The sequence below is a fragment of the Clostridium pasteurianum BC1 genome (genome assembly GCF_000389635.1).
Lineage (GTDB): Bacteria > Bacillota > Clostridia > Clostridiales > Clostridiaceae > Clostridium_I > Clostridium_I pasteurianum_A.
In genome coordinates this window covers 4,265,993-4,323,663 of the sequence record NC_021182.1, presented here as the reverse complement: position 1 = coordinate 4,323,663, position 57,671 = coordinate 4,265,993, and the positions used below count along the sequence as shown (strand labels likewise).

Sequence of the window (57,671 nt, the reverse complement as noted above, 5' to 3'; positions counted from 1 at the left end):
AGTAGATAGAAGAAAATTTCTTAAAGGAAGTGCTGCCGTTGCAGCGGCTGTTGCAGGTTTGCCTTTAGTAGCTTATGATAACACATTAAAAGAAACAACGTTGAAGGAGAAAGATGTAGGTCATATTAATACAGATACTGGAAAATGGGTTGCAGCGGCATGCTGGCACAATTGTGGAGGAAGATGTTTGGTCAAGGCATTAGTAGTTGAGGGAGTAGTGGTACGCCAAAAAACAGATGACTTAAGAGAGGATACTGATGATAATCCTCAGCAAAGAGCTTGTCTAAGAGGTAGAGCGGAGCAATTTGAGGCACAGGGTGCTGATCGTTTGAAGTATCCTATGAAACGTAAACATTGGAAACCCGGCGGAGGGGATAAATCACTTCGTGGAAAAGATGAATGGGAGAGAATTTCATGGAATGAGGCGCTAAAATATATAGCAGATGAAATTATACGGATTAAAAATAAGTATGGAGTGGAATCTATTTTTTCTACAAGTATTGAGCCTGCTGCTTTATTAAATAAAATAGGGCCTTATGTTTCTCATTGGGGGACTACATCTTATGGGGCATGGCATGCAGTTCCTCATATTCTGGGTATAGGAGATGGAGGTGTAGTAAAAGACAAAATAAATGACAGATTTGATTTGCAAAAATCAGAGTTAGTTGTGGGGTTTGGTTTAAATCCTGCCTGGTCTTCCTTTGGAAATCAAACGCACTGGTATTTGGAAATGAAGAAAAAAGGATGTAAATTCGTAATTATTGATCCGGTATATACAGATACAGCAGCTACTTTAGAGGCAGAGTGGATTCCAATTAAACCTGGAACTGATATGACACTTCAATTGGCACTGGCATATACAATGCTGCAGGAAGATGACCCGGTAAAAAACCCATTAATTGATTGGGATTTTCTAAATTGCTGTACTTATGGCTTTGATGCAGAACATATGCCTCCAGATGCAATAGTAAACGAAAATTTTAAGGACTATTTGTTAGGCAAATATGATAATATTCCTAAAACTCCTGAGTGGGCAGAAGAAATCTGTGGTGTGTCTTCTGATACAACTCGTAAGTTAGCAAGGCGCATAGGTAAAAATACAAGAGTTTCACTGCTAACTAGTTGGGCATCTGCACGTACTTATGATAGTGATTCATTGCCACAATTATTTATAACACTGGGTGCTATGGGTGGTCATATTGGTAAATCGGGCCATAATACCGGTGTTTCTTGTTCAGGTACTTGTGGAAACTTTGGAAAAGCCTTGGTGGTTGCTGGTAGCGATGGTATGGTATCAAAGGCAAAGACCTATACACCTCTTTATTTAAATGATACAGAAGGTTGGAAAGCAATTTTGGAGGGAAGTTATAACCCTTCTGCGGTTTTTCCTTCTATTAATGGTAAACCAGCTGATTGGAAAAAGTTATTATCAAAAGTAGACCTGACAAAGAAAGTTGAGAAAAAACCAATTAATATCCAGATGATATGGCATAGTGCAAATGCAATTCTTCAATCACGTGAAGGTATGAAGCAGGGAATTCAGGTACATCGTAAAGTAGAATTTGTATTAAGTCAGTCTTCATTTTTGACCACAAATTCAAAATATGCAGATATTGTTCTTCCTATTACTACCTGGTGGGAGCGTGGAGGTAATTTTGCACCATCATGCAACCGTGATATTATGCTTGTATACAGCAATGTGATAAAACCTATTTATGAAGCAAAGGATGACGAGTGGGTAAATATTCAGCTTGGTAAATTGTTAGATGTTCCAGAAAAAGATATGTACCCAATCAGTGAAAAACAAAGATTTTTTAATAAATTGGCAAATTCCACTGTAATAAATAAGGAAGGTACAGGGTATGAGCCCTTAGTAGAGATTACATCTAAAGACATAGAAGAATGGGGTTGTGAAGGTAAGCTACAATCGGGACGGGTTCCTTTGAATAAATTCTTAGCAGATGGTATTTATCAAGTAGAGAGACATGATGGAGATAATTATGGAAATATTGCCTATGAAAAATTTAGAAATGACCCTGTAAAAAATCCTTTAAATTCAGCAACAGGATTGATTGAAATTTATTCTCAGACAAAAGCTGATATTTTATATAGTCAGGGTTATAGTGAGATTTCGCCTTTACCCAAATATGTATCTCCAAAGAATGGCTATGAAAACACATATTTGAATCTTGAGAATAAGACTAAAGGGAAATATCCCTATCAGTTAATTAATCCCCATTATCCAAGGCGTTCTCATACTATTTATGATAATGTTCCATGGCTTCGTGAGGCTATGAAGCAGCCTGCTTATATTTCAAAACGAGACGCTGATGAGAAGAAAATTAAAAATGGAGATACCGTTTTAATTACAAGTGCTTATGGTAAAACACTTCGTCACGCTTACGTAACAGAACGTATTGTTCCAGGAGTTATTGGACTTCCTCATGGTTCCTGGGTAGATGTAGACGAATCTAATGGCATTGATAAAGCAGGGGCAGATAATTATTTATGCGGAAATATTTCTACTGGTGCCGGGGTTTCAGGTTGGAATACACAAAATGTAGATCTAGAGAAATGGACAGGTTCTCCATTGCCAGATGATGTGAATATTCCACAACGAATTATATTTTAAAAAATGTTTATAAATAAAATTAGCCTGCGATTTGCTGATATATAGATAAATTTAGAAAAAATTACAATTTAATAATATAAACTATAGAAAAGTTCTAATTTTTTTAATAATATATTGACATGAAATGAAAAATTAACGATAATATAATAGTAAACAAATACAAATAATATGTATTATTTGGTTGTAAAGATTAAATGGAAATAACAATTAATGATAATGGTATGGTTGACTAGAAAACTAGAGACTAATCTTTCTTAAAGTAGTTTAAGAAAGATTAGTCTTTTTACATTGTTTAAATTTAAAGATAAAAAGCAACTATGTACAAATTAACTATAACAATATTGATAATTATTTTTAAATTTTAAAGATGAGGAGGTATCAGTGCCATGAGTAATTTTATAAACAAATTAATAAACACCAAGATAGATCGAAGGAAGTTTCTTAAAGGAAGTGCAGCTGTTGCAGCGGCTGTTGCAGGTTTGCCTTTAGTAGCTTATGATAACACATTAAAAGAAACAACGTTGGATAAAAAAGATGTAGCTCATATTAATACAGATACTGGGAAATGGGTTGCAGCAGCCTGTTGGCACAATTGTGGAGGAAAATGTTTAGTTAAAGCATTAGTAGTTGAGGGAGTAGTGGTACGCCAAAAAACAGATGACTTAAGAGAGGATACTGATGATAATCCTCAGCAAAGAGCTTGTCTAAGAGGCAGAGCAGAGCAATTTGAGGCACAAGGTGCTGATCGTTTGAAGTATCCTATGAAACGTAAACATTGGAAACCCGGTGGAGGGGATAAATCACTTCGTGGAAAAGATGAATGGGAGAGAATTTCATGGAACGAGGCGCTAAAATACATAGCAGATGAAATTACACGCGTTAAAAATAAGTATGGAGTGGAATCTATTTTTTCTACAAGTACTGAGCCTGGCCCTTTACTAAATAAATTAGGTTCCTATGTTTCACACTGGGGGACAAGCTCCTATGGTGCATGGTATGCAATTCCCCATATTTTAGGGGTTGGAGATGGAATTTTAGTAAGAGATGCAGTAAATGATAGATTTGATTTGCAAAAGTCAGAACTTATTGTGGGGTTTGGTTTAAATCCTGCCTGGTCCGCCATGGGGAATGCCACCCATTTTTATTTGGAAATGAAAAAAAGAGGATGTAAATTTGTAATCATTGATCCGGTATATACAGATACAGCAGCTACTTTAGAGGCAGAGTGGATTCCAATTAGACCTGGAACGGATATGACGATGCAATTGGCACTAGCATATATAATGCTCAAGGAAGATGATCCGGTGACAAACCCATTAATTGATTGGGATTTTCTAAATCGATATACTTATGGCTTTGATGCAGAGCATATGCCTCCAAATGCAGAGGTAAATGAAAATTTTAAAGACTATCTGTTAGGTACATATGATAATGTTCCTAAAACTCCTGAGTGGGCAGAAAAAATTTGTGGTGTACCAGCTGATACAATTCGTAAGTTAGCAAGAAGAATAGGTAAAAATACAAAGGTTACATTATTAACTACCTGGGCACCTGCACGTACTCATGATAGCGATTCAATGCCTCAATTATTTATAACGCTAGGTGCTATGGGAGGACATATGGGTAAATCTGGACATGCTACGGGTACCTCCTGCTGGAATAATGCTGCTAATTTTGGAAAGGCATTGGTGATTGCCGGTAGTGATGGTATGGTGTCAAAGGCAAAGACCTATCCGCCTCTTTATCTAAATGATACAGAAGGATGGAAAGCAATTTCGGAAGGAAGTTATAATCCTTCTTCAGTTTTTCCTTCTATTAATGCTAAACCAGCTGACTGGAAAAAAGTAGTATCAAAAGTAGATTTAAAAAAGAAAGTTGAGAGAAAACCAATTAATATTCAGATGATATGGCATAGTGGAAGTGCACTTCTTCAGACACGTGAAGGTATGAAACAGGGAATTCAGGTGCATCGAAAAGTAGAATTTGTGTTAAGCCAGTCCTCATTTTTAACCACAAATTCAAAATATGCAGATATTGTTCTTCCTATTACTACCTGGTGGGAACGTGAAGGCAATTTCCCTTCATCTGGATGTAACCGTGATATTATGTTGGTATACAGCAATGTGATAAAACCTATTTATGAAGCAAAGGATGACGAGTGGGTAAATATTCAGCTTGGTAAATTGTTAGATGTTCCAGAAAAAGATATGTACCCAATTAGTCAAAAACAAAGATTTTTTAACAAATTGGCAAGTTCTACTGTAATAAATAAGGAAGGTACGAGTTATGAACCTTTAGTAGAGATTACAGCTAAAGATATAGAAGAATGGGGTTGTGAAGGTAAACCGCAGTCGGGAAGAGTTCCTTTAAATAAATTCTTAGCAGATGGTATTTATCAAGTGGAAAGACATGATGGAGATAATTATGGAAATATTGCCTATGAAAAATTTATAAAGGATCCTGTAAAAAATCCTTTAAATTCTACCACGGGGCTGATTGAGATTTATTCCCAGACAAAAGCTGATATTTTATACAGTCAGGGTTATAATGAAGTTTCACCTCTGCCCAAATATGTACCTCCAAGGGATGGCTATGAAAGTACATATTCAGATTTTCATGATAAGACTAAAGGAAAATATCCTTACCAGTTGATTAATCCTCATTATATTAGACGCTCTCATTCCATTTATGATAATGTCCCATGGCTTAGAGAGGCTTTGAAGCAGCCTGCCTATATTTCAAAAGGGGATGCTGATAAAAATGGAATTAAAAATGGAGATACTGTTTTAATTACAAGTGCCTATGGTAAAACACTTCGTCACGCTTACGTAACAGAACGTGTTGCTCCGGGTGTTATTGGACTTCCACATGGTGCTTGGGCAGATGTAGATGAATCTAATGGCATTGATAAAGGAGGAGCAGATAATTATTTATGTGGTAATATTTCTACAGGTGGAGGAGTTTCAGGCTGGAATACACAAAATGTGAATTTAGAGAAGTGGACAGGTTCTCCAATACCAGATGATGTAGATGTCCCACAACGAATTATATTTTAAAGAAGGGTGTGAAATAAAATGAGTCAATATGGATTTTATTTTGATATGACAAAATGTATAGGATGCCGTACTTGTCAAATTGCATGTAAGGATAAAAATCGTTTGGGAGTGGGAACCTTATTTCGTAATGTGAAAACATTTGAAACAGGTAGTTTTCCCAATCCAAGTATCTATCATCTTTCTACTACTTGTAATCATTGTAAAAATCCTAAGTGTGCAGAAGGATGTCCAACTGGAGCCCTGCATAAGGTGGAACAAAACGGAATTGTAGATTATGATCCTGATATGTGTATCGGATGCAAATATTGTATTTGGAATTGTCCTTACGGAGTACCACAATATGTAGAGGATAAAGGAATTATAAATAAATGTGATGCATGTAAGGATCTGGTAGCTAAAGGGAAAAATCCTGCTTGTGTGGATGCCTGCCTTATGCGATGTATTGAATTCGGCGAACTGGATGATTTAAAGAAAAAGTATGGAAAAGATGCAGTTAGTGAACTACCAATTTTACCATCAGCTTCTATTACAAATCCATCAGTGCTGATTAAGCCAAGAAAAGCAGCATATTCAAAGGCTTATGTTGAAAGAGAGGTATGAAATATGTCAGAATTAGGATTACTAATATTTTCTATAGGAATTGAATCATCAGTGGGCATTATATTATTTTTAGCTATTATTAAATTAAAAAACAAAGATAGTATTAAGAAATTACCTATTATTATAGCAGCAGCATTTATAATTATTGGTGTATTTGCATATTGGTTGAATTTAGGTCAGCCATTTAAAATGGTGAATACTTTAAAAAATATTAAAAGTTCCTGGCTGTCTAGGGCAATTTTATTTTCTGGAATATTGGCAACTTTAAATGTAATAAATGCTATTATTACATTTGTGAAACCATCTCAAAGGATAATACAGATTATACTTACCCTATTAGCAGTGGCTATAGGACTTACTGGATTGTCTAAAGAAATTTTATTCTTTGGAATATTAATAGCATTAATTGTAGTAAATGCCATTATAACATTTGTAAAACCTTCCTCAAAGTTGGCACAAAATATATTTATCTGGTTATCAGCAGTTATAGGGCTCATAGATATAGCTATCATTGGGAATGTTTATACATTTACAGGTATTCCTTACTGGAATGGAATAACAACCTTTATAAATTTTTATACTAGTGTAATTCTGGTTGGAGGAATATTATATTATTCCTCTGATTATAGAGACCAGACAGAAAAGTCTAAAAAATTTATTGGCGCAGCAATATTATCGGCATTAATAGTACAAATTGTAAGTGAAATTTTTTATAGATCCAATTTATCTGCATTAGGAGCAGCATCTGCCAGTGGGAGATTGCTTTATGGAAATGGTATATTGGTTGTATTAAAGTATTTATTTGCAGTTTTTGCAGTTATATTTTTCTTCTGGAAAGGCATTGGAGAGAAAAAATATAATGGAAAAAATTTGATAAAAGTGGGAAATGAAGCAAAGCTTTTAGCTGTTGCATTTATAATAGTATCAGCAATCATAAGCAAATATTTGTTCTATACAATATTTATAACTACTAAGATTGGAAGAATTTAATATGATGGATCAAAGAGAAAGTATTGAAATACTTATTGCAAACAGAACCTATTTGTATGGAATATTTCACAATGTATTTGGTGCTGAACCAAGCCATGAACAATTAAAATTAGTAACCGGTCATACTACCATAAATGCTTTGGAGTTATTAGATATGCAAGATAATCATTCCATGGTGGATGCAGCAGAATTTTTGAAATCTATTGTCTATAAAGTAAATGATGATTTCATTGATAAGCTTAAAACGGAGTACACAAAATTGCTTATTGGACCAGAAAAAATGCCGGCCCCTCCTTGGGAATCTGTATATATAACAAAGGAACGTATTTTATTCAGGGAAAGTACTTTACAAGTCCGTAATATTTATATGAAGCATGGAATTATTCCAACTAGGTATCTTCACGTAGCAGATGACCATATTGCACTTGAATTGGAATTCATTTTCTGTTTAAGTACAAAAATGCAAAAATCATTTGAAGATGAAAATATGAGAATAGTAGTTCAGCTGTTAAAGGATCAAAAAGATTTCTTGCAATATCATCTTCAAAGATGGATTCCCGATTTTGCAAATGCAATGCAAAAGTCAACTTCCAAATTATACTACCCAGAGATGGCAAATATTCTGAAAGAATTTTTAATCATTGATTATGATATTATTATTGAGATATTAGATAATATAAATCTAAAGTGAGTCTTTATTCTGAGATTCAAAGGAAATTTAGGTGTCTGAAAATAAAATAGAGGTATTAGCATGTTAAATGATTTATTAACAAATTATTTATTTAATAAATTAATAGATGAAAATCATCCAACTATTGAATATGATCGTTGTATCAATAAAAATCAGAGGAAAAAGATATGTACAGCATGTCAGACGGCATGCAGTAGAGGAATAATAAAATCTACAAATTTAAAGAAGATTGATTGGTATAAATGTATTAATTGTAATATATGTGTTTCTGTATGTCCATCAAGAACAATACGTCCTTCTTCAAGTACCATGAATAAGATTCTAAGTACTCATGAAATAAAGGGAGAGGAGATCATTTTAGGCTGCAATATGGAAGATACATCTGGTGATGTAAAATTACATTGTATAGCTTCCTATCCATGGGAGATATTGGCTTACCTAGCTTTAGAAAAGCCAGTAATAATTATTAGAAGAAATTGTGACAGCTGTCTAGAAAAATCTTCTAATGAAGAGTTAATAGAACTAAATCTAAAACGTGTAAGGGAATTTTTAGGAGAGGAATTATACAGTCAGCGCATTATTATTAATGATAGCGGGTCTCCAATACCACAAAAACATTTTTCTAGACGGGACATGTTTGCACTTATTTTGAAAAAATCAAAGACTACAATTACTACTCTGCTGCCTGAAGATACAAGTATTAAATTAGATGGAATGATTTATAGGAAAGTACTATTAAACAGATTAAAAAATATTAAATATCTAAGTATTAAGCAAGGAAAATTTGGATGGTATACACCTATATTTGGCAGTAGATGTTGGGGATGTGGAGTTTGTGAAAAAGTATGTCCCCAAAAAGCAATTCATATTTCTGAAGGAGAAAAGGGCACAAGGATTATAAATCATACCGTATGGAAATGTGACAGTTGTGGAGTATGTGAAAATGTTTGTATGGATAAGGTAATTGAAGGAATGAAATTGGTGTATATTCACAATGTCTTTATTCCAGTGAAAACAAAAATTAAATCAGCAATTTGTAAAGAATGTGGTGCACCTGCAAAACCGGAAAACGGTGAAGAACTTTGTATGTATTGTTATAATAAGAGGAATTTGGCCAAATGAATTAATTATAAATGGGATGTGTTACAATGTATATCTATGCATTGTGGCACATCCCATTTGAATATGTACAATTATATTAATTTTACTGAATATAGTTTAAGGTATAATTATTATATCAGACTCTCTTTTTTACCAATTTACATGCTAAAATACTAATTTCATAGAGAATTATAATGGGTATAGCCATTGAAATTTGAGAAACTACATCTGGTGGAGTTAATATGGCTGCAATAATAAATATAGCGAATATAACATATTTTCTATACTTTGAAAGTTCACTGGCAGTAATTATACCTAATCGTGTTAAAATAATAATTGCTATTGGCAGTTCAAAGGTTATTCCAAAAGGTAGCAGAAAACTAAATAGAAAATCTACATATTTACTTATGGAAATCATAGGAGTTGCTGAATTACCACTTGTGTAAACAAAAAAATTAATGGATAAATTCAGTACAACTATATAGGCAAATACCACTCCTAAAATAAATAGAAAAATACCTAAAATAAATAAGCTGCCAAATATTAACCGCTCTTTGCGGTAAAGAGCTGGTTTTAAGAAAGACCAAATTTGCCAAAAAATAATTGGTGATACTACAATTACACCAGCAATTAAAGAAACCTTAACTTGTGAAGCAAATGATTCAGATAGTCCAGTATAAATAATTTCGATATGCATATTTTTTAGTGGCTTAACAATAAAATCCATTATGTAAGTTACAAAAAAGATAAGAATTATATTAAAAGCAACACCGATGGAAATAGAAATTATTAATAACATTTTACGCAGGTCTTTTAAGTGATCTAATATAGTTTTTGGAGTTCCTAATTCATTGTTGTTAAATTTTCCCTTATAAATCTGGATGTGTTCTTCTAATCTATGCTTTCTCTTTATCATCAGATTCAGCCTTCTTAACTGTTTCTTTGCTATCATCTTTTATCTCTTCTTTAAATTCCTTTATACTTTTTCCAAGAGATTTACCAACGTTGCCAAGTTTACCACCACCAAAAAATATTAGTGCAAGAAATAAAAGTAATAAAATCTCTGTTCTTCCAAGTCTCATAAATTTTCCTCCTTATAATATCACTGTACATTAAATATGTTCTTTTAACTTATGCTTTTTCTTTCATGTTAATTAAGTTTTTAATTTATATAATTTTCATAAAAAAGTTATATGAATCAGAAATTGCTAGATTTTTTAAATACTTTTTCAGTTGATTGCAGTTCTTCTTTTACGTCTTTTATTTCATTGTCAATATTATTTAAGGGATTCACATTTTTTACTGTCTGTTGAATTTCTTTTTTCACATTACTGATTTCAGTTAATTCTGAATCCAAATTTACAGATTGTTTTACTTCATCTACAATACCACGAAAATACTTCAAGGCTCGGGCAAGTGCTCTGGCAACTTTAGGTAAATCCTGAGGACCAACTACAAGAAAAGCAATCAATAGAATTAAAATTAATTCACCAAAGCCAATATTAAACATAATAATTTTCCTCCTTTTTATATGTAAAAAAATTACTTTTATCAACAAAAAATAAATATTAAAGATAACATTAAAAAACATATTTTAGCAGCTATTGAATTTAAATAAAATAAAAGGCTAATTTTCTCTTAAATTGTTCTAAGAAAAAATTAGCCTCTAGTTTTTCTAGTCAACTACAATATTTTTACAACTTTGTTTTAATATATTGCAATAAATTGTATTTATGTAAAATATCTAATTCAGTTAAATATTTAATATTTAACTGTTATTTATTAAATAAATAATTTAAATTGCAATTTATATATTCCATATTATTCTTATTTGTTTAATATATTTATATTATCCTTATTTTTTTGCCTTATGTCAATACGATTGCAAGAAAAACTGGCATTTATCTAAAATTTATTTTATTTAGTTATAAATTTACAAAAATTTTCTATAAATGGATCTTACTTAGTTGGAGTTTGTATTTTCACTAAGTTTAGATGAATTACCCAGGGACGTGTGGCTGTTATCTATACGTTTAGGAAAGCAGAGAAGCAAAATCTTGGATTTTGCATGAATCGCTTTTAGCTTTTAGGATTGAAGTTAAAAATATAAACTATATACTAATATACTGGTTTAAATATTTTTTAAATTTTCTTGACGGGATGGAAAGTGAATAATAAAATAATCTTAAATAAAGAATTTACTTAAAATTATATTGACATAATATGAAAAAATAGTGATAATATATATCGTACTAAACACATAAGAATAATATGCTATATTCTTATAAAATGTTAAAGTGAAATTATAACAATTATTTAGTTGACTAGAATACTAGAGACTAATTTTTCCTAAATTTATTTAAGAAAAATTAGTCTCTTAATATATTTAAAATTTAAATATAATTTATTGTATATTAATTTTTAAGAATGAGAATTATTAATGTACAAGATAGGGGAGAATATGAATTTTTATAATGTAGTATCTGTAGAGGAAGCAAAAGATATTATAAACTGCGATTTTAAGTTAAATTTAAAAACAGAATTAATAGATATTAAAGAATGCAATGGTAGAGTATTATCTAGGGACATTGTATCACCTTTAAACATTCCGGGCTTTAAAAGATCCATGGTAGATGGATATGCTGTTAAGTTTAGAGATCTTCAAGGTGCCAGTGAAAGCATGCCTTCCATGCTTGATTTAAAAGGAGAAGTTAAAATGGGCAAAATGCCTGTTAAATCACTAGAGTTTCCAGGTGAATGTATGTATATACCAACTGGAGGAATGCTTCCTGAAGGTACTGATAGTGTTATTATGATAGAATACATTGATAAAATGGATGATGCTACTGTACTTGCCAATAAGTCTATTTCCTTTGGAGAGAATGTATTGAATGAAGATGAAGATGTAGAACTAGGAGAAACTGTGCTTAAACAGGGAACACTGCTGAGACCTTATAGCATAAGTATGTTATCTAGTTTAGGAATTACTAAAGTACCAGTATTTCGCAAACCGAAAGTTGGTATAATTTCCACAGGAGATGAAATTGTATCTCCTGAAAAGCAGCCGCAGCCTGGTGAAATTAGAGATATTAACTCCTATCTTATTTATTCTTCGGTTATTGAAGATGGTGGACAACCTATATTATATGGGGTCATTAAAGATAATTATGAAGAATTATTTACAACTGTTAAAAAGGCCGTAAATGAATGCGATTTAGTTCTGGTATCTGGAGGTAGTTCTGTAGGAAAAAAAGATGAAACTGCAAAGGTTATTGATGAACTTGGAAACCCTGGAATACTTTTTCATGGAATATCTATAAAGCCAGGGAAGCCAACTATACTAGGAAAAATAAAAGATAAGCCTATATTTGGACTTCCAGGTCATCCACTTTCCTGTGCTGTAGTTTACAGAACATTAGTTAGATATCTTCTGCATGCAATGATGGGATTTGAAGATGTAGACTATCCTATTCCATGCAAATTTAGCATGAATTATCATAAAGCTAAAGGAAGAGAAGAATACCTTCCAGTTACTATTAACAGAATAGGAGAAGAATACATAGCTACGCCCATTCTTACTAAATCAGCGGCTATCAGTGGATTTACAAAGGCATGGGGTTACATAAAAATTAATAAAAATGTGGAAGGAATTTATGAACATGAAAAAGTATATGTTTATAAATTTCAGAGGTGATTAGTATGGTGCAAAAAGTATATCTGTCAAATTATGAGTTAAAAGAAGCCTTAAGTGAATATTTGGGAAAAATAGAGCATTCATTTTTAAATAAGGAATTATTAAGTACAGAGGAAGCTTTAGGAAGGGTCACTTCGGAAGCAGTTTATTCAAAAATATCTTCGCCCTTCTATAACTGTTCTGCTATGGATGGAATTGCTCTTCAAAGCTTAAAGACTATAGGGGCCTCTGAAAAGAATTCTATTATACTAGAGGAAGGCAAGGACTATTTAGTGGTAGATACGGGAGATCCAATTCCGAGAGAATATGATTGTGTAATAATGGTTGAGGATACAGTTAAAATTTATAAAGATAAAATTCAAATATATAAAAGCGCAGCACCCTGGCAGCACATAAGGCCACTAGGTGAAGATATAGTTGAGAATCAGCTTATTGTACCTTCCGGCCATGTTATAAGACCGGTAGATATAGGGGCAATGTTAGCTGGAGGAGTAAATACTATTAAAGTTTATAAAAAGCCTTTAATAGGTATTATTCCAACTGGTACCGAGCTTGTAGATCCAGGCAGCAGTCTTAAGACCGGTGATATAATTGATTTTAACTCAAGAGTATTTAGTGCACAAATTCTTCAATATGGAGGAATACCAAAAAGATATGGAATAGTAAAGGATAATTATGAAATTTTAAAAACTGTTTTAGAAAAAGCTGTTTCAGAATGTGACATAGTCATAATAAATGCAGGTTCTTCTGCGGGTAGAGAGGACTATACCAGTGATGTGATTTCGGATTTAGGGGAAGTTTATATACACGGTGTATCTATAAAACCAGGTAAACCAGTTGTTATGGGAAAGGTTGAAAACAAGCCAGTTCTTGGAATACCAGGATATCCGGTTTCTGCTTATTTTATAATGGATAAGGTCCTTAAAGTAATTATAGAAGGATATCAGGGAAAGAAATCTGAAAAAGTACAAAAACTAGAAGCTACCCTATCAAGAAGAGTTATGTCTTCTCTAAAGTATTTAGAATTTGTGAGAATGAAACTTGGATATGTGGGAAATAAGCTCATTGCCACACCGCTTTCAAGAGGGGCGGGGGCTACTATGTCTCTTGTAAGGGCAGATGGAATATTGGAAATTCCACAAAATGTAGAGGGCATTGAGGCTGGAACTAAGGTACAAATAAGCCTTATGAAAAATATAGATGAAATTAAAAATACAATTGTTTGCATAGGCAGCCATGATCCTATTTTAGACGTACTTTCTGACCTACTTCATGTAAAGAATCCTGATTATTATTTATCATCTGCTCATACTGGAAGTATGGGAGGCATAATGGCACTGAAAAATGGAGAAACCCATATTGCCCCAATCCATCTATTGGATATGGAAAGCGGTGAGTACAATGTGTGTTACATTAATAAATATTTAAAAGATAAGAATATAGCTCTAATAAAGGTAGTAAATAGAATTCAAGGGCTTATGGTTCAAAAGGGCAACCCATTATCACTTAGAGAAATTTCAGACATATCAAAAGAAGGTATACGTTTTGTAAATAGACAAAGAGGGGCAGGCACAAGGCTGCTGTTAGACTATTATTTAAAAAAATTAAATATTTCCCCAAATGATATTAATGGATATGAAAGAGAAGAATTTACTCATCTGTCTGTAGCCGCAGCAGTAGCCAGTGGAGATGTAGATTGCGGCCTTGGAGTATATTCAGCAGCGGAAATGATGGGTCTTGACTTTATTGCAGTGTGCAATGAAGAATATGATTTTGCAGTACCTGAGGAATATTTGAAAATGGAAACTATTAAAGAATTAATTAATGTTATGAAAAGTGATATATTTCTAAAAGAGCTGGATAGGCTTGGGGGCTATGATTATTCAAGTATTGGGAAGATAATAACATGTAATGATGAAAAGTTAATTTCTGTAAAAGAAATAGATAAAGATATTCCTCTAAAAGCCGTTGATAAAGTTTAAAGTTAAGCAGTAATTAATGAGAGAGATTTAATATTCAGTTTTAAAGCTTTGTTATGGGACTAAATGAAGCAGAATATATGACATTGTAAAAGATAGATAGTTAACTTTAAAGGGGGATGAGTAATGGCTAGGATTGTTGCATTAAATATAAGTGAGAAAAAGGGAACTGCAAAACATGCTATTGAAAAGGGATATTTTAAAGTTGATTATGGCTTATTGGGAGATGCCCATGCTGGAAGTGGGCCCAGACAGGTAAGTTTACTTGGACAAGAGAGTATAGATAAGATGAAGCAATTAAAATTAAAGGGATTTTGCAATGTTAAATTTGTGGAAAATCTTACTAGTGAGGGAGTAGCTTTTGATGAACTTTCTGTGGGGGAAAATCTTAAGATTGGAGAAGTTGTTTTAGAAATTACTCAGATAGGTAAGGAATGCTATAAAGGATGTAAAATAAGAAATTTAGTAGACACTTGTACTATGTCAAAAGAAGTTATATTTGCAAGGGTACTAAGGAATGGGTGGATAGAATCAGGGGATGAAATTCAATTGCTGTGATAGAATGCTACTGAAGTTTTTTTTGAATTCATAAACTTAAAGCAGCCTTCATGGAAAAAATAAGGTGTCTCACAAAGTATAAAAGTACATTGTGAGACACCATTTTAACTTTTTTCCTACTAAAAATAATTCTTAAAATTTAACGAACATTTATTCCTCTTGATACAGTTCCTTTTTACAGCTTTTTAATCAGCTTTACTTAGCTTTATTTAATGCATTTTGAGTTGCATTAATAAGACCTTTGCTGCTATAAGTTGCTCCAGATACAGTATCAACTGAATTTGTTGATTGAGCTAAAATTATTTTATTAGGTATAGTATTTTCCACGTTTTTATAAAAGTCTGGAGTATCTTCAGTTGATACTGTTTTAATAGTATCAATTTTACCGTCTTTTATATTAACAGAAACTTTTGTTGTACCACCGTTAAAGCCTATACCTGTTCCTATGTAATCTCCATCTTTATATTTGATTCCCTGTGAAACATTACTAGAGATTGCTACATTTGAAGAAGCCAATCCTTTCTGAATTGAGATTGAACTTCCAAAATTAGTTAAGCCATATATACCAGCAAAAATAGCTACAACAAAAGAGCTTGCGGTTGCTGAATTAACTTCTGTATTTAGTATATTTACGTGAGGATTTCTTCTATGACAGGTTTCTACACACCTTAAGCAATTTATACATTCACCTCCACGAACACTATTTACACTATAAAGTTTTAAACCCATTGAACAATTATTTGTACATATTCTGCAATCGCCGCATTTCTCAGTTGGTTTATTGATTTTTAATATGCTTATTTTAGATATTAAAGAAAACACAGCACCTAGGGGACATAAATATCTGCAAAAAAATCTTTCAATAAAAATATCTCCTATGAGTATTAAAATTAAAAGTATAAGGCCTATAGCTAGAGTGGACAACACAGTTGAAAAATTAGTTATCTGTGCAAAGGCATCCCAGGGACTTGCACCATTTAAAATATTATTTCCACCAGCAAATGTGAAAATTAGAATTAAAGCTAATATTCCATATTTTACATACTTTAGTATGGAATCAAGTTTTTCACTAACTTTAAAATTAATTTTGAATATTTTTCTTGACGCAATGTGAATCCAATCATTAAAGCTGCCGAAAGCACAAAACCATCCACAGAAAAATCTTCCCATTAAAATAGTAAAAATAATTGCTACTGTAAATTCCATTAATCCTGGAAGAGCCTGAATAAGATTAAAGTTTCCTTTAATAATCATTTGAAAAATTGATTTTAATTCACTGAAGGCCAATATGTATATACCGGGTAAAAGAAAAAATAAGATTATCTGCATGATATGCCTGAAAATTTGTATTTCCTTTATTTTTTTTGACATGTTTACAACTCCTTTTAAAATAATTATGTTTAACTGTTTACAAAATTGTGTAAACATTAATTTTTGATTAATTTAAACAATATAAAAAGGCCAATTTTTTCTCAATTTGTTTTAAGAAAAAATTAGCCTCTAGTATTTCTAGTCAACCATAATTACAATTTCATATTAATATTCTGTATATGAAAGTCTATTAGGCATCTTCAAAAAATAACTAGCTAGTATAAAAGTCTATTTTGTATCTTATGCCTTATTCTTATTTGATTAATATATCTATATTATCATTATTTTTTTATTTTATGTCAATATGATTATGAAAAAAGGTAGCATTTACTTAAAATTTATAGATTTTGAAAATATATAAACCATATCTGATATTTTACAATAGATTATATATTGATTTTAAATTAGTGAAAATAAAATGTAAAAAATAAGATAGATCCATTTTGTAATAGCAATAGTTTTTCTATTTATTGACTTCACCTAAATAATTCACTTATAATTCACTTAAAGTATAATAGAGATTCTATATATTAGATTTTAAAGTTTAACTTAGGCAGGGTAATTTAAAAATAAAAGGGGGAGATTTTATGTTAACAGATATTAATGAGGATACAATAAAAGTAGTGAAAAATCCAATATTTAAAGAATACGCATCCTTTTACCTAGATATTTCAAGGAATTTTATTCAGCAGGTTGAACAATACGGAATTTCTTTTGATAAAAATCCGAAGACAAGCATAGAGACAAAAGAAGTATTAAATCGCCTAAAACAAAAACAAGCTATTTTTCGCAATGATGATAAAAGTATTTATAATAATTTTATATCCCCTGCATGTGAGGCTTGTGCTAAAAGTATTGGAAGTGTAACCACATATATTTCCTTAATGTGCCATAGAAATTGCTATTATTGTTTTAATTCAAATCAGGAAGATTATGAGTTATTTAATAATAGTAAAAAAGATTGGAAATCACAATTAAAAGATATCATAAAAACAGAAAAAGATATTAGTTATATAGCTCTTTCCGGAGGTGAACCACTTTTACATAAAGAAGACACTGTTGAGTATTTTAAATATATTAAAAATTACATGAAAAATGTACATACAAGATTATATACTTCTGGTGATTTATTGGATGAAAAACTTGCTGAGGAATTGGATGAAGCAGGATTAAAAGAAATACGTTTTAGTATTAAATTAGAAGATAGTTTAGAATTACATAAAACAGTATTGAAAAAAATAGCTATTGCCCGCCAGTATATACCTAAAGTAGTTGTAGAAATGCCTGCTATTCCGGGAACCTTTGAAGAAATGAAGCAATTAATATTTGATTTAGAAAAATTAAAAGTAGATGGAATAAATCTTTTAGAGTTTTGCTTTCCCTACAACAATGTGGAAGAATATGCAAAGAGAGGATTTAAGCTAAAATATCCACATTTCAAAGTACTTTATAATTACTGGTATTCTGGTGGGTTAGCTGTATCTGGAAGTGAACTTTTAAGTTTAAAATTGTTAGAATTTATATTGGACAATCATTTGAAATTAGGTGCACACTACTGTTCACTGGAAAATAAGCATACTGGTCAGATATATAGACAGAATACAATTTCTAAAGCTGCATGGAAAAATATAATTTTTTCAAATAGAGATTACTATTTAAAGACGGCTAAGGTATTTGGAAAAGATATTTCAAAGGCAATTTTGGCATTTCATAAAAATGGAATAGAAGATTATGAAGAAAATAGAGACTATGACTTTCTTCAATTTCAACCAGAGAAAATTAAGTATTTAAAAGATACTGGTATAGAAGTGGCCATTTCTTACAATGTCACAGAGGAAAGAGATAATATGACCTATTTACGTGAATTAAAAGTTGATTATACAACGCCAGAAACATTTAGTTTAGATGATATATAGAGAGGGATGTGAACTTATGTCAAAGATACTTTTTTAAAATATTTCAGCCTATGGTCATGTTAATCCAACATTGGGATTGGTAAATGAATTAGTGAACCAGGGAAATGAAGTTATATATTTTTCTTCAGAAGAATTTAGAGAAAAAATTGAAAAAGCAGGTGCTGTATTTAAAAGTTACAGTGGAGAATCAAATCCCTTAAAAATGAAGCATAATAAGGGTGAGGAAACTGGCATCAATAAATTGATGAATTATGTGGTGAATCTTGCCTAGTGGAGTTTGTATTCCCACTTGTTTAGATGAATTATACATGGACTAGTCATTGGATAAAAAATATTTTAATCTAGAAAGCGAAATGATAGTAAATATTTATTTTGTGAAATGATTGACAAGCATTTCATATAATGATATATTTAACTAATTAAATATGTATAATATGTTTTTTAGTTCACTGGAAAACCAGAGGCTTTGAATAAAATACTTTTTGTATTAAACACAAAATAGTAAGTTTATTCAAAGCCTTTTTTGAATCAATTTATAAATCAAAATCATCTAAATAAGAACTATAATTATGTATTAAGTTAACTCTTTTATTTATAATAATAAACATATATCCTGCAATAAATCATATTTATTTTATTTAGATATATTTAATTGTTAATGAATAAATGTACAATGTTAATTGTAATTTATATATTAAAATTTTCAATCAGTTATAAGAAAACAATTTATCATTCACATATGAATATATGGCTTTAGTTCACTGGAAAACCAGAGGCTTTGAGTAGAGTACTATTTTGTATTAAATGCAGAATAATAAGCTATTCAAGGCCTTTTTTAAAATTAAATTTGAAAATGGGGAAGTGGTAAAATGGGTATTACAATTACGCCAAATCGTGAAGATAGACCTAATGCAGTTACTGGTGGAGGGGGATGTATTAGAGAAATTTCAACTAAATACCAAAAAAGATGTTTAAAAAATGCTGACAGGAGTTTTGCTCAAGCTACACAGTGTCAGGAAATAAACAGTATTGCAGCATTACTCTCCATTGAAGATGCTGTATTTGTAGTACATTCACCAAATGGCTGTGTTGGCTGTGTATCCTTTATGAATGATTTTTTTAAGGTAGGACAATATCATAGGGAGTCTCTAATATAAGAAATGCCAGATACATTGTTACAAGCTTAGATGAATCAGATGTTATTTTTGGTGGGGAAAAGAAATTAAAGGCAGCAGTTCATGATGCAAATTCCAGATATAAACCTAATATAATATTTATATTCACTTCCTGTGCATCGGGAATTATAGGGGACGATGTAGATGCCATAGCAAGTAGCCTTCAGGAGGAGATTGAGGCTATTATAGTTCCTATACACTGTGAGGGATTTAAATCAAAGGTTGCTGCAACGGGCTTTGATACGGTATTTAATGCTATAGAAGATTATCTGCTTAAGGATATAAAACCGAAAAAGGAAAAAGGCCTGATTAATGTTTTTGCCACTACTTCCATTGGATATAAAGACCAGCTTGAAATTGAAAGTCTATTAAGTGTATTGGAATTACATGTGAATTATATACCATTTTACTCTAGTGTTGAGAAGCTTAGAAAAATACCTGCTGCGGAATATTCAGTAGCTATTTGTCAGGTTTTTGCCGATGAATTCATGGAGCACTTGAAAAGGGAATATGACATACCTTACTCAAAAACAGTTATGCCTATAGGATTAAGAAATACTGATCAGTGGTTTTTGTCTATAGCAAAATTAGTAGGTAAGGAAGATATTGCACGCAAATACATTGAAGAGCAGCATAAAAAAGTGGCACCTGAGATCAATAAAATAAGAAAGCTTACTGAAGGAAAAAGAGTATTTATTTGTACGGGAACAGGTAGAGGAATTGCTGCGGCAACTTTAATAGAAGACTTTGGCATGAAGCTTGTTGGTATACAGACACCCACTTATGAAGAAGCATTGTTTGAAGACTTTGATAGGCTTGAAAAAATTCATGGTGGAGATTTTATTATAGATATAGCCAATATGCAGTCCTTTGAGCAGGCAAATCTTGTGAAGAAAATAAAACCTGATTTTTTTATTGGAATGTCTACCTGGGTTTCAAAGCTTGGCATAGCTTCAACACATATTTTGGAAGCAAAGGGACCTACTTTTGGATATAAAGGCCTTATATATTTAGGTAGGAAGATAGAAAATGCCATTGAAAATCCAAGCTTTAATATTAAGCTGACACAACACAAAAAACTTCCCTATAAGGATTCCTGGTATGAGGAAAATGCTTTTAAATATTTTAAGGAGGAGGTTTAAAAATGAGCAATTATTTAGAAAATCCAAGAGCTTCTTGTGCGCTTAATGGAGCGTTAGCTGTTGCATCTAGTCTGAATAAAACTATTTCTATCCTTCATGCAGGTCCAGGTTGTGGATTACAGGCTTCAATAGGAGTGAAAAGCGGATATTTAGGTGGAGGAATTGGTTGTCCAAGTTCCAATATGTTTGAAAGGGAAGTTGTTTTTGGAGGACTTAAGAGACTTAAAGAGACTATAGAAGGCAGCTTAGAGGTGATGGAAGGTGAACTTTATCTTGTATTTACAGGATGCACTTCAGGTATCATAGGGGATGATGTGGAGAGTGTAGTTCAAAAGTTTAAGGAGAAAAACGTACCTATAGCCTATGTGGAGACATCTGGCTTTAAGGGAGATTCCTATTATAGATATGAAGCTGTTTTTACTGAATTGGTAGATCAGTTTGCTGAAGAGTCAGTAAAGGAAGAAAAATTAGTTAACCTTTTTGGTATAGTTCCATCTCAGGATATAACCTGGAAGGGAAATATTGAGGAAATAACAAGAATATTAAAAAGCCTTGGACTAAAGGTAAATACTTTTTTTACAGGGCATCAAGGCATAGATACTATAAAAAAATCTTCAGCTGCTGAATTAAATATAATATTTTCACCATGGCTTTTAGAAAAAACTTCTCAAATATATAAGGAAAGGTTTGGAGTTGATACTTTTAGATATGCTGGTCTTCCTATAGGACCTACAGCAACTTCAGATTTTATAAGAAAATTATCTGAACATATTGTTATAGATAAAAGCTTGATTGAGAATGTAATCAAGGAAGAGGAGGATTATGTATTTAGCTATTTTGAAGATATAAATGCAATGATTACAAGATATCGCTTTGTAATTGTAGGAGATGTAAATACTGTATTAGGTTTAAGTAGGTTCTTAGTAAATGACTATGGACAGGTACCACTTCTTTCAATAATAACGGATAGTATTCCTGAAGTTTACAGAGATGGGATTGAAAAAGAACTCTTAAATCTTGAATATGCGAGGAAACCCAAAATCGTCTACGAAAATGACAAGTGGAAGATAAGCGAACTTATAAGAGGGCTACAGGAAGAGGCAACCTTAATACTTGGAAGCAGCTTTGAAAAGGAAATAGGAAGTGAACTTGATATATTTACTGTAACTGTTTCTGCTCCTTCAACGGATTCTCTTATTCTCAATAAAGCTTATGCTGGGTATAGGGGATGCCTAACCTTTCTTGAGGATTTTTATAATAATTATTAAAGCTTATAGGACTAGGCAGTTTTTAAAAAGAATAGTTCCTGAATGGAGTTATTCAATATGATTTAATTGATGTTTAGGGGGAGATAAAATGCCAATTAATTTTAAATTATCAGCTGTGCCAACAAGAGAAAACAGGCTAGGTTCTGTTACTGGTTATACGGGAGATCTTCATGATTTGGTTAAGCAATCAAGGTGTGGAAGCTTAAAAAATAAAGATAGGTGCTTTAGTCAGTCAAGTTCCTGTAATGCTGGTTGCGCATTGGGAACTCTTTCATTAATAAGAGATGTGGCAATAATAAATCATGCACCTTCAGGGTGTACTGCAGTAGCTTCTGACACAAATATAATTAACTCACAGTTAGCTAGAAAAAGAGGAATTACAAATGCAACGGTATTTGTAGGAACTGATATGCGTGAAGGGGATACAGTATTTGGAGCTGCGGGCAGTCTTAAAGAAATAGTTATAGAAACTTATAAAAGATATAAACCTAAAGCAATTTTTATAGGGACTTCATGCTTAACTGGAATTATAGGCGAAGATGTTGATAGTGTGGTTGAGGATTTAAAAAAGGAAATACCTGTGCCTATTGCTGCTGTTCACTGTGAAGGTTTTAGGTCAAGAATATGGGCAACTGGTTTTGATGCCGCAGATCATGCTGTACTTTCTAGTATTGTAAAACCACCAGTAAAGAAGAAAAATATAATTAATTTTAAAAATTTCTTTGAAAGTGAAAGAGATCAAATAATAAAGATATTTTCTGAATTTGGAGTAGAACCTTTTTTCTTTTATGTGAATTCTACAGTTGAGGAGCTTTCACATTTATCTGAAGCTTTAGCAACAGTAAGTATATGCGGAGTACTAGGCACATACCTGGGGAATGGTTTGGAACAAAAATATGGGGTCCCTTATGTGAAAACAATAAATCCTCTTGGAATTGCGGGCTTCGAAATTTGGTTAAGAGAAATAGGAAAAGTTATTAATAAACAAAAGGAAGTTGAAGCCTTTATTGAAAGGGAGAGAGCAATATATTTACCTAAAATAGAGGAGGTTAAGAAAAAGCTCAAGGGCTATAGGGCAGTAATTGGAATAGGACCAGGATATACTTATGAAGTAGCTCGTGTGCTTCAGGAACTTGACATAGAAGTGGTATGGGCAGCTTCCTGGCACCATGATAAAAAACATGATAATGATGATATTCCAGTTCCACTTAAATATTTGGAGGAAAATTCACCTTACAATTTTAAAATTAGTGTAGCAGACCAGCAAAATTATGAGATTTTAAATATACTAAATACTTATAAGCCTGATATATATTTTTCAAGACATGGTGGAACTACTGTTTGGGCAATAAAACAGGGAGTATCTGCTTTGTGTGTTAATGATGAATATATGATTTTTGGTTATAAGGGAACTTTAGATTTTGCATATACTGTATTGGATACCATACAGAACAGAAGCTTTGAGAAAAACCTGGCAGCAAGAGTTAAGCTTCCTTACACTGATTGGTGGTATAATCAGGATAATTCATCATTTTTAAAGAGTGAGGCAAAATAAAAAATTTTATGAGAAAAATAAATGTATTAAAGAATAGTGGAAAAGCAAGTTAATTATTGACAACTCTTTGTGTATTTAGTTACGCAAAGAGTTGTCTTTTTACTCACCAAATACATTTTTACTGTGAAAATTATAATGGCAGATAGTAAGGCAATTGCAAGCAATAGGACAAAACATTGACAAGATACAGCTATTTATATAATCTATAGATATAATAGTAGTTATTTAATATTTGATTGGAGATGTTAATAGCATATTACTAACAGGTGATAATAATAAGGCTGCTTCACATATTGCTAAGGCTGTTGGTATAGTAGATGTGAAAACAGATTGTTTGCCAGAGGACAAAATGTCTGCAGTTGATGAATATCAAAATAGAGATCAGTTGGTTTGCATGGTGGGAGATGGAATTAATGATGCTCCTGCACTTAAAAAGGCATATGTTGGTGTTGCCATGGGTGGCATAGGAAGCGATATTGCTGTTGATGCAGCAGATATTGCACTGGTAAATGATGATATAAATTGCATTCCACATTTATTAAGTTTATCAAAAAAGACAATGAAAACTATCAGATTGAATTTAATACTTTCCATGGGGCTTAATTTTATAGCTATAATATTGGCTATTACAGGTGTTTTAAATCCTATTGTAGGTGCATTAGTACATAATGTTGGATCAGTTGCAGTTATTGTAAATTCATCTTTGCTATTAAAATGGAAAGAGTAGGGGATTTAAATTAATGATAAGATTAGTATAATCACAGAATATCAGGTATAATCATATAGACGATTGGAAATTAGTTGATAATATAAATAAGGTTATATCTATTTATAAGTGAATAATTTATGTAAATAATTTAAAAATTGATATTTATTGGTAAAAATTATATAGGTTTTATGAATTACCATGCAAAGGAGAATGAATAATGAAGATTTTCGTAGATACGGCAAATGTTGACGAAATAAGAAAGGCTAGCCAATTAGGGGTAATATGTGGTGTAACAACAAATCCTTCTCTTATAGCAAAAGAGGGAAGAGACTTTAATGAAGTAATAAAGGAAATAACTGAAATAGTAGATGGTCCAATAAGTGGAGAAGTTATTTCAATGGAATGTAAGGGTATGGTAAAAGAAGCTCGTGAAATAGCTAAAATCCATAAGAATATGATAGTAAAGATTCCAATGTGTGAAGAGGGATTAAAGGCTGTTAATATTCTGCATAAAGAAGGTATAAAGACAAATGTTACACTGATTTTTTCTGCACTACAGGCACTGCTTGCGGCAAGAGCTGGGGCCAGCTATGTAAGTCCATTCTTGGGAAGGTTGGATGATATAGGAAACAAAGGAATTAATTTAATTGAGGACATTTCAGAAATATTTAAGCTTCATAACATAGACGTAGAAATCATTTCAGCCAGCGTAAGACATCCAATGCATGTGTTAGAGTGTGCTAAGGCGGGATCTAATATAGCCACAATACCATATAAAGTAATAATTCAAATGATAAAACATCCGCTTACAGACGCAGGAATAGAAAAATTTTTAAAAGATTATGAAGGTATGGAAAAGTAAAAATATAATTAAAGCTATAAATAATTCTACAATAGCAGCCGAAGCTGTTATTGTAGAATTATTTGCCTTTGGAAAAACATAAGTACAAATTGAAGTTCTTAAGAAAATGAATGTTTTTGTATAATTGGATAAACCACGTTAAGCTTTTGTTTAACTTAGTTATCTAGTAATCAGGAAGTAAAATCATAAAAATGATCAGCATGGACTAGAAGTTAAATTCTAAAAGTAAGAAAAAATAATTTACTCACCTAAAATATGTTTTTTTGAACTATATACAGTATGTAATAGTTCTTCAGCTAATGGACTTAATGGTTTTTCAAAAAATTCATCATATACTTTTATTATATCAGGATTTTCATGAGCAAGTCTCTGTGTAACACTTTGGTCCTTGTTATAAAGTCCTGCAATCCTCTTTTGGCGAACCTTATCTGCCATAGGAATTTTAACTTTAGGCTGTCCACCACCACCAATGCAGCCTCCGCGGCAAGTCATAACTTCAACAAAATCATATTTCTTTTCTCCACTTTTTACTTTTTCAATAAGCTTCCTTGCATTAGCTGTTCCATGTACAATGGCAATGTTAATAGTATAATCACCAATTGTAACCTGTGCCTCTCTGATGCCATCCATATTACCTACAGCTTCCAGATTATATAAATTCTTTGGTGGATTTTTCTTAGTTATATAATAGTAGGCTGTCCTAATAGCCGATTCCATAACTCCACCTGTAATTCCAAAGATTATACCGCCACCTGAACCTCTTGATAATAGAGAATCAAATTCTGCTCCTTGAAGAGCTTTAAAGTCTATATTGCTTTCCTTAATCCAGTTTGATAACTCTCTTACAGTAATAACATAGTCCATATCACGCATGGTTTCATCATTGTAATATTTACCAGAATCATTTTTTTCAGCGCGAGTGATTTCATATTTTTTTGCAGTACAAGGTGTTACAGCAACATTCACAATTTTTTTTGGATCTATACCTGCTTTTTTTGCAAAATAAGTTTTTATAGTTGGACCCTGCATAAGTATAGGGCTTTTAGATGATGATAAATTGTTTATAAGTTCAGGATAATATATTTCCACAAATTCTACCCAGGCTGGACAGCAGCTTGTAAATTGAGGCAAAGGGTTTTTACCGCTTGTAATTCTCTGAACTAGTTCTGAAGCTTCTTCAGTTATGGTTAAATCTGCTCCGAAGGTAGTGTCAAAAACATAATCGGCCCCAAGATTTTTTAAGACAGTAACCATTTTGTCTTCAACATAAGTTCCTGGCTCCATGCCAAAGGCTTCTCCAAGTGATACGCGTACGGAAGGAGAAGTCTGAAATATAACTATTTTGTCAGGATCATTAATTGCATCTTTTACTTGTTGAACATTGGAAACTTCTGTAATTGAGTAAACAGGGCAAACATTAGCACACTGACCACAATAAATGCAGATAGCTTTATCTCCTGTTTTCTCTAGGTCATAATGACCATATACAGAAATCTCCTCAGTACAGACTTTTTTACATATTTTACATTTAACACAAAGCTCTTCATGTCTCATAATTGATGGATTATCCTTTTCAATGGGAACTCTGATATCTGTAAATTGGTGTTTACTATTCATTAGATTATCTGTCCTCCTTAAATATTTTTATTGGATATTTTATTATTCTATAATAATATTTGCATAATTTTTAATTAATTACAAGTATGAATTTATATTTTATGTAAAATTTTGTATTTACAAAAAGAGTTTTTAATGCCTTTAAAACTATATGTAAAGAATTTTTTAAATATGACAATTAAAGAAGACGTGGATTCTATTGTAGGACAAGTGTAAGCAGTAGCACTTAACTTACATGAAGGCATAGTTTATAAAAAGGAATAATATACTTAAGGCAAAACCGAATGTTAAAAGAATATTTGGATAGGTTTTTAACAAGTTTTACTTTGAAAGGAGCTGTCTCACAATACATATTTATGCATTGTGAGACAGCTTTTTAACTACTCTGCTATTATAAATAATTATTAAAATCTGATTTCTAATAAACTAATGAAGCCTTCTCAAATTTAATGAGTATTTGTTACTTTTGGGACAGGCTATTTTGCAATTGATTTTTATGTATTACAATGGAATTTAGTTAATTTTTATTATCATAAAAGCTATTGATCCTTTCATAGATGATTTATTAATCTAGGAAAATATAATGTGATCTCTTTTCATGAATAAAATTTAAATTTTTCTCACATCAAAGGGAATGCCATATTTCCTACCTTTTTGAAACTTTCCTACCAAAAAGTAACTTCTTTTTTTTATAAATTAAGAAGCTTATACTAATACTTGTGTTAACAATACAAAATTAATGCCTAAAAGGGTATTAGTAAAAGGGGGAAATAAGTAAAATGAATAGATTTACTATACCAAGAGATGTTTATTTTGGAGATAATGCTATAGAGTATTTAAAATCAGTAAAGGGAACCAAAGCTATACTGGTTATTGGATCTCAGAGACTAATAAAGGATGGAACAGTCCACAAAATACAGCAGCTATTAAAAGAAGCTGATGTTGATACGGAAGTATTTTCAGGTGTTGAGAATGATCCTTCAGTTGCCACTATTAAAAAAGGTGTTGAAAAAATGTCAGAATTCAATCCAGATTTAATAATTGGTATTGGGGGCGGCTCACCAATAGACGCTGCTAAGGCAATGTGGATATTTTATGAATATCCAGAGCTTACATTTGAAGATGCTTCTAAACCATTTAGCTTACCAGAGCTTAGAAAAAAGGCAAAATTTATAGCTATACCAACTACCAGTGGTACAGGTTCAGAAGTCACTTCATTTTCAGTAATAACTGATAATGAAACAGGAATTAAGTATCCAATAGCTGATTATAATTTAACCCCAGATGTTGCTATAGTTGATACTGATTTAGTCCAAAGCATGCCTAAAGCACTAATTGCCAACACTGGAATGGATGCTTTAACTCATGCCTTTGAGGCTTATGTTTCAAAAGCTAGAAATCCAATAACTGATGGTCTAGCTATAAAATCAATAGAAATGATTGTGAACAATGTGGTTAATTCATTTAATGGAGAAAAGCAATCCAGAAAAGACATGCATATAGCTCAGTGTTTAGCTGGTATGGCATTTTCTAATGCAATACTTGGAATTGTTCATTCTATGGCTCACAAATCAGGAAAAATATTCAATGTTCCTCATGGACGTTTAAATGGAATATATTTACCACTTGTTATAAAATTTAATGCTAAAAAAGCCGGAGAATCTTATGCTGATATAGCCAAAAGATTGGGGCTAAAAGGGGAAACAACAGATGCACTAGTTCAATCACTAATTCAATTAGTTAAAGATCTTAGTGCCTCTATGAATATGCCTATAACTTTAAAAGAATATGGTATATCAGAAGAAAACTTTAAGGATAATCTAGATGAAATCTCTAAGGCGGCAGTAAAGGATCCGTGTACAGGTACAAATCCAAGAGAAATATCTGCAAAGGAAATGAAAGAATTATTTGAAGCTGCTTATTATGGAACAGCAGTTAACTTCTAAAATTTAATGGGAGTAAAAAACTCCCTTTGAATCTAACAAGTCTGTTTATATAAAAAATTAAAACTGATTATATATTAGTATATCTTATGAATGGGTGGCTTAAAATGACTCTTATAGTTATTTTAAAGACTATCCTTTTTATATTGAAAAAATTCAACTTGATATATCATGTAAATGCGTAAAATTATTTACGAAACGTTTTCCCCATTTATCCATTGATTTTAATATGGGAATCAAATCTGTTCCTATTTTAGTAAGTGAATATTCAACCATAGGAGGAACTTGATTATAGATAGTTTTATTGACTAATCCATTCTCATTTAGATCTCTTAATTGTTGTGATAACATTTTTTGAGTTATATCTGGAATTAATCTCTTAAATTCATTAAATCTGATAACTTTGTGCTCACTGAGATTCAAAAGAATAAGTACTTTCCATTTTCCACTTAAAACTTCTAATGTAACTTCAACTTCACTTTTATAATTGCTACAGCTGATTTTATTTAATCTATCTTTTGGCATATTTTCACTTCCCTTTAACATTTCAAAAATTCAATAAAAGTATTAATAATATATGCTCTAACTAGAATTATATCATTAAATTTCATATCTATGAATTTATTTTTTATAGACATTTAGTAATGATTATTAAATTTTTGTGTATTATAATTAATTAAATTTCAAAAGCTAACTTCTGCATTAAAATTTTATAAATGAATACGGAGATATAAATAAATTTAAATTAAAAAGTATATAAAAAAATGTGCTATAGTAATATATTAATATATAGATAAATTTATTTCATATAATTAAATTAATAGCGAGGGAAATTGAAATGAATAAATGCTTTGTTAAAAACTCAACAGGTATACTGAAAAAGGTGTTACTATGTCCTTCTGACTATATGAAACTTCAGCCAATCAATGTTATAGCAGAAAAATGGATTAAAGAAAATAATGAGTTAAGTATAAAAAATTGTATTAGAGAACATAAAGACTTAATAGAAGCTTATGAAGAAAACCGAGTGGAAGTGGCTTTAATGGAGCCGGATAAAAATATGACTAATGAAGTATTTGCAAGGGATTTTGGAGCTTGTATAAGAGAAGGATATATCCTTGGAAAATTTAAGGAACCTATTAGACGAGAAGAGACAGAAGCTTATAGAAAAAAGCTGGAGGAATTAGGGGTTCCCTGCGTTGCTAAAGTTACAAAAGGCTTTTTTGAAGGTGGAGACTTTTGGTTTTTAGATGATAATACTTTAGCAATAGGAGTTGTTGCAAGAACTGACGAAACTGGAATACAGGATATAAGAGAACAAATTAGTAAATTTGGTTATAATATAATACCTGTAAAGTGTCCAAAAGAAAATCTTCATTTAGATATGTGCTTTAATATTGTAGAGGATAAGTTAGCTGTAGTATGCAAGCAGGCTTTGCCTGATAGTTTTATTAATATTTTAGAAGAAAGAAAATTTTCTTTAATTGATATTACTCAAGAAGAAGTTTTTAAACTGCATTGCAATTTACAGGCACTAGGAAATGGAAGAGTAATATCTCTTAAATCTAATAGGGAAGTAAACAATAAACTTAGAACTTATGGAATCAATGTAATAGAATTGGAGTTAAGTGAAATTCTTAAAAATGGAGGAGGTCCACATTGTATGACCTTCCCATTAGAAAGAATATAAAAATATGGGAAGTATTGAAAAATAAAAGGGCAGCTAATAACTGCCCTTTTAAAGTGGTGAATTAGGTTATACTAATAGAATCGTTGCAAAAATATTTACAATAGTAATTTATACTATTTGCTAATTATTGTAACCAATTAAAAATGTATTATACCATTATTAGTAAATTTAATAAAGAAAATGGATACATTTATTACAGTAATAATGTGGGGGCTTGGCATATTTGTCACAGTCTCCATTTTTATTTTAAGTAAAAAATAAGAAAGGATATGATCTTATGATACCTATTAAGACCACTTCAAGAAACCCAACAGATACAAAAGGTTATGCAGCTATACAATATAGCTGGACTGGGAATATACAAGGAATACAGGGTAATGCTAATGAATAATTCTTAATACAGGATAAAGTCTAGGGTGTAATGCTCTAGGCTTTATTTTTTAGAATGTATCCAATCTCTAAGTGTTATTTTTATAATATTTAATTTGTCCTATTAGAAGATAGCAAAGTAATTTATCTTCACATTATGTTCATTATCCCACTATAAACTTGACTGCATCTTCATAACATTTAACTTTCTTCACCGTAAAATACTTCATGAATTCTTTCGTCCACATGTCCATCTCTTCTTGTATTTCATTTACTTCATTCATGATGAACACAACATTTTTACAATCTGTATTTGACATAGCTGGAAGCAATACAGAAAATCCCCATTCTGTATCTCCTTTTTCATCTTCAAATCCGTTTCTTGCATCTACAACAAAATTACTATTGGGGTATTTCTTAAGCAATTCCAAAGCAAATGTTGTTGGATTTCTATAGTCATCATAGCAGCAGAATTTTTTCCATGTAAGAAATACTATATTGTCTTCTGACATATACTTTACATTACTAAATTCTGAATCAAATTCATTTTTCTCTATATTCAAATTCATAATTTTCTCCTTTCTTATTTGGATTAATTTAATTCCTATCATGCATTAACTTTAATAAAAGAAAAGCACACTGTAGACTAGAAATTTTTCTTCGTATTGTCCACATCATTTAACTTTTCATAACAGCAATAAACATAAATAAGCTCAGTGTATCCTCCAATTATATAAATAACATTTGCTTCACTTTTTCTTACAAGTCCGTATTAATGCATGTACTAATTATACCTTGGATTAAAAAGTATTCCCACATTTTACAAAATAAAAAAAGATACATCATAAAGGCACATCTCTTGAATGGAGTTAAAAAATCAGTTTAGAACATTATACTACAGTTATTTAGTTGCAACAATATTTAAATAGAAAGGCACACCCGAAAGTGTACCTTGAGAGAAAAATTAATTGGAAAAGTAAATCAATTTATAGTATTTATATATGTTAGAGTTTTATACAATTAAAAACTTTCTTTTTTTAGAGGACTTTTTCGTTTTTTGTAGAATTATAAAAATAAAAGCGTAAATTCTAAGAATAGCCATATAAATAAGCTACAAATATTTGTTGCTATGGAAATTGTTATGGAAATTTAGAGGGGTGATTTAAATGAGCAAAGAAAAAACTAAAAATAAAATTAGTAAATTTCGAAAAACAATTTTAGAGTTATTAGATAAAAATATTATAACTGGAGAAAATGCTGTAAGATATGGCTATAAATTTCTTTCAATAACAGCAGGCAATATATCATATGAAGATAATTTACTTGACAATTATATAAATAATAATAAGTTATTAGATGCATTTTGTGCTATAGTGGATGAAAAAATAGCTAGTACAACAGGTGATGAGCATTTACTAAAAAAATATCAAGCTAGGGCAAATAAAGCTGCCGATGAATTGACAGAAGATATCAAGGCTTTTGCCGAAACTAATGAAGAAAAATTAAAAGGTATTTTTAATAATAAAGAATTCTTAGATTTATATGATAAATTAAAATTCAGACACAAAAAATAGCAGATCAAAAAAAGGAGTAGCTTATATAGTTACTCCTTTTCTGTTTTTGACGTCAAAAATTAGTCGAAACTTTAGTTACTTTTTTTATATTATATCCATTTATTAAAATTTTAAATTAACTGATTTTTTAACATTGATACACTTATTACTCTTAGTTATGTGTGGTTTTCACTATTGTATATACCCCATTAGAAAGAATATAACTTAAATCCATATATCATGTATCTGGCAGGTCTATTCAAAAATCAGAAACATTAGAAAGAATATAAATTAATAGATTTATATGTATAATTGGAAAAAAGCTTGTCTTAAAAGGTATTTTGTGTGTAAGATTTATAACTAAACTTTCATAATTAAAAAGTACTAGGAAGTTCATCAAATTGAATTTCCTAGTGTTTTATTATTTTTAAATTAATTATAAATTCAGTTTTAAAATCTGTAAAATTTCATGGAATAAATGTTAACAATAGTAAATTGTAATAAATAAAATAAGGTAAGAGGATAATTCATCTAACTGAGGGTGGGTACAGTATGGTTGTTGCTTTTCAATAAGATTGCATGCAGATAAAAGTACCTTTTGAGAGGTGATTTTAGTTTGAATGATTTATTTAGCTATATAGAAAAATTGACATTAGAATTGGTGAATATACCAAGTATTAATGGTACACAAGGTGAAAAGAAAATAAGCCTCATAATACTCTAGAAAGTAAAATGGAATCTGAAAATAATATAATAAAAAATTTAAATATACCTGCAATTAACTATGGATGCTATGGTAAGGATGCACATAAGTGGACAGAAAGAGTATACAAACCTTATTCATTTGATATTCTGCCAAAATTGATTTTGTCAACAGTGGATAAATTTTTAAATGATTAAGGTATATAAAAAAATGATGAAGCTCCTAGTGTAGCAGAAGAAGATATTGTAATGAAAGAAGAAAGTTGAAAGCACTATAAAGAAAGGTGATACATTGTGGAGAGTAGATTTATTTCAAAAAAATATTATAATAATGTAAATACTGTTATGTTTGATTCATTACCAGTTTTAAAGCAGGATAAAGAAATAATAAATTTAAGCATAGGTGTTCCAGATTTTATAACTCCTAAGATTATAATTGAAAAGGCTTTTCATGATGCCATAAATGGTCATACCAAGTATGCAGAGCCTACGGGAGATACTGAATTTATCAATGAGATAATAAAATTGTACTCTAATGAGTACAATTATAATTTCACAGAGAAAGAAGTAATGGCAGTAGTAGGTGCCTGCCATGGAACTTATCTGGTTTTGCAGGCAATTATAGATGAAGGTGATGAGGTAATAATTCATGAGCCCTATTTTACACCTTATAAAGAACAAATAAAATTGGTTGGCGGTAAAGCTGTTATTTTAAAAACAGTGGAAGAGGATAATTTTAATATTAATATAGATAAGTTGAAATCAATAATAACTAAAAAAACAAAAGCTATAATCTTAAATTCTCCTAATAATCCCACAGGAGCTTTTTTTGACAGAAAATTGCTTGAGAAAATAGCAGAAGTAGTTATAGAAAATGATTTGATAGTAATATCAGATGAAGTTTATGATAGCTTTATCTATACAGAGAAGTTTTGTCCCATTGCTTCTATACCGGGGATGAAAAGGAGAACAATAACTATTGGAAGTTTTTCTAAAGGTTATGCTATGTCAGGTTGGAGAATTGGTTATGTTATTGCTCCGGATTTCTTAATAGATTGCATAAAAAATATCAATGAAAATATATGCTACACAGCACCTTCCATTTCGCAGAGAGCAGCTTTATATGCTTTGACAATGGGAAAACAGGTGCAAACTGAAATTATAGATGAATTTAAAAAAAGAATGTTTTACTCCTATGAGAAAATTAATAAAATAAATGGACTAAGTGTGCTCCCGCCTAAGGGAGGAATATATCATTTTGTCAATATAAAAAATACTGGTATGAACTCAAAAAAATTTTCAAATTTTATAGCTACAGAAACTAATGTTATTGTGATACCAGGAACTTCCTTTGGAGAGAGCGGAGAGGGATATGTGAGAATAGCCTGTGTTGTTGGCATTGAAAAGCTTAAGGAGGCTTTTGAAAGAATTGACGTGGCTATAAATTAAAATATATATGGAAATAAGGCATATGAAAATAAATAACAAGTCAATATATATGGGGTATCTTTGACTTGTTATTTACCATGTGCAAGTTGACATGCAGAGATGTAAATCAACTTATTTTTTAATTTTACTGTTAAAGTATTATTTTTACATTTATATCTTGAATACTAAAAGTATTTATTTTGAAATTTAAACATATATGGAAATAGGCTCATATGATATAATATTAATATAATTTATATTATAGGTTATGGCTAAAAGATTAATCTTTAGTGATGTATTTCTTTACTATTAATATTAAGATTTTAAAGGGGAATGGCTCATATGGACAAAAAAATGATATTTTTTGATATTGATGGAACTATAGTAACTGAAGGAACTCACATATGTCCTGAAAGTACTATAAATGCAATAAAAAAGGTTCGCGAAAATGGAAACTTAGCTTTTATCAATACTGGCAGAACTTATTTTAATGTAACTGAAGATATACGCAGCATAGGTTTTGATGGTTATATCTGCGGATGTGGAACTTATATTAATCATGAGGACAAGGTACTTTTGCATAGATCTATAACACATGAAGATTGTGTTGATATTGTAAAAAAACTTCGTCAATATAAAGTTCAGGCACTTTTTGAGGGATTAAATGATATATTTTTTGATCATACAGAACCTTCTACAGGCTATATTGCTGTTCTAAAGGATGAATTTGGTGCAAGAGGCTTCGATGTATCAAGATCTTGGGACGACCCTAATATTGCATTTGATAAATTTGTAGTTTGGATAGATGAAAACAGTGATTATAAAAGCTTTTATTCCTATATAACTAAGGGATATGATTACATTGATAGAGGAAAGGGCTTTGGAGAAATTGTGCCTAAAGGATATTCAAAAGCAACGGGAATTCAATATCTACAAAAACATTTTAATATACCTTTAAATAACTGTTATGCTATTGGAGATAGTACTAATGATTTACCAATGCTTAAATATGTTGGCAATAGCATTGCCATGGGTAATAGTACTCCAGTTTTATTTGATTCTGTATCCTTTGTTACAAAAGATATAGAAGAAGACGGAATTGAATATGCACTAAAGCACTATGGAATTATATAGTAAACTTTAATTCAATAGACAATGTAAGCAAACTATTTGTAATATTTAATTCTCTTTTATGATAATTTAATAGGTAAAAGAATTATTCACGTAATCAAATAAGTTAGATTTGTAAGTTCCATGTATTATAACTTCTTCAACAGTGTTATAATATATCAATGTGTAAGGAGGAGAGATGAAATGCTAAATAATAACATAGTAAATTATACATATAACTCACAAAATTCAGCTTTTTTAATTCAAGAAGATCAAATAAAGGAAATTAAGAATGATGAATTAATTAATAATATAAAAAGTGCGGATGGTTTTGTTAGATATAAAAAACAAGATGATATCATTTTTTATGTTAAATATGAAATTGAAGAAGTTACAGTAGATGAGAAAAATAATTTATTGATTTTTGTACACCCAAGTGAAACTAATGTGCCTGAAAATAGTAAAGATATTGATATAGATAAATTTATTTTTGAAGATTAATTATGAAAACCTTGAAAGTAGTACTGTAAAAGGGCAAGGGCTACTGTAAAAGGGCGTGTTGAGAAAGTTCTTTTAAAAATAAAGACACTATGGGATTTTAATTTTTAAATCTCATAGTATCTTTAAAACTATAGATTCTGTATATAAAATATCTTTTTAGGCAGTTAATAATTATACTATAGAAGCCAATATTTTAATGAAAATATTGTTTATGTAAAGCAACTAATTATTATTTATTTCAAGAAATCTTCTCTTTGAGGGCTAAATATTTCAAGTAAAACTGAATCCTCTAATGCCGTTGCTCCATGAGGCAAATTAGGTTTTGCATAGTAGGAATCTCCAGTATTCAAAATATATTTTTCTCCTCCAATTGTAGCTTCAATGGAACCAGATACAACATAGCTTATCTGTTCATGAGGGTGACTGTGATAAGCTCCAACTGCTCCTTTTTTTATTATCATTTCAGCAGCCATCATATTTCCACCGCTTGCTAATAATTTTCTGCCAAAGCCTTCGCCTAAGTCCTTTGCTGGTATTTCTTTATTTATTATTATCATTTTTTCCATCCTCCTTAAGACATATGGAAATAGATTAGTATATTTACTATTATCCATTTGAAAATGTCTAAATTTCATATATAAATAATTATATCATAAATTTTAATAAGTATATTTAGAGTTACTTTTTATAGTATTTTAAGTCATATAATTCAACAGAATTTGATCTGCCAAAAAAATTATTGGAATTTCCATATTGTGAATTATTGGAGTTTTCCCATTCACCTTTAGGTACGATTTTTCCATTTTGTGCAATCCAATTCATTAAATCATTATTTGAGTTACTTCCCATAAATCCATAGGAACCCATACCTATACCTGAACCTGAATTTACCATAGCATATCTTATGGTACCAGTATCAACTAGTTGTTTAAATTTATCTATGCTAATTATTTTATCAGATCCGCTAAATCCTCCAATAGTCATTATTGGTTCACCAGTTTCGAGTATTAAATCTGAACCATAGGACATAGCAGACGGAACTGCTACAAGATATTTTTCATTTGTTTTGTTAGTTTCTAAAAAATTTATAAGTTTTGAATCATTGGTAGCACCTGAATTCCTGCCTTGACTATTATATGCAAGTTCTAAGCCAGCAGAGGGACTGCTGCCATTCATTTTATAAAATATAGGAGTAAAGGACCAAACTGTAGGAGCAATTAGAATAGCTATAAAAGCTATAGAAACTGCCAGTTTACTTATTAATAAAGATTTCTTATAGGCTATCCTGTTTTTATATGCCAAAATGTTAGTTATTACTAATATTATGAAGGATATAATACTTAAAACTGCTGTTATTAGGATTATAATTTTGTATCCATCTGACCTACTATAGTTATAGGATAAAATACGTATTTCAGCAATGGCGTTGATAATAAATGCTATTGGTAAAAACCAAGAATTCCATTTATGCTTTTTATAGAATTTCCACATAGAGGATAATCCAATTCCAACTAGGGCAGCAATAGATGGTGCCATGGTTGTTAAATAATAGGTATGAGTTATATTTTTTACAAAGCTAAAATATACAAACTCAGTTAATAGCCATACAACCCATAAGATTAATGATAATTTTTGTTCACTATCAAAAGGAAATCTAAAAGCTCTATTTAGTATTATAGCTAAAGCTCCTATTATGGCAAAGGCAAGAAGCCAACCTATTTGATCTGACATGTTATTGTTAGAAAATAATCTAACAATGCCTGGATTGGAAGAATTCCTCATACCGCCGTATTGACTTTGCATATATCCATTTGATCTATTATTAGACTGATCATTTTCAGGCGTCATTCTATTAAATCCATTTCCATTATCTGATATATTTCTTATTGATCTTTGAGATTTGTTACTATTTCCATTAATTCTTGTATCTAAACCTACTCTTTGCAAGCCATTATGACCAACTATAAGTTCCATAACGGTGTTATTTGTACTGCTGCCTATAAAGGGCCTGTTATTTGTAGGTACTAAATCTACAATTATTGCCCAGGAAAGGGATATTACTAAAAGGATAATTGTGCCTAAAAAGAGGTGCCTAATTTTCTTTTTAAAGGTTATGGTGGAAGATAGAAAATAAGTTATGTATACTGCAGGTGTTACCATGTATGCTTCCACCATTTTTATATTAAAGCCTATACCTATAGAGATCATGCTTAATACAAGAAATTTAAATTTACCATTTTCACTAGCTTTGAGAATAGCTAAGCATGCTAATAATGAAGTTATGAGAAGTAAATTATCTATGGTATTGTTTCTGCCTGCTGCTACAGTTATTGGAGTTAATGCAAGACATAGAGCTGAAATTAATCCTGCTAAGGTACCAAAATATTTTTTTATAATATAATATATAAGTAGTACTGATAATACTCCAGCAACAGCTTGAGGGAGTATTATACTCCAACCACTAAAACCAAATATTTTTGCAGATATGGTCTGAAGCCAAAAACCAAAAGGTGGTTTATCAATAGTCACAAATCCAGAGGGGTCAAAGGATGCGAAAAAGAAATTTTTAAGATTCATCATCATGCTTTTTACACCAGCAGCATAAAAAGTATTAGCATATCCTTCTATACTTAAATTAACAAAATTTAATACTATAGACAAAATTAAAATTAGTAATATTCCCAAAGTGCTTCTTTTAAATTTCACTCTTTTTTCCAAACGAATGTCCTCCTTACTTAAATACCCATAATTTAGTAATTATATTGACTATAAATCTCATATTTTTTTATCATCTTTCTTAAAATTTATCATACTTAAAATTATGTAGTTGGGCCTGGCTTTGTCTTCATCAAAAATTCTTCCTATGTATTGTCCCATAATTCCTATAGCTGTTAACATTGATCCAAATATAATAAAGTTAATTGATAAAATTAAACTAAAGCTTAAAAATTATGTGTGACTATATATTTTCTTTAATAGAGTCCATTACTTTTGTTAATCTTTTATAACTCTCATCAATAACAAGTTCTTCATTATATAATGGTACTATTGCAGAATAAATTATTCTATTGTACATTTTACTCACCTCATTTTTAAATGGTATCTATTCACACTATAGTAAAATTAAGTTACAATAATATGTCAAATTAATTAACTTTTTTTATAATTGTTATTTTACTAATTTAGCAAGTATGTCTTAATGGCAATAGAGAAAGACACACAGATGTATAAGCTGTGTGTCTTAACTAAAAATTATATACTATACTTTTATGATGAAGCATTTTGAAATAAATAACCAATCAATATGATAGTTATTTTCAGATACCTGATTTAATTATTTCAAATGGTTTTCATAATCTTCAACTATTTTTTTAACCATTTGTCCGCCGACAGAACCGTTCTGTCTTGAAGTAAGATCACCATTATAACCGTTAGTTAAAGGAGTCCCAACTTCTTTAGCAGCCTCTAATTTAAATCTATCTAAAGCTTCTCTTGCTTCAGGAACTAAAACTCTATTTCTACTTGCCATGATTAAACATCTCCTTTTTTATGTTATATTATATAAAATTTTAAAAAATTTACTTTATAGTGTTTTCATAATTTTCAATTATTTTTTTAACCATTTGTCCGCCAACAGAACCATTCTGTCTTGAAGTAAGGTCTCCATTGTAACCATTAGTTAAAGGAGTTCCAACTTCGGTAGCAGCTTCCATTTTAAAGCGGTTTAAAGCTTCTTTTGCTTCAGGAACTAAAATTTTATTTCTGGTTGCCATAATTAACATCTCCTTTCTGATATTATATTATGTGGTTTTGATAAACTTATTCTATGTAATTATAGGACAAGTTGGAATTAGAAGATATAAAAAACAATAATTTCTAATTAAGTAATCAATTATTTTATATTGTAATTTATATATAGAAAATTTTTACAATAGACTAGCCTTTCTAATAGAAAATTACACAGAGGAAAAAGCCAAGCAAAATAAAATAAATTTTATTTTGCTTGTTTTTTCTAAAGATAGGATAATATCTGTGCATCCTTGGATAATTAATCTAAATAAGATTTATTGATAATAAAAATTGAATAATAGTAAAATTTATTGTATTATTTGTGTAACTAAACATTTATCCGATGACTGTCCACTCTAATACTCCCACCGCACTCTGTAAAAGCGATTCACGCAAAATCAAAAATTTTTGTTCTCTGCTTTTCGTAAAGTGGGAGTAAAGAGTGGCTACGTCCCTGGATAACGATTTCTAAGTATCAGAGGTCGTAAACAAAGACTCCACCTGATGCCAAGAACTCTGTTTATAGTATTTTAAAATATATCATGAAGGGGAATTGTTGTATGGAGCGTATTTCAATAATTGTGATGTTAATTTTAGGAATTGTTATTTTCATATTAGGAAAGAAAAAACAAAAAAATAAAATAAAGAACGTAGGTATTATATTAATTTTATTTGCCATTGCAATAGGAAGTTCATACTTTATCTGATGATGGGCTGCTGTAATAGGATTTGTCCTAAGAGGAGAGCGAACAATATAATTATAAAAATCCTCAGTAGAAATTTAAATTCCTATTGAGGATTTTTTTAATATTGCAAAATAGTTAAAGTTTTACTTTAGCACTCTAAAAAACTGGAACCACAGCAACACCATATTTTTCATTTATAAATTTTCTTACATCATCTGTAAGTAATGCTGCTTTAAGTTTTTGAAGTTCAGGTCTTTTTTCATCAACTTTTCTTACTACAACTAAATTGGCATAAGGTGATTTAGCATCTTCTCTAAATAAAGCTGTTTTTGGATCTATACCAGCTTCTAATACCCTATTTGTATTGATTATAGCTCCATCAACTTCCGGAAGATTTCTTGTAAGCAATCCTGGATCTACTTCAATAAATTTTAAATTTTTAGGATTATCAACAATATCTTTTGGTGTAGCTTTAAAATCACTAATGCCATCTTTTAATTTTATAAGTCCTTTACTTTGAAGCAGTACTAGCATACGGTATTCATTGGAAGGATCGTTAGTAATTAAGATTTTTGCTTCATTTTTAAGTTCGTCTATTGACTTTATTTTCTTTGAATAAAAACCTATTGGTTCTACGTCAACAGCACATAATACTGAATAATCAAAGTGTATTTCTTTAGCAACAGATCGAAGATAAGGTAAGTGCTGGTCATAGTTGGCATCTACTATCTTATCTCTAACAGATTCGTTAGCCTGCTCATCACTAGATATAATTTGAAGATTTATACCTTCCTTTTTTAATACAGGTTTAATATGTTCAAGTATTTCTGTGTGTGGTGTGACGCTTGCCATTATCTTTATTGTTACTTCCTTTGAAGAGGTTGATGTTTTATCAGCACTTTTAGTACCACAACCTCCTAGCAATAGTACTCCTGACATAATTGATGCAAATAGTATTTTTTTAAATTTCATGAAAATTACCCCCTTAAATTCTTGTTATTCAAATTTATATCTTTTTTTATTAACTTGCCTTGCTGAGAAGTCTCCTAAAAGTTGAACTCCCTGTACCAATAGAACAATTATAACAACTGTACTGAATAATACATCAGTTCTATATCTCTGATAACCAAATCTAATGGCTAAATCACCAAGCCCGCCTGCACCTGTTGCACCAGCCACTGCAGTTGCTCCAATTATTGAAATAAGACCTAACGTAAATCCTCTTATTAGTGATGGTAGTGCTTCTGGTACAATTACTTTAGACACTATTTGAAACTGATTTGCGCCCATAGAAAGAGCTGCTTCAATCTTTCCTCTTTCAACAGTGATAGATAAATAAACCTCTCTTAACATATATACAAAACTTTTGACAGCAATTTATATGAGGATTATACTTGAATTAAAATATTTTACTATGTTAGGAGTGTAAAAATGAAGAGTACAGTATTTTTGAATTCTAAAAAGTTAAATTTTGATAATAATATTGATTTTTCTAAGTTAAATAGCTTTACTAAGATTACCCAATATGATACTAGTGCTGAAAGTGAAATTTTAGAAAGAGTTAAGGGACAAAATATAGTGGTAACTAAAGAACTTCCTCTTAGTGGAGAACTGATAGCTAAATTTCCATCTTCTGTAGAACTTATCTGTGAAGCTGGTACAGGCTATAATAACATAGATATAAAGGCTGCTAGAGATAAGAATATATCTGTATGTAATGTTCCAGGATATAGTACTGATGCTGTAGCACAGCTTGTTATAGCTTTTATATTAAATTTAAGTTCATCACTTTCTAAACAACAGGTTATGCTTAAACAAAACAATTTCGATAATTTTAGTAAAGATTTACAAGTGCCGCATTTTGAGATAAATGGAAAAACTTTAGGAGTAATTGGAGCAGGGGCTATAGGACAACGTGTAATAAAAACTGCGCTAAGCTTAGGAATGAAGATACTAGTACACAATAGGAGTGTAAAAGCTATTGATAATGTAGAGTTTGTTTCTTTAGATGAATTGCTTGAAAAAAGTGATTTTGTAACGCTTCATTGTGCACTTACTGAAGATACGAAATACCTTATAGATAGTAATAAGCTAAAACTTATGAAGTCTTCTGCATTTATTATAAATACAGCAAGAGGGGCTATGATAAAGGAAACAGATTTAATTGAAGCACTTAAAAGTAAAGAAATTGCAGGAGCTGCACTAGATGTTCAGTATCCGGAACCGCCAGCTTTTGATAATCCACTGTTTTGTATGGACAATGTTATTTTAACTCCACATATAGGATGCAAATGCGTTGAATCAAGGCAAAGACTTATTGATCTTTTAGGTGAAAATATAGAGTCTTTTATAGATAATAAAGCAATTAATGTAGTAAATTTTGATATATAAAGAAAACTTTTATTTAGTAATCTAAAATTGTGAAAAGTAATTTGGCAAACATTTGATAAATTTTTACAGAAAAATCTAGTGATATCAAAGCTTATAAGGATTACTTGCCCAATATAGGATAAATATATTTTGGGAGTTATTATAATATAATTTGACAAATTGTAAAAGTAAAATTATAATAATTTTAGTATTAATGCAAATATTTTGAATATAATTTAAGAACGGTCAACTAGAAAAACTAGAGACCATGTTCACTACTATTGAGATGAATAGAGTGAAACATGGTCTTTTTTTGTTGAAAATATAAGTTTAAATTCTATACAGTTAATTAGGTCATGTAAAAAATGTGTGCGTTAATAATTACAAGCTTTGAAATTTTATGTATTGAAATTTTGTAAGGGTAAAATTTTAGAATATTAAGGGGGAAAAATATGGGAGTCAATATAGAAAAATCTTCAGTTGAAATAAGGGAGAAGAGACTTAATTCAATTAATGGCTATGAAGGTACTGCTTCTGATTTATGTGAGAGTTATGACAATAAAACTTTATGTAATCGTGATAGGTCTTTTACTCAATGTACAACCTGTAGTGCGGATCAAGTTATGAATCAATTATCCTGTATTCAGGATGCTGCAATTGTAGAACATGGTCCAGCAGGTTGTAGTGGTGATATACCAAGACGTAATTTAGTAAATAGATCAGGGAGAAAAGCGAGAAATATACCGGTATGCAATGTACAATATATAAATACAAATTTAACTGAAAAAGATACTATATATGGGGGCTTAAATAAACTTGAAAATGCCATAAGAGAGGCAAAAAATAGGTTTAATCCCAAAGCTATATTTGTAACTACTACCTGTGTCTCTGCAATAATTGGGGATGATATTGAAAGTGTAACGGATAAAATTGAAAAGGAAATTGGCATACCTGTAGTTCCCATATATTGTGAAGGTTTTCGTTCAAGAATTTGGGCTACAGGATTTGATGCTTCTTATCATGGGATTTTGAGAAAAATAGTTAAACCTGCAAGAGAAAAAAAGTCCGATGTAGTAAATATAATTAATTTTCATGGCACAGATGTATTTTCACCACTTCTTGGGAAAATTGGACTTAAAGTTAATTATATTGTTCCTTTTACTACTATAGAACAGCTTAGCCATATTTCAGAAGCCGCTGCTACACTGCAAATATGTTCTACTTTGGGAACATATTTAGCTGCAGGGTTGGAAAAATATTTTGGAGTACCTGAAGTTAAAGCTCCAGGGCCTTATGGAGCAGCCGGTTTTAATGCATGGATTAGAGAACTTGGTAAAATAGTTCATAAAGAGGATGAGGTTGAAGAACTTATAGAAGAAGAAAAAAACAGGACAGCTTTCCAAATAGCAGAACTTAGAAAAAAACTGTCAGGGAAAAAAGTTTTTATAGGTGCAGGTTCAGCTTATGCTCATAGCATAGTGGCCATTGTGAAAGAACTTGGTATGGATCTTGTAGGGGTCTCTACCTGGCATCATGATCCCATATTTGATAATTTTGATAAGAAATCTGATACTTTAAGAAATGATGTAGAGCATTATGGAAATTTTAAACTTTCTGTTTGCAATAAGCAATCCTATGAATTAGTTAGTATGCTGTATAAGTATAAGCCGGATATATATATAGGTAGACATACGGGTACAATATGGGCTACAAAACTAGGAATACCATCATTTTTATCTTTGGATGAACATTATGGAGTTGGATATCAGGGATTGATAAATTATGGAGAGCTAATTTTAGATACAATTAGCAATACTTCCTTTGTTAAAGGTATAGCTTCCCATAATAAACTTCCTTATACTGATTGGTGGTTACAGCAGGAAACATTTAAGTTTATGGAGGGAAGAAAAAAATGAGTGAATTAATTCAAGAACCAAGACATTTTTGTGCTCTTGGTGCACAGCAAACTGTTGTAGCTATAGAAAGAGCTATACCTATTTTGCATGCAGGACCAGGATGTAGTTCAAAGTTATCAGCAGCAATGTCCACCTGTGGAGGTTATCAAGGTACAAGATATGCTGGAGGAGATGCTATTCCCTGCAGCAATATGTTAGAAAAAGATGTAGTATTTGGAGCAGAAAGTAAACTTAAAAAGCTTATAGAGAGTACTTTAAAGATAATGGATGGCGATTTATTTGTAGTTCTTACGGGATGTACCTCTGATATAATAGGAGACGATATAGGAAATGTGGTTAGAGATTTTCAAAGACAAGATATACCTATAGTATATGCAGAAACAGCAGGATTTAAAGGCGACGCCTATAAGGGACATGAACTTGTCCTTGAGGCTATAATAAATCAATATTTAAAAGCTGATGAAGAAAAAATACCGGGGCTTGTAAATGTTTTTGCATCAGTTCCCATTCATGACCCATTTTGGGAAGGGGATCTAAAAGAAATAAAAAGATTGCTTGAAAGTATAGGACTTAAGGCAAACATATTATTTGGATATAATGGTGGAGGTATTGAAGCTATAAACCTTATACCAAAGGCTGAATTTAATATTGTAATTTCTCCTTGGATAGGTATAAAAACTGTCAAGCTTTTGGAGAAAAAGTTTAATACACCGTATTTACATTATCCAATACTTCCTATTGGAGCAGTTGAAACTTCAAAATTTTTGAATAAAGTGGCTGATTATGCAGGTATAGATAAAAAAGTAGTTGATGAAGTGATAAAAAAGGAAGAAAATGAATACTATCACTATTTAACTAGATTAGCAGATTTTTTAGTGGAATTTAGATTTAATTTACCTAAAAGATTTTTTACTATAAATGATTCAGCCTATTCTCTTGCCATGACTAGGTTTTTAATAAATGATTTGGGACTCTTGCCTGAACATCAGTTTATAACTGAAGATGTTCCAGAGGTATTTAGAGATGAAATTAGAGGATATTTTAAAAATATTGCACCAAATATATCTTCTGATATAACCTTTTCTCAAGATGGAGGAATAATTAATTCAGAATTATCTAAGTTCCAGATTAATATAAGTCCATTAATTTTAGGAAGTTCCTGGGATGTAGATATTGCAGCACATCTCGGAGCTACAAATGTAAGCGTTGGATTGCCAATAGTAGACAGAACTATACTTCAACGTAATTATGTAGGATATACAGGGGGATTAAATTTAATAGAAGATATTTATAATAAAGTCTTGTCAAGACATAATTAATTATAAGTGACAAATTATAATATAAAGATTCTATATACAGTTCTAGGCATCAGATAAAGTTTTTATTTAATCTGATGCCTAGAATTCGTTGCTTAGGAACATACTTGTTTTTACTTCAACTTAATTTTATGTTCATTCCATCTACGAGTTCTTATTTGATTTTGAATAAAATAAAAAGCTATTCAGTTAAGTAAAAATAACTAAATAGCTCTCTATTTTCAAAGAAAAAATATTTTTTTAAAAGTCCTCCCAGTCATCATCGAATCCTTCAAATGGGAAAAAGAATGGGAAGATAATAAAAGGAAATTGGGATCTACGTCTACGTCTTCTGCGTCTTCTACGTCTAGGTCTTCCAAATTCACCCTGTCTGTACTGATAATCATCATCAATATTAAGATATTCATATTCTTCAGGATTTTCATAATTATCAAATATAGGTTCATTGTAAGATCTATAATCATTGTACTCAGGGTAATAAGAATCGTATGGTGATGGATAAGTATTATAGTCATAATTCACATTTTCTGTATCATAGTAATTATTTACTTTTTGTTCGTTGTTATCGTTATTAGTATTCACGATATACCTCCATAAAATTTACTACAGTTATATATTATGCATAAACTGGAAAAAAGGTTAATCACTTTCAAATTATTCATAAAGAAAATTAGGTTTTATCGATTATTTGCTGAATTATTTACTGAAATCAATTTTAATAGTTATCTTAATAAGCATTCTTTTAAAGTAAAAAAATAAAAGATTAATATTTCCAGTAATGTTTTCTTGATAAATTGATAAAAATATATTGACATTTATTTTAAAACTCAGTAATATTTTAAATGTCACAGCATTAATATTTTATTTATATTTTATTAAATTATCTAAAAGGGGGCTTTTAAATGAATGGAGTAAATTCAGGAGATACCGCATTTGTAATTATTGCAGCAGCATTAGTTATGTTAATGACTCCAGGACTGGCATTATTCTATGGAGGAATGGTAAAAAGAAAAAATGTATTAAGTACCACAATGTATAGTTATGCAGCGTTGGCAATTGTATCAATTCAATGGATATTCATAGGTTATACTTTAGCTTTTGGAACTGATATAAAAGGAATAATAGGTGGTTTTAATTTCTTTGGATTAAGTGGAGTAGGTTTTGCACCAAATGCTGATTATGCAGCTACAATACCACAGCAGGTATTTATGCTATTCCAGTTAATGTTTGCAATAATAACACCAGCATTAATTTCAGGAGCAATTGCTGAAAGAATGAAATTCTTAGCCTTTGCATTATTTGTGTTATTATGGACCACATTGGTTTATGATCCAATTGCTCACTGGGTATGGGGAGTAGGAGGCTGGATAAGAACTTTAGGAGCCTTAGACTTTGCTGGAGGAAACGTAGTTCATATAAGCTCCGGAGTATCAGGGCTTGTAGCAGCAATAGTACTTGGAAAAAGAAAGAAGATATCAATACCACATAATCTTCCAATGACAGTATTAGGAGCAGCTTTATTGTGGTTTGGATGGTTTGGATTTAATGCAGGAAGTGCTCTAGGAATAAACAATTTAGCAGGAAGTGCATTTTTAACAACAAATACAGCAGCAGCAGCTTCAGCTATAGCATGGAGTGCTTGCGAGTATTTTTATAGAAAGAAAATAACATCTCTAGGAGTTGCTAGTGGACTAGTGGCAGGATTGGTAGCAATAACACCGGGTTCAGGTTTTGTAACACCAATGGCATCATTAGTAATTGGACTTATTGGAGGGATTGTTTGTTTCCATGCAGTAACTTTCATGAAAGCGAAATTTGGTTATGATGATGCATTAGATGCTTTTGGATGTCATGGAATAGGCGGAATTTGGGGAGGAATTGCTACAGGAATATTTGCATCAACAACAATAAATTCAGCAGGAGCAAATGGACTATATTATGGAAATATTAAATTGTTAGGTGCTCAACTGGTAGCAATTATAGCAACAGTTGTGTATTCAGCAGTAGTAACCTTCATCATATTAAAAGTAATAGATAAGATTATGGGAATCAGAGTAAGTGAAGAAGAAGAACAGACAGGATTAGATGTTACTCTTCACGGTGAAGAAGCTTATGGCGGAGTAAATAATTAATTTAAGAACAAATATTTTATTGCGGATATAATATATATAAGAAGGGGGTATTATCATGAGCGAAAAACTTACAAAGATAGATATTATAACTGCTCCTGGAAAGTTTGAGGAATTAAAAAATGCCTTAGATGGAATTGGAATTACAGGAATGACAGTTTCAAACGTTTTAGGTTGCGGAATGCAAAAGGGACATAAGGAATATTACAGAGGAACCACAGTAGATATAAACCTGCTGCCAAAAATAAAAGTAGAGATAGTAGTATGTGACGTACCTGTGGAATCTGTAGTTGAAACAGCAAAGAAAGTACTTCACACAGGAAAAATAGGCGATGGAAAAATATTTGTCTATGATGTACAAAATGTTATACGTATAAGCAGTGAAGATGAGGGAAGAGCTGCTTTGCAGTATAACGATTAGTTTAAGTTTTAAGCAAAAAACTATTAGTGGAAAATACCAGTTCATTATTTATGAACTGGTATTTTTATGGTGCGCCCAGCACAGGTTAAAAAAACATAGCATATATACAATTAATATTTATTGTAGAAATAATGTAGAAAATATTAATAATTTATGAATTCTATTGACAGCATAGATAAAATGCAATAATATATAAACATATTAATTACATATGATTACTATGAATTTTTAATGAAATTGTCAATAGTTGACCAGAAAACTGGAGGCTAAATAATTATTTTAAATAGTTATTTAGCTTTTTTGTTATATTTAAAATTAATTGGGGGTATTTTAGTGGTAAAGAAAAAGTGGATAATTATAAACTTAATAATTTTGATATTAGCAACACTAATATTTACTAGTTGCGGTTCAAGTAAGACTACTAAAGATAATAATGCGTCTATGAGTAATATGAGCAATATGACTAACATGAGTAATGCAAGTAAATAATCAGCATTAAAAATTACAAATTTTATACAATTTATTGTCCGCTGTAATGTCTTACATAATTAATATGGATACAGCAGCGGATTTATCTAAATGATACAGCGAGGACAAAATTATTAGAAATATCAATGAATCTTACTTGGTGGGAGTTTGTACTCCCACCAAGTTTAGATGAATTATCCAGGGACGTGTCGCTGTTATCTCCATCTTTAGAAAAGTAGAGAACCAAAATTTTTAATTTTGTGTGAATCACTTTCACAGAGTGCGGTGGAGTATTACAGCGACTAGTCATCGGATAAATCTTCACTAAATGAAGTTTGTCTATAATTATATGATTAAAACAACAGGCTGTAAATAAATTTTTACTATTCAGCCTATTGTATTCTATACATTAATTTTTTACAATATATAGTAGCTAATTTTTATTAATAACTTTTGGGAGATAATTATTATATATAAAATTTTTATATTTGAATGGAGCTTTAATATGAACAAAGATAGAAAAAAGATACTAATTGTAGATGATGAAATAAAGATTATAGAAGTTATAAAATCATATATTGAAAATAGTAATTTTTATGCTTTTACAGCTACTAACGGAAATGAAGCTATAAGTTTATTTTATAATGTTAATCCTGATCTTATTATTTTAGATTTAATGCTGCCGGATATAAATGGTGAAGAAATATGTAAATTTTTAAGAATTAAAAAATCAAAAGTTCCTATAATTATGCTTACTGCAAAAATTGGTGAGGAGGATATTTTAAATGGTCTCGATATAGGAGCAGATGACTATATAACAAAACCTTTTAGTCCAAGACAGCTTGTTGCCAGAGTAAAGGCATTATTAAGAAGAGTTGAAGTTGATGAAGTTCAGTCGTCTGATATATATTCTTTTAATCAGAATGATCTTATAATAGACAATGTATCTTATGAGGTTAGAAAAGCTGGGACTCTAGTTAATCTTACCCGTAATGAGTACAATATACTTATTGCAATGGCTAAGCATCCTTCAAAAGTATTTACGAGAGAAGAACTAATTTCTATTGCATTAAGTGGAGATTTTGAAGGCTATGACAGAGCTGTCGATTCTCATATAAAAAATTTGAGACATAAGATTGAAAGTGATCCCCGAGTTCCTAAATATATTCAGACTATACGTGGTGTAGGTTATAAATTTGGAGAATGAGATAGGGGGAGAATAATAAATGAAAAGTAGTTTAAAGACAAAATTAGCACTAACTTATGCTTTAGTGGCTATAATAAGTATACTGATGATAAGCCTTATGACAAATGTATTTTTAGAAAAACAATTTAAAGAATATACTATTGAAAATCAGGAAAATAAAAATAAGGAATTAGCAGATTTAATTTCCAAACAATACAGCGACAATGAAAATTGGAATTATAAATCCATTGAAAGTATAGGTATCAATGCTCTTGAACAGGGATTAATTATTAAACTGAGTGATAATTCCGGTAAAGTAATATGGGATGCCGCTACCCATAACAATGGATTATGTAAACAGATGATAGACCATATCGAAAATAATATGACTAAATATTATGGTAATAGTAGTGGTAAATATGAAGAAAAATTATATACAGTTCACAATAATAATAATAAAATAGGAAACTTACAGATTGGATATTACGGTCCATTTTATTATAGTGATAATGATATAGAATTTATAAATACATTGAATAAGCTTTTATTAGGCGTAGGCATGTTAGCACTATTTTTTGCTGTACTGTTAGGTTTATTTATGGCTAAAATGTTGAGCAATCCCATATCCAGAGTCGTTAAGGCAGCACAAAATATTGCCAATGGTTTTTATAATAATAAAATTACTGAAAAATCTGAAACAGCAGAAATTGATTTGTTGATTTCAACAATTAATAATTTAGCGGAAACCCTTGAAAATCAGAAAAATTTAAGAAAAAGAATGTCTGCTGATATTGCCCATGAACTTAGAACACCTTTGGCAACATTGCAAAGTCATCTGGAAGCTATGATAGATGGAATATGGAAACCAAGTACAGAAAGATTGGAAAGCTGCCATGAAGAAAGCCTGAGAATAAATAGATTAATAGGAGATTTAGAAAATTTAGCTGAATATGAAAGTGAAAATTATAAATTATCTAAGGTTAAATATGATATTTATGATCAAATAAAGAAAATAATATATAATTTTCAGGCTGATTTTAAAAATAAAGGAATTAACATTAATCTTAATGGAAAAAGAGAAATTGTATTTGCGGATAAAGATAAGATTAGTCAAGTTATAATAAATCTCATATCTAATTCGTTAAAATATACACCTAAGGATGGAAATGTAGAGATAATTATTGATAAAAGTGATAAGGAAATAATTATAAAAATTAAAGATACAGGAAGAGGAATATCCTCAGAAGATTTACCCTATATCTTTGAACGATTTTATCGTGTAGATAAATCTAGAAATAGATTGACAGGAGGAGCTGGAATAGGACTTACTATTGCAAAGGCCATTGTGAATTTTCATAAAGGAAATATAGCTGTAAAGAGCAATTTAGGTAAGGGAACAGAATTTACTGTACTATTACCAAAAGGAATATAAGAAAATTATTTATAAATAGTAAAAAACTATAGAATATATTTGTGAAATATGGTATTATAATAAACAAATAGGAATGGTAGGTTAAAATATAAAACTTTAGGGGGAAAATAAATATGTCAAAAATAGCAAAAAAATTAGTTGATTTAATTGGAAATACACCATTATTAGAACTTTCAAATTACAATGCTCACAAGGGATTGGAAGCTGAAGTTATTGCTAAATTAGAGTATTTTAATCCAGCAGGAAGTGTAAAAGATAGAATTGGATATGCTATGATAAAAGATGCGGAAGAAAAAGGTTTAATAAATAAAGACACTGTTATAATTGAACCTACAAGTGGTAATACAGGAATAGGCCTTGCTTTTGTGGCAGCTTCAAAGGGATACAGACTTATACTGGCTATGCCTGAAACAATGACTTTAGAGAGAAGAAATCTTCTTAAAGCACTTGGTGCGGAGTTAGTTTTAACACCAGGGCCAGAAGGAATGAAAGGTGCCATTAAAAAAGCTGAAGAATTGGCAAAGGAAAATCCAAATTCTTTTATACCACAACAATTTAAAAATCCAAATAATCCTGAAATTCATAAAAAGACTACTGCTGAAGAAATTTGGAGAGATACAGATGGACAAGTAGATATTTTTATAGCAGGTGTTGGCACTGGTGGAACTGTTAGTGGTGTAGGAGAGACATTAAAAAGTAAAAATCCAAATGTAAAGATTATTGCGGTGGAACCTTTCGATTCTCCAGTTTTATCTGGAGGAAAACCAGGGCCACATAAAATTCAGGGAATTGGAGCTGGATTTATTCCAGATACCTTTAACGCTGAGGTTATAGACGAAATATTTCAGGTAAAAAATGAAGAAGCTATTGAAACAGCAAGAGAATTGGCAAAAAATGAAGGCTTATTAGTAGGTATATCCTCAGGAGCAGCTACTTTTGCAGCAACACAAATTGCAAAGAGACCTGAAAATAAAGGGAAAAAGATAGTGGTGTTATTGCCAGATACTGGTGAAAGATATTTATCAACTCCTTTATTCCAATAAGTTTATGTTTTAGAGGTAAATGAATATCACTTAGTAGTAGTTTATACTTCTACTAAACTTAAAATAAATTATTTAGTAGTTATTATTCAGAGAACAAACGATATTTACATATTGGTTATTATGTAAGTAAATATGATTTTAATGATTTATCAGAAACACTGGAGACTAAGTGTATTTTAATTTTACAATATACTTAGTCTTTTTATTGTGGTTTATATGCCATTTCTTTAAAATATACAAATAACAATATTATTAAAAATTTTTAACTAGGATGTGATGATATGATAGAAAATATTTCACTTAATGTATATGGAATGACTTGTAATTTATGTTCAATGAGAATAAAATCAACGCTAGAAAAGGTAGAAGGTATTGTTAAAGTAAATGTTAGCTACGCTTCTGAAAAAGCAAAATTTGAGTATGATAATGCAAAAATAGATTTAAAGAATATAAAAAAGAAGATAGAATTGTTGGGATTTTCAGTAGATGAAAATAAAATTAACTTGAAATTTTAACTGAATTTATCTCTTTGTAAACAGGAGAAATTTCATATACTTGTTTGATGAGAATCATTGAAGATAAAATAACATATTTAAAAAAGTGTAAATAAAGTATTGACACTTTTTTTAATATATAGTATCTTATAGTAAACACATCGGAATAATATAATAAAGTTTTAGTTGACCAGATTTACTGGAGGCTAAGTTTTTTCATTGATTTGAAAGAGCTTAGCTTTTTTGCTGAAGTTTATTTTGCCAATTTAGAAAATAGTTTATGCCAATACATAAGTTATTTTTATAAAAAGGTAATTATTCCATCAAACAAATACTTTAAATATAAAAATCTAGGAGGAGTAAATTTTAATGATTAAAAGAAGGTTCAGTAAAAAATTTGTATTAGTTCTTGTTTCACTAATATGCTTAGTAAGTTTAGTAGCAACTGCATGCGGAAAACAATCTTCCAGTGCATCGGCGTCTTCATCAAATTCTACAGGAGATAAGTTAAAGCCTGATAGTGATGGATTAATTCCAATAAAAACTTCTTCAAAAATAGATTGCTCATCTACACCATGGGTTGTTGCTGACCAGAAGGGATTTTTTAAGAAATATGGTTTGAAAGTAGTATATACTGGGGAAACTCAAGCAGCTCAACAAATTCCATCTATTTTAAATGGAAACAATAATGTTAATGCTTTTCATCCAAATACTTATGCACCAGCAGTAGCAGGAGGAGCTAATATAATAGGTGTCGGACCAGCAGGAATAGATCCAGCACCAGATATAGATCCTAAATACAGACATATGTGGTGGTTTGTTAGTGCTAAAGCTTCACAGGCTGGAGTTAAAACTTTTAAAGATTTAGCAGATTATAAAAAGGGTCAAAAATTAAAGTTTACAACAGGTTCTGCTAATATTTGTACTGATTTTGAGGGAAATACTTTAGCTGATAAATATGGAATTCCAAGGGATAGAATAGAATGGGTAACAATGCCAGATGTTCAAGCATTACAGGCCCTTACTCAAGGAACAGTTGATGTATCAGCAGTACATCCACCATATTATACTGGAATGGAAAAGGCAGGCAATGTAAAAATAGCAGATACAGCAGATACTGATCTTGGACCAACAGCAGGTTTAACCTATTGGGTTGTCAACAAAACTTGGGCAGCTGAAAATCCAAATGTAGTTAGAAAATTTCTTAAAGCAATGACAGAAGCAGATACTTGGGCAAATCATAATACTAAAGAAGCAGCAGATTTAACTGCAAAACATATAGGACAACCAGTTAGTGGAAGTCATTATTATACTGAGACTCTAAACATCGATAATGCAAAATATTTAAAACCTTGGCTGGATGACTCAGTTAAAAATGGTTCAATTCCAGCGGGTAAAGTAAAAGTTTCAGATATGGTAACAGATGCATATTATAAATAATAAAAAACTTTAGGTTCACTGGAGATACTGGAGACCAAAACTTTTCGTAAATTTGAAAAGTTTTGGTCTCTTTTATAATATGAAATAAATAAGAATTTAGGGGGTTAATTTATGGTTAAGAAAAGATCTAACAAAAAATCTTTACTAGTGCTTATTTCATTAGTATGCACAGTAAGTTTGGTGGCAACAGCCTGCGGTAAACAATCTTCAAGTTCATCAGCGTCCTCATCAAAATCTATAGCGGATAAGTTAAAGCCTGGCAGTGATGGATTAATTGCAATAAAAACTTCCTCAAAATTGGCTTGTGACTCTACACCGTGGGTTGTTGCGGATGAAAAGGGATTCTTTAAAAAATATGGCTTGAAAGTTGAGTATACTGGAGAAACTCAAGCAGCTCAAAAGATTCCAGCTATTTTAAATGGGAATAATTATGTTGAATCATTTCACCCCAATACTTATGCACCAGCTATAGCAGGAGGAGCTAATATAATAGGCGTTGGAGCAGCAGGAATAGATCCAGCACCAGATATAGATCCTAAATACAGGCATATGTGGTGGTTTGTCAGTGCTAAAGCTTCACAGGCTGGAGTTAAAACTTTTAAGGATTTAGCAGATTATAAAAAGGGCCAAAAATTAAAGTTTACAACAGGCTCTGCTAATATTTGTACTGATTTTGAGGGAAATACTTTGGCTGATAAATATGGAATTCCAAGGGATAGAATAGAATGGGTTACAATGCCAGATGTTCAGGCATTACAGGCTCTTACTCAGGGAACAGTTGATGTATCAGCAGTTCATCCGCCATTTTATACGGGAATGGAGAAAGCTGGGAATATAAAAATAGCAGATACGGCGGATACTGATCTTGGGCCAACAGCAGGCTTAACCTATTGGGTTGTCAACAAAACCTGGGCGGCTGAAAATCCAAATGTACTTAGAAAATTTCTTAAAGCAATAACAGAAGCAGATACTTGGTCAAATAACAACTCTAAGGAAGCAGCAGATTTAACTGCAAAGCATATTGGGCAGCCTGTTAGTGGAAGTCATTATTATAGTGAAAACTTAAATATTGATAATGAAAAATACCTAAAACCTTGGCTGGATGACTCAGTTAAAAATGGTTCAATTCCAGCGGGTAAAGTAAAAGCTTCAGATATGGTAACAGATGCATATTATAAATAAAAGAGTAAAATTGAAATTAAAGATTTATAGGTTAGATATTATTAATATAATTGTCTGAAGAATGTTAACCTTATTAGATATTATAATCCAGGTTATTTATATACTAATAAGGTATTTTTATAATTACTCCTATTAGATCATTAAAAAATGTTGACATTCAGTGAATTTTGTAGTATTTTATACTAAAGGAATAGGAATAATAAGAAATTATATTAGGTTGACTAGAAACACTAGAGACCAAATTCTTTCAAAAAAATTGAAGGGTTTGGTCTCTTTATTTTTATTTATGACTTAATATAGAAACTAGGAGGGTAAATTACAATGGTTAAAAATCGTTTTAACAAAAAATTCCTGCTAACTTTAATTTCACTGATATGCTTAGTAAGTTTAGTAGCAACTGCATGTGGTAAGCAATCTTCCAGTGCATCAACATCTTCAGCAAAATCTACAGGTGATGAATTAAAGCCTGATAAGGATGGATTAATTCCAATTAAAACTTCTTCAAAGTTGGATTGTTCCTCTACACCGTGGGTTGTTGCGGATGAAAAGGGATTTTTTAAAAAATATGGTTTGAAAGTTGAGTATACTGGAGAAACTCAAGCTGCTCAACAGATTCCATCCATTTTAAATGGAAACAATTATGTTGATTCATTTCATCCAAATACTTATGCACCAGCAATAGCTGGTGGAGCTAATATAATAGGTATTGGAGCAGAAGGAATAGATCCAGCACCAGATGTAGATCCTAAATATAGACATATGTGGTGGTTTGTCAGTGCAAAGGCATCGCAGGCTGGAGTTAAAACCTTTAAAGATTTAGTAAACTATAAAAAGGGCCAAAAATTAAAGTTTACAACAATTGCTGCTAATATTTGTGCTGATTTTGAAGGAAATACTTTAGCTGATAAATTTGGAATTCCAAGAGATAGAATAGAATGGGTTACAATGCCAGATGTTCAGGCAATACAAGCTCTTACTCAGGGAACGGTTGATGTATCAGCAGTTCATCCACCATATTATACTGGTATGCAGAAAGCAGGCAATGTAAAAATAGCAGATACGGCAGATACTGATCTTGGACCAACAGCTGGATTAAGTTATTGGGTTGTCAATAAAACCTGGGCAGAGAAAAATCCAAATGTAACTAGAAATTTTCTTAAAGCTATGGTAGAAGCACAAACTTGGTCAAACCATAATCCTAAGGAAGCAGCAGATTTAACTGCGAAACATATAGGGCAACCAGTTAGTGGAAGTCATTATTATTCTGAAAATCTAAATATTGATAATGAAAAATATTTAAAACCTTGGTTGGATGATTCGGTTAAAAATGGTTCTATTCCAAAAGGTAAACTGACTGCTAAAGATTTAGTAACAGATGCATATTATAAATAATATTTAAATATAAATAAAATTACATGGATTCAATGGTACCAGATGCCTCTGTTTTCTACTGGTTTCTTAAAGTTAGTATTAATATTTTAGAGGTATTTGGTACATTGTATTTTTAATTATTCATAAAGTGATTTTACTATTTTCTTATGTTTAATTTTAAATTTCTTTTTTGCAGCAGAAAAGAAATATATAGAG

The 57,671-nt window shown here is 30.8% G+C and carries 52 protein-coding genes and 2 pseudogenes (2 of these 54 running past the window's edge); 38 read left to right on the top strand and 16 right to left on the bottom strand.

Going from position 1 to position 57,671, the window contains the following annotated elements; translation table 11 throughout:
- The 6 genes from CLOPA_RS20040 to CLOPA_RS20015 all read left to right on the top strand — a co-directional run.
- Positions 1-2,632 carry the 3' portion of a molybdopterin-dependent oxidoreductase gene (locus CLOPA_RS20040; RefSeq protein WP_015617251.1) on the top strand. 35 nt of this gene lie to the left of the window's left edge, so 2,632 of the gene's 2,667 nt are visible here — the last part of the coding sequence; its start codon lies beyond the left edge, outside the window; it ends in the stop codon at positions 2,630-2,632.
- A 386-nt stretch (positions 2,633-3,018) separates the two neighbouring features.
- Positions 3,019-5,688 (top strand): molybdopterin-dependent oxidoreductase, encoded by a 2,670-nt coding sequence (locus tag CLOPA_RS20035; RefSeq protein WP_015617250.1) that lies wholly within the window; start codon positions 3,019-3,021, stop codon positions 5,686-5,688.
- 18 nt (positions 5,689-5,706) lie between these two features.
- Complete coding sequence (locus CLOPA_RS20030) at positions 5,707-6,288, top strand: 4Fe-4S dicluster domain-containing protein (protein WP_015617249.1); 582 nt, start codon at positions 5,707-5,709, stop codon at positions 6,286-6,288.
- Between the two features lie 3 nt (positions 6,289-6,291).
- Positions 6,292-7,278, top strand: a complete 987-nt coding sequence (locus CLOPA_RS20025; protein WP_015617248.1) for a DmsC/YnfH family molybdoenzyme membrane anchor subunit — start codon at positions 6,292-6,294, stop codon at positions 7,276-7,278.
- 1 nt (position 7,279) lies between these two features.
- Positions 7,280-7,969 (top strand): TorD/DmsD family molecular chaperone, encoded by a 690-nt coding sequence (locus tag CLOPA_RS20020; protein ID WP_015617247.1) that lies wholly within the window; start codon positions 7,280-7,282, stop codon positions 7,967-7,969.
- Between the two features lie 60 nt (positions 7,970-8,029).
- Complete coding sequence (locus CLOPA_RS20015) at positions 8,030-9,091, top strand: 4Fe-4S dicluster domain-containing protein (RefSeq protein WP_015617246.1); 1,062 nt, start codon at positions 8,030-8,032, stop codon at positions 9,089-9,091.
- A gap of 115 nt (positions 9,092-9,206) precedes the next feature.
- Here the strand turns inward: CLOPA_RS20015 and tatC are convergent, their stop codons facing one another.
- The 3 genes from tatC to tatB all read right to left on the bottom strand — a co-directional run bounded on the left by tatC (position 9,207) and on the right by tatB (position 10,580).
- Entirely contained in the window at positions 9,207-9,986 is a 780-nt protein-coding gene (gene tatC, locus CLOPA_RS20010) for a twin-arginine translocase subunit TatC (RefSeq protein WP_015617245.1), read from the bottom strand.
- Positions 9,967-10,152: a twin-arginine translocase TatA/TatE family subunit gene (locus CLOPA_RS20005; protein WP_015617244.1), complete on the bottom strand. Its 186-nt coding sequence runs from the start codon at positions 10,150-10,152 to the stop codon at positions 9,967-9,969. Before CLOPA_RS20005 ends, tatC begins: the two co-directional genes overlap by 20 nt.
- 116 nt (positions 10,153-10,268) lie before the next feature.
- Complete coding sequence (tatB, locus tag CLOPA_RS20000) at positions 10,269-10,580, bottom strand: Sec-independent protein translocase protein TatB (RefSeq protein ID WP_015617243.1); 312 nt, start codon at positions 10,578-10,580, stop codon at positions 10,269-10,271.
- 951 nt (positions 10,581-11,531) lie between these two features.
- Between tatB and CLOPA_RS19995 the strand changes: the two genes are divergently transcribed.
- The 3 genes from CLOPA_RS19995 to CLOPA_RS19985 all read left to right on the top strand — a co-directional run bounded on the left by CLOPA_RS19995 (position 11,532) and on the right by CLOPA_RS19985 (position 15,301).
- Positions 11,532-12,764, top strand: a complete 1,233-nt coding sequence (locus CLOPA_RS19995) for a molybdopterin molybdotransferase MoeA (RefSeq protein ID WP_041711007.1) — start codon at positions 11,532-11,534, stop codon at positions 12,762-12,764.
- Between the two features lie 5 nt (positions 12,765-12,769).
- Positions 12,770-14,746 carry a molybdopterin biosynthesis protein gene (locus CLOPA_RS19990; RefSeq protein ID WP_015617241.1) on the top strand — a complete coding sequence of 659 codons (1,977 nt, stop codon included), beginning with the start codon at positions 12,770-12,772 and terminating at the stop codon, positions 14,744-14,746.
- Positions 14,747-14,869: 123 nt separating this feature from the next.
- Complete coding sequence (locus CLOPA_RS19985; RefSeq protein ID WP_015617240.1) at positions 14,870-15,301, top strand: MOSC domain-containing protein; 432 nt, start codon at positions 14,870-14,872, stop codon at positions 15,299-15,301.
- Positions 15,302-15,496: 195 nt separating this feature from the next.
- On the opposite strand, the gene CLOPA_RS19980 is transcribed toward CLOPA_RS19985, so the two are convergent.
- Positions 15,497-16,672 carry a 4Fe-4S binding protein gene (locus tag CLOPA_RS19980; RefSeq protein WP_015617239.1) on the bottom strand — a complete coding sequence of 392 codons (1,176 nt, stop codon included), beginning with the start codon at positions 16,670-16,672 and terminating at the stop codon, positions 15,497-15,499.
- Positions 16,673-17,259: 587 nt separating this feature from the next.
- Between CLOPA_RS19980 and CLOPA_RS19975 the strand changes: the two genes are divergently transcribed.
- The 8 genes and pseudogenes from CLOPA_RS19975 (at position 17,260) to fsa (ending at position 25,299) form a co-directional block, all read left to right on the top strand.
- Complete coding sequence (locus tag CLOPA_RS19975; protein ID WP_015617238.1) at positions 17,260-18,588, top strand: radical SAM protein; 1,329 nt, start codon at positions 17,260-17,262, stop codon at positions 18,586-18,588.
- Between the two features lie 70 nt (positions 18,589-18,658).
- Positions 18,659-18,859 carry a hypothetical protein gene (locus CLOPA_RS19970; protein WP_207637890.1) on the top strand — a complete coding sequence of 67 codons (201 nt, stop codon included), beginning with the start codon at positions 18,659-18,661 and terminating at the stop codon, positions 18,857-18,859.
- 598 nt (positions 18,860-19,457) lie between these two features.
- Complete coding sequence (locus tag CLOPA_RS26295) at positions 19,458-19,745, top strand: hypothetical protein (RefSeq protein WP_242834235.1); 288 nt, start codon at positions 19,458-19,460, stop codon at positions 19,743-19,745.
- Entirely contained in the window at positions 19,742-20,905 is a 1,164-nt protein-coding gene (locus CLOPA_RS19965) for a nitrogenase component 1 (protein ID WP_347460084.1), read from the top strand. Before CLOPA_RS26295 ends, CLOPA_RS19965 begins: the two co-directional genes overlap by 4 nt.
- 2 nt (positions 20,906-20,907) lie before the next feature.
- The gene (locus CLOPA_RS19960) at positions 20,908-22,173 is read left to right on the top strand and encodes a nitrogenase component 1 (protein WP_015617237.1); all 1,266 of its coding nucleotides are present in this window, start codon (positions 20,908-20,910) and stop codon (positions 22,171-22,173) included.
- Between the two features lie 88 nt (positions 22,174-22,261).
- Positions 22,262-23,728 (top strand): nitrogenase component 1, encoded by a 1,467-nt coding sequence (locus tag CLOPA_RS19955; protein ID WP_015617236.1) that lies wholly within the window; start codon positions 22,262-22,264, stop codon positions 23,726-23,728.
- A 241-nt stretch (positions 23,729-23,969) separates the two neighbouring features.
- Positions 23,970-24,455, top strand: a pseudogene (locus CLOPA_RS19950) (HAD-IC family P-type ATPase); the annotation flags it as partial.
- A 199-nt stretch (positions 24,456-24,654) separates the two neighbouring features.
- The gene (gene fsa / locus CLOPA_RS19945) at positions 24,655-25,299 is read left to right on the top strand and encodes a fructose-6-phosphate aldolase (protein ID WP_015617235.1); all 645 of its coding nucleotides are present in this window, start codon (positions 24,655-24,657) and stop codon (positions 25,297-25,299) included.
- 240 nt (positions 25,300-25,539) lie between these two features.
- Here the strand turns inward: fsa and CLOPA_RS19940 are convergent, their stop codons facing one another.
- A complete protein-coding gene (locus tag CLOPA_RS19940; RefSeq protein ID WP_015617234.1) occupies positions 25,540-26,916 on the bottom strand; it encodes a [FeFe] hydrogenase, group A in 1,377 nt (458 codons plus the stop codon).
- A 779-nt stretch (positions 26,917-27,695) separates the two neighbouring features.
- Here CLOPA_RS19940 and CLOPA_RS19935 point away from each other — a divergent pair.
- Positions 27,696-28,862, top strand: coding sequence for an iron-containing alcohol dehydrogenase (locus tag CLOPA_RS19935; RefSeq protein ID WP_015617233.1), 1,167 nt, complete (start codon positions 27,696-27,698; stop codon positions 28,860-28,862).
- A 153-nt stretch (positions 28,863-29,015) separates the two neighbouring features.
- Here the strand turns inward: CLOPA_RS19935 and CLOPA_RS19930 are convergent, their stop codons facing one another.
- Entirely contained in the window at positions 29,016-29,384 is a 369-nt protein-coding gene (locus CLOPA_RS19930; protein WP_015617232.1) for a winged helix-turn-helix transcriptional regulator, read from the bottom strand.
- Between the two features lie 313 nt (positions 29,385-29,697).
- On the opposite strand from CLOPA_RS19930, the gene CLOPA_RS19925 reads away from it, so the two are divergent.
- Positions 29,698-30,549 carry a dimethylarginine dimethylaminohydrolase family protein gene (locus tag CLOPA_RS19925; RefSeq protein WP_015617231.1) on the top strand — a complete coding sequence of 284 codons (852 nt, stop codon included), beginning with the start codon at positions 29,698-29,700 and terminating at the stop codon, positions 30,547-30,549.
- A gap of 533 nt (positions 30,550-31,082) precedes the next feature.
- On the opposite strand, the gene CLOPA_RS19920 is transcribed toward CLOPA_RS19925, so the two are convergent.
- Entirely contained in the window at positions 31,083-31,487 is a 405-nt protein-coding gene (locus CLOPA_RS19920; protein WP_015617229.1) for a hypothetical protein, read from the bottom strand.
- Between the two features lie 597 nt (positions 31,488-32,084).
- Between CLOPA_RS19920 and CLOPA_RS19915 the strand changes: the two genes are divergently transcribed.
- The 5 genes from CLOPA_RS19915 (at position 32,085) to CLOPA_RS19900 (ending at position 36,212) form a co-directional block, all read left to right on the top strand.
- Entirely contained in the window at positions 32,085-32,492 is a 408-nt protein-coding gene (locus CLOPA_RS19915; RefSeq protein ID WP_015617228.1) for a hypothetical protein, read from the top strand.
- Positions 32,493-33,203: 711 nt separating this feature from the next.
- Positions 33,204-33,371 carry a hypothetical protein gene (locus tag CLOPA_RS25380; RefSeq protein ID WP_155241950.1) on the top strand — a complete coding sequence of 56 codons (168 nt, stop codon included), beginning with the start codon at positions 33,204-33,206 and terminating at the stop codon, positions 33,369-33,371.
- Between the two features lie 96 nt (positions 33,372-33,467).
- Positions 33,468-34,622 carry a pyridoxal phosphate-dependent aminotransferase gene (locus CLOPA_RS19910; RefSeq protein WP_015617227.1) on the top strand — a complete coding sequence of 385 codons (1,155 nt, stop codon included), beginning with the start codon at positions 33,468-33,470 and terminating at the stop codon, positions 34,620-34,622.
- 321 nt (positions 34,623-34,943) lie between these two features.
- Entirely contained in the window at positions 34,944-35,735 is a 792-nt protein-coding gene (locus CLOPA_RS19905) for a Cof-type HAD-IIB family hydrolase (RefSeq protein ID WP_015617226.1), read from the top strand.
- A gap of 180 nt (positions 35,736-35,915) precedes the next feature.
- Positions 35,916-36,212, top strand: coding sequence for a hypothetical protein (locus CLOPA_RS19900; protein ID WP_015617225.1), 297 nt, complete (start codon positions 35,916-35,918; stop codon positions 36,210-36,212).
- 233 nt (positions 36,213-36,445) lie between these two features.
- On the opposite strand, the gene CLOPA_RS19895 is transcribed toward CLOPA_RS19900, so the two are convergent.
- The 5 genes and pseudogenes from CLOPA_RS19895 to CLOPA_RS19880 form a co-directional block, all read right to left on the bottom strand.
- Positions 36,446-36,769, bottom strand: a complete 324-nt coding sequence (locus tag CLOPA_RS19895; RefSeq protein ID WP_015617224.1) for a cupin domain-containing protein — start codon at positions 36,767-36,769, stop codon at positions 36,446-36,448.
- Positions 36,770-36,890: 121 nt separating this feature from the next.
- Positions 36,891-38,930, bottom strand: coding sequence for a glycosyltransferase family 39 protein (locus CLOPA_RS19890; RefSeq protein ID WP_015617223.1), 2,040 nt, complete (start codon positions 38,928-38,930; stop codon positions 36,891-36,893).
- Positions 38,931-39,177: 247 nt separating this feature from the next.
- Positions 39,178-39,288: pseudogene (locus CLOPA_RS26885) on the bottom strand (glycosyltransferase); the annotation flags it as partial.
- Positions 39,289-39,546: 258 nt separating this feature from the next.
- Positions 39,547-39,741, bottom strand: a complete 195-nt coding sequence (locus CLOPA_RS19885; protein WP_015617222.1) for an alpha/beta-type small acid-soluble spore protein — start codon at positions 39,739-39,741, stop codon at positions 39,547-39,549.
- 49 nt (positions 39,742-39,790) lie between these two features.
- Complete coding sequence (locus tag CLOPA_RS19880; protein ID WP_015617221.1) at positions 39,791-39,985, bottom strand: alpha/beta-type small acid-soluble spore protein; 195 nt, start codon at positions 39,983-39,985, stop codon at positions 39,791-39,793.
- A 576-nt stretch (positions 39,986-40,561) separates the two neighbouring features.
- Between CLOPA_RS19880 and CLOPA_RS25690 the strand changes: the two genes are divergently transcribed.
- Positions 40,562-40,708, top strand: coding sequence for a hypothetical protein (locus tag CLOPA_RS25690; protein ID WP_015617220.1), 147 nt, complete (start codon positions 40,562-40,564; stop codon positions 40,706-40,708).
- Between the two features lie 135 nt (positions 40,709-40,843).
- On the opposite strand, the gene CLOPA_RS19875 is transcribed toward CLOPA_RS25690, so the two are convergent.
- On the bottom strand, positions 40,844-41,659 hold the full coding sequence (locus tag CLOPA_RS19875; RefSeq protein ID WP_015617219.1) for a MetQ/NlpA family ABC transporter substrate-binding protein: 816 nt from the start codon (positions 41,657-41,659) through the stop codon (positions 40,844-40,846).
- Between the two features lie 24 nt (positions 41,660-41,683).
- The gene (locus tag CLOPA_RS19870) at positions 41,684-42,040 is read right to left on the bottom strand and encodes an ABC transporter permease subunit (RefSeq protein WP_051115674.1); all 357 of its coding nucleotides are present in this window, start codon (positions 42,038-42,040) and stop codon (positions 41,684-41,686) included.
- A gap of 78 nt (positions 42,041-42,118) precedes the next feature.
- Here CLOPA_RS19870 and CLOPA_RS19865 point away from each other — a divergent pair, with 78 nt between their 5' ends.
- The 3 genes from CLOPA_RS19865 (at position 42,119) to CLOPA_RS19855 (ending at position 46,292) form a co-directional block, all read left to right on the top strand.
- Positions 42,119-43,078: an NAD(P)-dependent oxidoreductase gene (locus tag CLOPA_RS19865; protein WP_015617218.1), complete on the top strand. Its 960-nt coding sequence runs from the start codon at positions 42,119-42,121 to the stop codon at positions 43,076-43,078.
- 431 nt (positions 43,079-43,509) lie between these two features.
- Positions 43,510-44,973, top strand: a complete 1,464-nt coding sequence (locus CLOPA_RS19860; protein ID WP_015617217.1) for a nitrogenase component 1 — start codon at positions 43,510-43,512, stop codon at positions 44,971-44,973.
- Positions 44,970-46,292, top strand: a complete 1,323-nt coding sequence (locus tag CLOPA_RS19855) for a nitrogenase component 1 (protein WP_015617216.1) — start codon at positions 44,970-44,972, stop codon at positions 46,290-46,292. The genes CLOPA_RS19860 and CLOPA_RS19855 overlap by 4 nt, the downstream gene beginning before the upstream one ends.
- 237 nt (positions 46,293-46,529) lie before the next feature.
- On the opposite strand, the gene CLOPA_RS19850 is transcribed toward CLOPA_RS19855, so the two are convergent.
- On the bottom strand, positions 46,530-46,871 hold the full coding sequence (locus CLOPA_RS19850; protein ID WP_015617215.1) for a hypothetical protein: 342 nt from the start codon (positions 46,869-46,871) through the stop codon (positions 46,530-46,532).
- A 320-nt stretch (positions 46,872-47,191) separates the two neighbouring features.
- Here CLOPA_RS19850 and CLOPA_RS19845 point away from each other — a divergent pair, with 320 nt between their 5' ends.
- The 10 genes from CLOPA_RS19845 (at position 47,192) to CLOPA_RS19805 (ending at position 57,476) form a co-directional block, all read left to right on the top strand.
- The gene (locus CLOPA_RS19845) at positions 47,192-48,421 is read left to right on the top strand and encodes an ammonium transporter (RefSeq protein ID WP_015617214.1); all 1,230 of its coding nucleotides are present in this window, start codon (positions 47,192-47,194) and stop codon (positions 48,419-48,421) included.
- A gap of 55 nt (positions 48,422-48,476) precedes the next feature.
- The gene (locus CLOPA_RS19840) at positions 48,477-48,839 is read left to right on the top strand and encodes a P-II family nitrogen regulator (protein WP_015617213.1); all 363 of its coding nucleotides are present in this window, start codon (positions 48,477-48,479) and stop codon (positions 48,837-48,839) included.
- A gap of 333 nt (positions 48,840-49,172) precedes the next feature.
- Complete coding sequence (locus tag CLOPA_RS25370) at positions 49,173-49,328, top strand: hypothetical protein (protein WP_015617212.1); 156 nt, start codon at positions 49,173-49,175, stop codon at positions 49,326-49,328.
- A 484-nt stretch (positions 49,329-49,812) separates the two neighbouring features.
- Positions 49,813-50,514, top strand: a complete 702-nt coding sequence (locus tag CLOPA_RS19835; RefSeq protein WP_015617211.1) for a response regulator transcription factor — start codon at positions 49,813-49,815, stop codon at positions 50,512-50,514.
- A gap of 19 nt (positions 50,515-50,533) precedes the next feature.
- Entirely contained in the window at positions 50,534-51,925 is a 1,392-nt protein-coding gene (locus tag CLOPA_RS19830) for a sensor histidine kinase (protein ID WP_015617210.1), read from the top strand.
- Positions 51,926-52,038: 113 nt separating this feature from the next.
- The gene (gene cysK / locus CLOPA_RS19825; protein ID WP_015617209.1) at positions 52,039-52,968 is read left to right on the top strand and encodes a cysteine synthase A; all 930 of its coding nucleotides are present in this window, start codon (positions 52,039-52,041) and stop codon (positions 52,966-52,968) included.
- Positions 52,969-53,249: 281 nt separating this feature from the next.
- Positions 53,250-53,483, top strand: coding sequence for a heavy-metal-associated domain-containing protein (locus CLOPA_RS19820; RefSeq protein WP_015617208.1), 234 nt, complete (start codon positions 53,250-53,252; stop codon positions 53,481-53,483).
- A 348-nt stretch (positions 53,484-53,831) separates the two neighbouring features.
- Positions 53,832-54,902 (top strand): ABC transporter substrate-binding protein, encoded by a 1,071-nt coding sequence (locus CLOPA_RS19815; RefSeq protein WP_015617207.1) that lies wholly within the window; start codon positions 53,832-53,834, stop codon positions 54,900-54,902.
- 111 nt (positions 54,903-55,013) lie between these two features.
- Entirely contained in the window at positions 55,014-56,084 is a 1,071-nt protein-coding gene (locus tag CLOPA_RS19810) for an ABC transporter substrate-binding protein (RefSeq protein WP_015617206.1), read from the top strand.
- A 321-nt stretch (positions 56,085-56,405) separates the two neighbouring features.
- The gene (locus CLOPA_RS19805; RefSeq protein WP_015617205.1) at positions 56,406-57,476 is read left to right on the top strand and encodes an ABC transporter substrate-binding protein; all 1,071 of its coding nucleotides are present in this window, start codon (positions 56,406-56,408) and stop codon (positions 57,474-57,476) included.
- A gap of 116 nt (positions 57,477-57,592) precedes the next feature.
- Here the strand turns inward: CLOPA_RS19805 and CLOPA_RS19800 are convergent, their stop codons facing one another.
- Positions 57,593-57,671, bottom strand: the 3' end of a protein-coding gene (locus CLOPA_RS19800; protein ID WP_015617204.1) for a hypothetical protein. 152 nt of this gene lie beyond the right edge of the window; only the last 79 of its 231 coding nucleotides appear in the window; the start codon falls outside the window, past its right edge; its stop codon occupies positions 57,593-57,595.

Excerpts from the sequence above, each read along its gene's own strand:
- CLOPA_RS20035 (WP_015617250.1), top strand. The coding sequence starts at position 3,019 with ATGAGTAATTTTATAAACAAATTAATAAACACCAAGATAGATCGAAGG.
- CLOPA_RS20030 (WP_015617249.1), top strand. The coding sequence starts at position 5,707 with ATGAGTCAATATGGATTTTATTTTGATATGACAAAATGTATAGGATGC.
- CLOPA_RS20025 (WP_015617248.1), top strand. The coding sequence starts at position 6,292 with ATGTCAGAATTAGGATTACTAATATTTTCTATAGGAATTGAATCATCA.
- CLOPA_RS20020 (WP_015617247.1), top strand. The coding sequence starts at position 7,280 with ATGATGGATCAAAGAGAAAGTATTGAAATACTTATTGCAAACAGAACC.
- CLOPA_RS20015 (WP_015617246.1), top strand. The coding sequence starts at position 8,030 with ATGTTAAATGATTTATTAACAAATTATTTATTTAATAAATTAATAGAT.
- tatC (WP_015617245.1), bottom strand. The coding sequence starts at position 9,986 with ATGATAAAGAGAAAGCATAGATTAGAAGAACACATCCAGATTTATAAG.
- CLOPA_RS20005 (WP_015617244.1), bottom strand. The coding sequence starts at position 10,152 with ATGAGACTTGGAAGAACAGAGATTTTATTACTTTTATTTCTTGCACTA.
- tatB (WP_015617243.1), bottom strand. The coding sequence starts at position 10,580 with ATGTTTAATATTGGCTTTGGTGAATTAATTTTAATTCTATTGATTGCT.
- CLOPA_RS19995 (WP_041711007.1), top strand. The coding sequence starts at position 11,532 with ATGAATTTTTATAATGTAGTATCTGTAGAGGAAGCAAAAGATATTATA.
- CLOPA_RS19990 (WP_015617241.1), top strand. The coding sequence starts at position 12,770 with ATGGTGCAAAAAGTATATCTGTCAAATTATGAGTTAAAAGAAGCCTTA.
- CLOPA_RS19985 (WP_015617240.1), top strand. The coding sequence starts at position 14,870 with ATGGCTAGGATTGTTGCATTAAATATAAGTGAGAAAAAGGGAACTGCA.
- CLOPA_RS19980 (WP_015617239.1), bottom strand. The coding sequence starts at position 16,672 with ATGTCAAAAAAAATAAAGGAAATACAAATTTTCAGGCATATCATGCAG.
- CLOPA_RS19975 (WP_015617238.1), top strand. The coding sequence starts at position 17,260 with ATGTTAACAGATATTAATGAGGATACAATAAAAGTAGTGAAAAATCCA.
- CLOPA_RS26295 (WP_242834235.1), top strand. The coding sequence starts at position 19,458 with ATGGGTATTACAATTACGCCAAATCGTGAAGATAGACCTAATGCAGTT.
- CLOPA_RS19960 (WP_015617237.1), top strand. The coding sequence starts at position 20,908 with ATGAGCAATTATTTAGAAAATCCAAGAGCTTCTTGTGCGCTTAATGGA.
- CLOPA_RS19955 (WP_015617236.1), top strand. The coding sequence starts at position 22,262 with ATGCCAATTAATTTTAAATTATCAGCTGTGCCAACAAGAGAAAACAGG.
- fsa (WP_015617235.1), top strand. The coding sequence starts at position 24,655 with ATGAAGATTTTCGTAGATACGGCAAATGTTGACGAAATAAGAAAGGCT.
- CLOPA_RS19940 (WP_015617234.1), bottom strand. The coding sequence starts at position 26,916 with ATGAATAGTAAACACCAATTTACAGATATCAGAGTTCCCATTGAAAAG.
- CLOPA_RS19935 (WP_015617233.1), top strand. The coding sequence starts at position 27,696 with ATGAATAGATTTACTATACCAAGAGATGTTTATTTTGGAGATAATGCT.
- CLOPA_RS19930 (WP_015617232.1), bottom strand. The coding sequence starts at position 29,384 with ATGCCAAAAGATAGATTAAATAAAATCAGCTGTAGCAATTATAAAAGT.
- CLOPA_RS19925 (WP_015617231.1), top strand. The coding sequence starts at position 29,698 with ATGAATAAATGCTTTGTTAAAAACTCAACAGGTATACTGAAAAAGGTG.
- CLOPA_RS19920 (WP_015617229.1), bottom strand. The coding sequence starts at position 31,487 with ATGAATTTGAATATAGAGAAAAATGAATTTGATTCAGAATTTAGTAAT.
- CLOPA_RS19915 (WP_015617228.1), top strand. The coding sequence starts at position 32,085 with ATGAGCAAAGAAAAAACTAAAAATAAAATTAGTAAATTTCGAAAAACA.
- CLOPA_RS25380 (WP_155241950.1), top strand. The coding sequence starts at position 33,204 with ATGGAATCTGAAAATAATATAATAAAAAATTTAAATATACCTGCAATT.
- CLOPA_RS19905 (WP_015617226.1), top strand. The coding sequence starts at position 34,944 with ATGGACAAAAAAATGATATTTTTTGATATTGATGGAACTATAGTAACT.
- CLOPA_RS19900 (WP_015617225.1), top strand. The coding sequence starts at position 35,916 with ATGCTAAATAATAACATAGTAAATTATACATATAACTCACAAAATTCA.
- CLOPA_RS19895 (WP_015617224.1), bottom strand. The coding sequence starts at position 36,769 with ATGATAATAATAAATAAAGAAATACCAGCAAAGGACTTAGGCGAAGGC.
- CLOPA_RS19885 (WP_015617222.1), bottom strand. The coding sequence starts at position 39,741 with ATGGCAAGTAGAAATAGAGTTTTAGTTCCTGAAGCAAGAGAAGCTTTA.
- CLOPA_RS19880 (WP_015617221.1), bottom strand. The coding sequence starts at position 39,985 with ATGGCAACCAGAAATAAAATTTTAGTTCCTGAAGCAAAAGAAGCTTTA.
- CLOPA_RS25690 (WP_015617220.1), top strand. The coding sequence starts at position 40,562 with ATGGAGCGTATTTCAATAATTGTGATGTTAATTTTAGGAATTGTTATT.
- CLOPA_RS19875 (WP_015617219.1), bottom strand. The coding sequence starts at position 41,659 with ATGAAATTTAAAAAAATACTATTTGCATCAATTATGTCAGGAGTACTA.
- CLOPA_RS19870 (WP_051115674.1), bottom strand. The coding sequence starts at position 42,040 with ATGTTAAGAGAGGTTTATTTATCTATCACTGTTGAAAGAGGAAAGATT.
- CLOPA_RS19865 (WP_015617218.1), top strand. The coding sequence starts at position 42,119 with ATGAAGAGTACAGTATTTTTGAATTCTAAAAAGTTAAATTTTGATAAT.
- CLOPA_RS19860 (WP_015617217.1), top strand. The coding sequence starts at position 43,510 with ATGGGAGTCAATATAGAAAAATCTTCAGTTGAAATAAGGGAGAAGAGA.
- CLOPA_RS19855 (WP_015617216.1), top strand. The coding sequence starts at position 44,970 with ATGAGTGAATTAATTCAAGAACCAAGACATTTTTGTGCTCTTGGTGCA.
- CLOPA_RS19845 (WP_015617214.1), top strand. The coding sequence starts at position 47,192 with ATGAATGGAGTAAATTCAGGAGATACCGCATTTGTAATTATTGCAGCA.
- CLOPA_RS19840 (WP_015617213.1), top strand. The coding sequence starts at position 48,477 with ATGAGCGAAAAACTTACAAAGATAGATATTATAACTGCTCCTGGAAAG.
- CLOPA_RS19835 (WP_015617211.1), top strand. The coding sequence starts at position 49,813 with ATGAACAAAGATAGAAAAAAGATACTAATTGTAGATGATGAAATAAAG.
- CLOPA_RS19830 (WP_015617210.1), top strand. The coding sequence starts at position 50,534 with ATGAAAAGTAGTTTAAAGACAAAATTAGCACTAACTTATGCTTTAGTG.
- cysK (WP_015617209.1), top strand. The coding sequence starts at position 52,039 with ATGTCAAAAATAGCAAAAAAATTAGTTGATTTAATTGGAAATACACCA.
- CLOPA_RS19820 (WP_015617208.1), top strand. The coding sequence starts at position 53,250 with ATGATAGAAAATATTTCACTTAATGTATATGGAATGACTTGTAATTTA.
- CLOPA_RS19815 (WP_015617207.1), top strand. The coding sequence starts at position 53,832 with ATGATTAAAAGAAGGTTCAGTAAAAAATTTGTATTAGTTCTTGTTTCA.
- CLOPA_RS19810 (WP_015617206.1), top strand. The coding sequence starts at position 55,014 with ATGGTTAAGAAAAGATCTAACAAAAAATCTTTACTAGTGCTTATTTCA.
- CLOPA_RS19805 (WP_015617205.1), top strand. The coding sequence starts at position 56,406 with ATGGTTAAAAATCGTTTTAACAAAAAATTCCTGCTAACTTTAATTTCA.